Source organism: Streptomyces sp. NPDC046881 (assembly GCF_040645015.1).
Classification (GTDB): domain Bacteria; phylum Actinomycetota; class Actinomycetes; order Streptomycetales; family Streptomycetaceae; genus Streptomyces.
The window spans coordinates 1-56,438 of sequence record NZ_JBEYXJ010000009.1; the positions used below are offsets into that span (position 1 = coordinate 1).

General features: G+C 72.9%; 53 protein-coding genes (1 of these 53 running past the window's edge). 40 read left to right on the plus strand and 13 right to left on the minus strand.

From position 1 onward, the window contains the following. Positions 1-17: 17 nt before the first annotated feature. On the minus strand, positions 18-1,037 hold the full coding sequence (locus ABZ923_RS06895; RefSeq protein WP_361467729.1) for a LacI family DNA-binding transcriptional regulator: 1,020 nt from the start codon (positions 1,035-1,037) through the stop codon (positions 18-20). Positions 1,038-1,153: 116 nt separating this feature from the next. Here ABZ923_RS06895 and ABZ923_RS06900 point away from each other — a divergent pair, with 116 nt between their 5' ends. The 16 genes from ABZ923_RS06900 (at position 1,154) to ABZ923_RS06975 (ending at position 17,696) form a co-directional block, all read left to right on the plus strand. Further along, a complete protein-coding gene (locus tag ABZ923_RS06900) occupies positions 1,154-2,413 on the plus strand; it encodes an MFS transporter (RefSeq protein ID WP_361467731.1) in 1,260 nt (419 codons plus the stop codon). Between the two features lie 9 nt (positions 2,414-2,422). Then, positions 2,423-3,784 carry a Pup--protein ligase gene (gene pafA, locus ABZ923_RS06905; protein WP_358647960.1) on the plus strand — a complete coding sequence of 454 codons (1,362 nt, stop codon included), beginning with the start codon at positions 2,423-2,425 and terminating at the stop codon, positions 3,782-3,784. 143 nt (positions 3,785-3,927) lie between these two features. Continuing rightward, the gene (locus tag ABZ923_RS06910) at positions 3,928-4,944 is read left to right on the plus strand and encodes an FKBP-type peptidyl-prolyl cis-trans isomerase (RefSeq protein ID WP_361467733.1); all 1,017 of its coding nucleotides are present in this window, start codon (positions 3,928-3,930) and stop codon (positions 4,942-4,944) included. An 87-nt stretch (positions 4,945-5,031) separates the two neighbouring features. Beyond that, positions 5,032-5,403: an FKBP-type peptidyl-prolyl cis-trans isomerase gene (locus ABZ923_RS06915; protein ID WP_361467736.1), complete on the plus strand. Its 372-nt coding sequence runs from the start codon at positions 5,032-5,034 to the stop codon at positions 5,401-5,403. A gap of 159 nt (positions 5,404-5,562) precedes the next feature. Next, positions 5,563-6,516, plus strand: coding sequence for a WYL domain-containing protein (locus ABZ923_RS06920; RefSeq protein WP_361467739.1), 954 nt, complete (start codon positions 5,563-5,565; stop codon positions 6,514-6,516). 11 nt (positions 6,517-6,527) lie between these two features. Further along, on the plus strand, positions 6,528-7,532 hold the full coding sequence (locus tag ABZ923_RS06925) for a WYL domain-containing protein (protein WP_361467741.1): 1,005 nt from the start codon (positions 6,528-6,530) through the stop codon (positions 7,530-7,532). Between the two features lie 148 nt (positions 7,533-7,680). Then, positions 7,681-7,941 carry a hypothetical protein gene (locus ABZ923_RS06930; RefSeq protein ID WP_361468000.1) on the plus strand — a complete coding sequence of 87 codons (261 nt, stop codon included), beginning with the start codon at positions 7,681-7,683 and terminating at the stop codon, positions 7,939-7,941. Positions 7,942-7,983: 42 nt separating this feature from the next. Continuing rightward, on the plus strand, positions 7,984-8,178 hold the full coding sequence (locus ABZ923_RS06935; protein ID WP_361467743.1) for a hypothetical protein: 195 nt from the start codon (positions 7,984-7,986) through the stop codon (positions 8,176-8,178). A 259-nt stretch (positions 8,179-8,437) separates the two neighbouring features. Beyond that, entirely contained in the window at positions 8,438-8,716 is a 279-nt protein-coding gene (gene tatA, locus ABZ923_RS06940) for a Sec-independent protein translocase subunit TatA (protein WP_361467746.1), read from the plus strand. 44 nt (positions 8,717-8,760) lie between these two features. Beyond that, on the plus strand, positions 8,761-9,714 hold the full coding sequence (gene tatC, locus ABZ923_RS06945; RefSeq protein ID WP_361467748.1) for a twin-arginine translocase subunit TatC: 954 nt from the start codon (positions 8,761-8,763) through the stop codon (positions 9,712-9,714). A 100-nt stretch (positions 9,715-9,814) separates the two neighbouring features. Continuing rightward, the gene (locus ABZ923_RS06950; RefSeq protein WP_361467749.1) at positions 9,815-12,667 is read left to right on the plus strand and encodes a DEAD/DEAH box helicase; all 2,853 of its coding nucleotides are present in this window, start codon (positions 9,815-9,817) and stop codon (positions 12,665-12,667) included. 352 nt (positions 12,668-13,019) lie between these two features. After that, a complete protein-coding gene (locus tag ABZ923_RS06955) occupies positions 13,020-14,708 on the plus strand; it encodes an ATP-binding protein (RefSeq protein WP_361467751.1) in 1,689 nt (562 codons plus the stop codon). After that, positions 14,705-15,109, plus strand: a complete 405-nt coding sequence (locus ABZ923_RS06960) for a roadblock/LC7 domain-containing protein (protein WP_361467754.1) — start codon at positions 14,705-14,707, stop codon at positions 15,107-15,109. Before ABZ923_RS06955 ends, ABZ923_RS06960 begins: the two co-directional genes overlap by 4 nt. Continuing rightward, a complete protein-coding gene (locus tag ABZ923_RS06965; RefSeq protein WP_361467757.1) occupies positions 15,106-15,552 on the plus strand; it encodes a DUF742 domain-containing protein in 447 nt (148 codons plus the stop codon). Before ABZ923_RS06960 ends, ABZ923_RS06965 begins: the two co-directional genes overlap by 4 nt. Further along, positions 15,533-16,153: an ATP/GTP-binding protein gene (locus ABZ923_RS06970; protein WP_361467759.1), complete on the plus strand. Its 621-nt coding sequence runs from the start codon at positions 15,533-15,535 to the stop codon at positions 16,151-16,153. The genes ABZ923_RS06965 and ABZ923_RS06970 overlap by 20 nt, the downstream gene beginning before the upstream one ends. 46 nt (positions 16,154-16,199) lie before the next feature. Next, positions 16,200-17,696, plus strand: a complete 1,497-nt coding sequence (locus tag ABZ923_RS06975) for a cytochrome P450 (RefSeq protein WP_361467761.1) — start codon at positions 16,200-16,202, stop codon at positions 17,694-17,696. Between the two features lie 44 nt (positions 17,697-17,740). On the opposite strand, the gene ABZ923_RS06980 is transcribed toward ABZ923_RS06975, so the two are convergent. Continuing rightward, positions 17,741-18,685 (minus strand): pseudouridine synthase, encoded by a 945-nt coding sequence (locus ABZ923_RS06980; RefSeq protein WP_361467762.1) that lies wholly within the window; start codon positions 18,683-18,685, stop codon positions 17,741-17,743. An 88-nt stretch (positions 18,686-18,773) separates the two neighbouring features. On the opposite strand from ABZ923_RS06980, the gene ABZ923_RS06985 reads away from it, so the two are divergent. Beyond that, positions 18,774-19,355: a GNAT family N-acetyltransferase gene (locus tag ABZ923_RS06985; protein WP_361467764.1), complete on the plus strand. Its 582-nt coding sequence runs from the start codon at positions 18,774-18,776 to the stop codon at positions 19,353-19,355. Between the two features lie 64 nt (positions 19,356-19,419). Here the strand turns inward: ABZ923_RS06985 and ABZ923_RS06990 are convergent, their stop codons facing one another. Beyond that, positions 19,420-20,268: a siderophore-interacting protein gene (locus ABZ923_RS06990; protein WP_361467766.1), complete on the minus strand. Its 849-nt coding sequence runs from the start codon at positions 20,266-20,268 to the stop codon at positions 19,420-19,422. A 114-nt stretch (positions 20,269-20,382) separates the two neighbouring features. After that, positions 20,383-21,303 carry a 5'-3' exonuclease gene (locus ABZ923_RS06995; protein WP_361467769.1) on the minus strand — a complete coding sequence of 307 codons (921 nt, stop codon included), beginning with the start codon at positions 21,301-21,303 and terminating at the stop codon, positions 20,383-20,385. A gap of 154 nt (positions 21,304-21,457) precedes the next feature. Here ABZ923_RS06995 and ABZ923_RS07000 point away from each other — a divergent pair, with 154 nt between their 5' ends. The 4 genes from ABZ923_RS07000 to ABZ923_RS07015 all read left to right on the plus strand — a co-directional run bounded on the left by ABZ923_RS07000 (position 21,458) and on the right by ABZ923_RS07015 (position 26,109). Continuing rightward, entirely contained in the window at positions 21,458-22,534 is a 1,077-nt protein-coding gene (locus tag ABZ923_RS07000) for a glycine betaine/L-proline ABC transporter ATP-binding protein (protein ID WP_361467771.1), read from the plus strand. Next, positions 22,527-24,341 (plus strand): ABC transporter permease/substrate binding protein, encoded by a 1,815-nt coding sequence (locus ABZ923_RS07005; RefSeq protein ID WP_361467774.1) that lies wholly within the window; start codon positions 22,527-22,529, stop codon positions 24,339-24,341. Before ABZ923_RS07000 ends, ABZ923_RS07005 begins: the two co-directional genes overlap by 8 nt. A gap of 383 nt (positions 24,342-24,724) precedes the next feature. Continuing rightward, on the plus strand, positions 24,725-25,297 hold the full coding sequence (locus tag ABZ923_RS07010; protein WP_361467776.1) for a helix-turn-helix domain-containing protein: 573 nt from the start codon (positions 24,725-24,727) through the stop codon (positions 25,295-25,297). A 32-nt stretch (positions 25,298-25,329) separates the two neighbouring features. Continuing rightward, positions 25,330-26,109, plus strand: a complete 780-nt coding sequence (locus tag ABZ923_RS07015) for a helical backbone metal receptor (protein ID WP_361467779.1) — start codon at positions 25,330-25,332, stop codon at positions 26,107-26,109. Here ABZ923_RS07015 and ABZ923_RS07020 read toward each other — a convergent pair. Next, positions 26,021-27,178 (minus strand): TDT family transporter, encoded by a 1,158-nt coding sequence (locus ABZ923_RS07020; RefSeq protein ID WP_361467781.1) that lies wholly within the window; start codon positions 27,176-27,178, stop codon positions 26,021-26,023. The two genes, ABZ923_RS07015 and ABZ923_RS07020, sit on opposite strands and share 89 nt — an antisense overlap. A 70-nt stretch (positions 27,179-27,248) precedes the next feature. On the opposite strand from ABZ923_RS07020, the gene ABZ923_RS07025 reads away from it, so the two are divergent. Further along, positions 27,249-28,172, plus strand: coding sequence for a LysR family transcriptional regulator (locus ABZ923_RS07025; RefSeq protein ID WP_361467784.1), 924 nt, complete (start codon positions 27,249-27,251; stop codon positions 28,170-28,172). Between the two features lie 269 nt (positions 28,173-28,441). Continuing rightward, on the plus strand, positions 28,442-29,392 hold the full coding sequence (locus ABZ923_RS07030; protein WP_361467787.1) for a phosphotransferase: 951 nt from the start codon (positions 28,442-28,444) through the stop codon (positions 29,390-29,392). Here ABZ923_RS07030 and ABZ923_RS07035 read toward each other — a convergent pair. Continuing rightward, positions 29,376-30,062: a gamma-glutamyl-gamma-aminobutyrate hydrolase family protein gene (locus tag ABZ923_RS07035; RefSeq protein ID WP_361467789.1), complete on the minus strand. Its 687-nt coding sequence runs from the start codon at positions 30,060-30,062 to the stop codon at positions 29,376-29,378. The two genes, ABZ923_RS07030 and ABZ923_RS07035, sit on opposite strands and share 17 nt — an antisense overlap. Before the next feature lie 112 nt (positions 30,063-30,174). Continuing rightward, positions 30,175-30,912, minus strand: a complete 738-nt coding sequence (locus tag ABZ923_RS07040) for an FCD domain-containing protein (RefSeq protein WP_361467791.1) — start codon at positions 30,910-30,912, stop codon at positions 30,175-30,177. A gap of 95 nt (positions 30,913-31,007) precedes the next feature. Here ABZ923_RS07040 and ABZ923_RS07045 point away from each other — a divergent pair, with 95 nt between their 5' ends. From ABZ923_RS07045 to ABZ923_RS07055, 3 genes are read left to right on the plus strand one after another with little or no spacing between them, the layout of a single operon-like run. Continuing rightward, the gene (locus tag ABZ923_RS07045) at positions 31,008-32,366 is read left to right on the plus strand and encodes a glutamine synthetase family protein (RefSeq protein WP_361467794.1); all 1,359 of its coding nucleotides are present in this window, start codon (positions 31,008-31,010) and stop codon (positions 32,364-32,366) included. Positions 32,367-32,409: 43 nt separating this feature from the next. Next, positions 32,410-33,783, plus strand: a complete 1,374-nt coding sequence (locus tag ABZ923_RS07050; RefSeq protein ID WP_361467796.1) for an aldehyde dehydrogenase family protein — start codon at positions 32,410-32,412, stop codon at positions 33,781-33,783. Continuing rightward, positions 33,780-34,562: a 3-oxoacyl-ACP reductase gene (locus ABZ923_RS07055; protein ID WP_361467799.1), complete on the plus strand. Its 783-nt coding sequence runs from the start codon at positions 33,780-33,782 to the stop codon at positions 34,560-34,562. Before ABZ923_RS07050 ends, ABZ923_RS07055 begins: the two co-directional genes overlap by 4 nt. 15 nt (positions 34,563-34,577) lie before the next feature. Here the strand turns inward: ABZ923_RS07055 and ABZ923_RS07060 are convergent, their stop codons facing one another. Beyond that, the gene (locus ABZ923_RS07060; RefSeq protein ID WP_361467801.1) at positions 34,578-35,780 is read right to left on the minus strand and encodes an amino acid deaminase/aldolase; all 1,203 of its coding nucleotides are present in this window, start codon (positions 35,778-35,780) and stop codon (positions 34,578-34,580) included. Between the two features lie 1,814 nt (positions 35,781-37,594). Between ABZ923_RS07060 and ABZ923_RS07065 the strand changes: the two genes are divergently transcribed. Beyond that, entirely contained in the window at positions 37,595-38,446 is an 852-nt protein-coding gene (locus ABZ923_RS07065) for a hypothetical protein (RefSeq protein ID WP_361467804.1), read from the plus strand. Next, positions 38,443-39,603 (plus strand): type VII secretion-associated serine protease mycosin, encoded by a 1,161-nt coding sequence (gene mycP / locus ABZ923_RS07070; protein WP_361467806.1) that lies wholly within the window; start codon positions 38,443-38,445, stop codon positions 39,601-39,603. The genes ABZ923_RS07065 and mycP overlap by 4 nt, the downstream gene beginning before the upstream one ends. Positions 39,604-39,616: 13 nt before the next feature. Here the strand turns inward: mycP and ABZ923_RS07075 are convergent, their stop codons facing one another. Both ABZ923_RS07075 and ABZ923_RS07080 read right to left on the minus strand, forming a co-directional pair. Then, positions 39,617-40,804: a lipase gene (locus tag ABZ923_RS07075; RefSeq protein ID WP_361467809.1), complete on the minus strand. Its 1,188-nt coding sequence runs from the start codon at positions 40,802-40,804 to the stop codon at positions 39,617-39,619. 133 nt (positions 40,805-40,937) lie between these two features. Further along, positions 40,938-41,903: a serine hydrolase gene (locus ABZ923_RS07080; protein ID WP_361467812.1), complete on the minus strand. Its 966-nt coding sequence runs from the start codon at positions 41,901-41,903 to the stop codon at positions 40,938-40,940. A 150-nt stretch (positions 41,904-42,053) separates the two neighbouring features. Here ABZ923_RS07080 and ABZ923_RS07085 point away from each other — a divergent pair, with 150 nt between their 5' ends. Further along, positions 42,054-42,785 (plus strand): SseB family protein, encoded by a 732-nt coding sequence (locus tag ABZ923_RS07085; protein WP_361467814.1) that lies wholly within the window; start codon positions 42,054-42,056, stop codon positions 42,783-42,785. 1 nt (position 42,786) lies between these two features. On the opposite strand, the gene ABZ923_RS07090 is transcribed toward ABZ923_RS07085, so the two are convergent. After that, complete coding sequence (locus ABZ923_RS07090; RefSeq protein ID WP_361467816.1) at positions 42,787-43,152, minus strand: DUF1844 domain-containing protein; 366 nt, start codon at positions 43,150-43,152, stop codon at positions 42,787-42,789. A 340-nt stretch (positions 43,153-43,492) separates the two neighbouring features. Between ABZ923_RS07090 and infC the strand changes: the two genes are divergently transcribed. From infC to ABZ923_RS07140, 10 genes are all read left to right on the plus strand, one after another. Then, positions 43,493-44,182: a translation initiation factor IF-3 gene (gene infC, locus ABZ923_RS07095; protein WP_189300275.1), complete on the plus strand. Its 690-nt coding sequence runs from the start codon at positions 43,493-43,495 to the stop codon at positions 44,180-44,182. Positions 44,183-44,295: 113 nt separating this feature from the next. After that, positions 44,296-44,490: a 50S ribosomal protein L35 gene (gene rpmI / locus ABZ923_RS07100; protein WP_004933563.1), complete on the plus strand. Its 195-nt coding sequence runs from the start codon at positions 44,296-44,298 to the stop codon at positions 44,488-44,490. A gap of 97 nt (positions 44,491-44,587) precedes the next feature. Then, the gene (gene rplT / locus ABZ923_RS07105; RefSeq protein WP_006141703.1) at positions 44,588-44,971 is read left to right on the plus strand and encodes a 50S ribosomal protein L20; all 384 of its coding nucleotides are present in this window, start codon (positions 44,588-44,590) and stop codon (positions 44,969-44,971) included. A 169-nt stretch (positions 44,972-45,140) separates the two neighbouring features. After that, the gene (locus ABZ923_RS07110; protein ID WP_361467819.1) at positions 45,141-46,001 is read left to right on the plus strand and encodes an RNA methyltransferase; all 861 of its coding nucleotides are present in this window, start codon (positions 45,141-45,143) and stop codon (positions 45,999-46,001) included. A 50-nt stretch (positions 46,002-46,051) separates the two neighbouring features. Continuing rightward, the gene (locus ABZ923_RS07115) at positions 46,052-47,188 is read left to right on the plus strand and encodes an ATP-binding protein (protein ID WP_361467822.1); all 1,137 of its coding nucleotides are present in this window, start codon (positions 46,052-46,054) and stop codon (positions 47,186-47,188) included. A gap of 125 nt (positions 47,189-47,313) precedes the next feature. After that, entirely contained in the window at positions 47,314-48,435 is a 1,122-nt protein-coding gene (gene pheS, locus ABZ923_RS07120; RefSeq protein WP_358643447.1) for a phenylalanine--tRNA ligase subunit alpha, read from the plus strand. Next, positions 48,435-50,948 (plus strand): phenylalanine--tRNA ligase subunit beta, encoded by a 2,514-nt coding sequence (gene pheT / locus ABZ923_RS07125; RefSeq protein ID WP_361467824.1) that lies wholly within the window; start codon positions 48,435-48,437, stop codon positions 50,946-50,948. Before pheS ends, pheT begins: the two co-directional genes overlap by 1 nt. A gap of 177 nt (positions 50,949-51,125) precedes the next feature. Then, positions 51,126-52,193 carry a PP2C family protein-serine/threonine phosphatase gene (locus ABZ923_RS07130; protein WP_361467826.1) on the plus strand — a complete coding sequence of 356 codons (1,068 nt, stop codon included), beginning with the start codon at positions 51,126-51,128 and terminating at the stop codon, positions 52,191-52,193. A 205-nt stretch (positions 52,194-52,398) separates the two neighbouring features. Then, the gene (locus ABZ923_RS07135) at positions 52,399-53,739 is read left to right on the plus strand and encodes a transcriptional regulator (protein ID WP_361467827.1); all 1,341 of its coding nucleotides are present in this window, start codon (positions 52,399-52,401) and stop codon (positions 53,737-53,739) included. Positions 53,740-53,804: 65 nt separating this feature from the next. Then, positions 53,805-54,344 (plus strand): NUDIX hydrolase, encoded by a 540-nt coding sequence (locus ABZ923_RS07140; protein WP_361467828.1) that lies wholly within the window; start codon positions 53,805-53,807, stop codon positions 54,342-54,344. A gap of 23 nt (positions 54,345-54,367) precedes the next feature. Here the strand turns inward: ABZ923_RS07140 and ABZ923_RS07145 are convergent, their stop codons facing one another. Together ABZ923_RS07145 and ABZ923_RS07150 are read right to left on the minus strand one after the other, a co-directional pair. Then, a complete protein-coding gene (locus tag ABZ923_RS07145) occupies positions 54,368-54,628 on the minus strand; it encodes a hypothetical protein (RefSeq protein ID WP_361467831.1) in 261 nt (86 codons plus the stop codon). Between the two features lie 196 nt (positions 54,629-54,824). After that, the gene (locus ABZ923_RS07150; protein ID WP_361467834.1) at positions 54,825-55,685 is read right to left on the minus strand and encodes a 3-hydroxybutyryl-CoA dehydrogenase; all 861 of its coding nucleotides are present in this window, start codon (positions 55,683-55,685) and stop codon (positions 54,825-54,827) included. A gap of 171 nt (positions 55,686-55,856) precedes the next feature. Between ABZ923_RS07150 and ABZ923_RS07155 the strand changes: the two genes are divergently transcribed. After that, positions 55,857-56,438, plus strand: the 5' portion of a protein-coding gene (locus ABZ923_RS07155; protein ID WP_361467836.1) for a family 10 glycosylhydrolase. The gene runs 711 nt beyond the window's last position; 582 of the gene's 1,293 nt are visible here — the first part of the coding sequence; it begins with the start codon at positions 55,857-55,859; its stop codon lies beyond the right edge, outside the window.

Here is a 56,438-nt window from a genome sequence, read left to right on the forward strand (position 1 = left end):
GGCCGGGGCACCCGGCGTCATACGGACGTGCGGGGCGGCGCCGTGGAGCCCCGGACGACGAGTTCCACGGGGATGTCCCCGCCCTCCGGCTCCCGGCCCTCCAGGACGGCCAGCAGGGCCCGCATGCCCCGTTCCCCGAACAGCTCGGCGTCCAGTCGTACGGTCGTCAGCTCGGGGTCGATCGCGGTGGCCAGGGCCAGGTCGTCCAGGCCGGTGACCGAGACGTCGTCGGGGACCCGCAGGCCGAGGCGGCGCAGCGCCTTGTAGGCGCCGGCGGCGAGCTTGTCGTCGTCGCAGACCACCGCCGTGGGCCGGGGCCCGGGCGCGGTGAGCGCGGCCTCGGTGGCGGCCAGCGCGCCCTCGATGGTGATCGGGGCCCGGGCCGTGCGGATCCCGGTGCCCGGCACGGCGGCCAGGCGCGCGGCCAGTTCCCTCGCGCGCACCTCGAAGGTCCAGGACGGCACGTCCGCGGCCAGGTGCAGCACCCGGCGGTGGCCGAGGTCCAGCAGGTGCTCGGCGACCTGGCGGACGCCGTCGGCGATGTCCAGGTTCACGGTCGCGGCGCCCAGGCTGCCCGCGGGGTCGCTGTCGAGCATGACCAGGGGCAGCTGGTCGCCGCGGATGGCGGTGAGGGCGTCGGCGGCCATCGAGGAGGCGAGGACGCCGTCCAGGGCGGCCTGCGCGGAGGCGAAGGGGTCGCGGGCCGGGCCGATGCCCTCGGGGGAGGGGTAGAGGACCACGCCGAAGCCGTGCTCGGCGGCCACCCGCGCGGCACCGGTGTAGACGCCGGCGAAGAACTCCGTCGTCAGGGCGGGCACCACGAGCAGGACGGTGCGGGTGCGGCCCAGGCGGAGGTTGCGGGCGGCGAGGTTGGGCCGGTAGCCCAGCTCGCGGGCGGCCTCCCGGACCCGCTCGGCGGTGGTCTGCGACACCCGGCCGCGCCACTTGTCGCCCAGCACCAGCGAGACGGCCGCCTGGGAGACCCCGGCCGCCTGGGCGACGTCCCGGCTGGTCGGGCGCGTGCTGCTGCGGGCCACCACTCACTCCCGGTCGTCTGGACGTGCGAACAGCGCACATGGTACGTATGAAGAGGGACGTTATACGTAACACTTCGCGCCGTCGAGGCGTCCCGCGAGCCACGGAAGGGCAGGACATGGCCACGGGGTACCTGGAGATCCTGAAGGCGAGGCACGCCCTGCGGCTGCTCACCGGCACCCTGGTGGGCCGGCTGCCCAACGCCACCGCCGCCATCGCCCTGGTGCTCTTCGTGCGCGCCGAGGGCGGCACCTACAGCCTCGCCGGCGCCCTCGCGGCCGTGTACGGCGTCGCCAACGCGGTCGGCCAGCCGGTGCTGGGCCGCCTCGTGGACCTGTACGGCCAGCCCCGCGTCCAGTTGCCCGCGGCCGTCCTCGCCGCGCTCGCCATGGCGCTGTTCGCCTTCGCCGGCACCGACCCGCTGCCGCTCGCCCACGCGGCCGTCGCGGCGGCCGGCCTGTTCACCCCGCCCCTGGAGGGCGGGCTGCGCGCGCTGTGGCCCTCGGTGCTGGACCGCGAGGAGCAGGTGCACACCGCGTACGCGATGGACGCCATCGCCCAGGAGGTCATGTTCACCGTCGGCCCGCTGCTGGTGACCCTGTGCGCGTCCCTGTGGGACGAGCGCGCCGCCCTGCTGGTGCTCAGCCTGCTGGGCGTCCTCGGCGCTCTCTCCGTGGTCGTCTCGCCGCCCTCGCGCGCGTGGCGCTCGGCCCCGCGCGAGGCCCACTGGCTGGGCGCCCTGCGCTCGCCCGGCCTGCTCGCCCTGCTCGCCGCCTTCCTGTTCGTCGGCATCGCGCTGGGCTCCATCACGGTCGCCTCGGTGTCGTACGCCGACGGCCACGGCGGCGACGCGGTCTACGGCTGGCTGATGGCCGGACTGGGCCTCGGGGCGCTGGCCGGCGGCACCGTCTACGGCGCCCGTCAGTGGGCCGGCGTGCCCGAACGGCGACTGAGCGTGCTGGTGGCCCTTCTGGCGCTGTGTTACCTGCCGCTGATGCTGATGCCGGGCCCGGTCGCCATGGTGCTGCTGAGCGTGGTCTCCGGCGTGTTCCTGGCGCCCTGCATCGCCTGCGCGTTCATCATCGTGGACCGGCACGCGCCGAGCGGGACCGTCACCGAGGCGTTCTCCTGGCTGGTGACGACGTTCACCGTGGGTGCCTCGGTCGGAACGGGCCTGGCCGGGCCGGTGGTCCAGGCCGGTGGCACCCTGTGGGGCTTCGCGCTGCCGGGGGCCGCCGGAGCCGTGTCGTTGCTGGTCCTGCTGGCCACCGGACGGGTCCTCGCAGCTCCCGCGCGAGGCGCGGTCGTTGCGGCTTCATCGGAAAATGATCCAAATCGTGCTGTCGAACCCCGTTTCAGCTCGGGGGATCGGGCGTAATGTTCACTCATGGACCGCCGCATTTTCGGGCTGGAGAACGAGTACGGCGTCACGTGCACGTTCAGGGGACAGCGGCGCCTGTCTCCTGACGAGGTGGCGCGGTACCTCTTCCGCCGTGTCGTGTCATGGGGCCGCAGCAGCAATGTCTTTCTGCGAAACGGCGCCCGGCTCTATCTCGACGTGGGCTCACATCCGGAATACGCGACCCCCGAATGTGACAACGTGACCGAACTGGTCACCCACGACAAGGCCGGCGAGCGCATTCTCGAAGGACTCCTGGTGGACGCGGAACGACGCCTGCACGAGGAGGGCATCGCAGGCGACGTCTACCTCTTCAAGAACAACACCGACTCGGCGGGCAACTCCTACGGCTGCCACGAGAACTACCTGGTGGCGCGGCACGGGGAGTTCTCCCGGCTCGCGGACATCCTCATCCCGTTCCTGGTCACCCGGCAGCTGCTGTGCGGCGCCGGCAAGGTGCTGCAGACCCCGCGCGGCGCGGTCTACTGCGTCAGCCAGCGCGCGGAGCACATCTGGGAGGGCGTCTCCTCGGCGACGACCCGCTCCCGGCCCATCATCAACACCCGCGACGAACCCCACGCGGACGCCGAGCGCTACCGCCGGCTGCACGTCATCGTCGGCGACTCCAACATGTCCGAGACGACGATGCTGCTCAAGGTCGGCGCCACCGACCTGGTGCTGCGCATGATCGAGGCGGGCACCGTGATGCGCGACCTCACCCTGGAGAACCCGATCCGGGCGATCCGCGAGGTCAGCCACGACATCACCGGCCGCCGCAAGGTGCGCCTGGCCAGCGGCCGGGAGGCCTCCGCGCTGGAGGTGCAGCGCGAGTACTTCGACAAGGCCCTGGACTTCTGCGACCGCCGGGGCATCCGCACCGGCACCGTCGCGCAGGTCCTGGAGCTGTGGGGCCGTACCCTCGAGGCGATCGAGAACGAGGAACTGGACCGCATCGAGACCGAGATCGACTGGGTCATGAAGTACAAGCTCATCGAGCGGTACCGGGCCAAGCACAACATGACGATGTCGCACCCGCGGGTCGCCCAGATAGACCTCGCCTACCACGACATCCACCGCCGTCGTGGCCTGTACTACCTGCTGGAGAAGAAGGGCCAAGCCGCCCGCATCTGCAACGACTTGAAGATCTTCGAGGGCAAGTCGGTTCCCCCGCAGACCACTCGGGCCCGGCTGCGCGGCGACTTCATCCGGCGGGCACAGGAACAGCGCAGGGACTTCACGGTCGACTGGGTGCACCTCAAGCTCAACGACCAGGCACAGCGCACCGTGTTGTGCAAGGACCCGTTCCGTTCGGTGGACGACCGGGTGGAGAAGCTGATCGCCGGAATGTAGAGCCGGTTCCGGGAGCAGGGCGTTCCGGCACGGAAATGCCGGAACGCCACACGGGCGCCGTACGTTTCCCGTACGGCGCCCTTCTCGAGTCGTAGAGTTGCGCGCACGCCACCCGCAAGATCGACCGATTACGAGGCTCTTCCGTGCGCCGACGCTCACTCCTCCTGGCCGCCGTACCCGCAGGACTGGTCACACTCGCCGGATGCGGTGACGACAAGTCCGACACCAGCAAGACCGGCGCCTCGGCGTCGCCCTCGGTGTCCTCCCCGCCCCCGCCCAAGATCGTCGACGGTCCGCTGCCGGCGGTCACGGCGGGCACGAAGTTCGGCGAGAAGCCGACCGTCGCCAAGGGCACGGGCGAGCCGTCGAAGGACCTCGCGGTGAAGACGCTGATCGCGGGCAGTGGCCGTACGGTCGCGGAGAACGACTTCATCCAGGCCGACTACCTCGGCCAGATCTGGAGTACCGCCAAGGTCTTCGACAACTCCTACGACCGCCATCGCCCGCTGGTCATCCAGCTCGGCAAGGGCAGCATCATCGACGGCTGGCGGTACGCGCTCGCGGGCAAGAAGACCGGCAGCCGCGTCGAGATCGCCGTCCCGCCCACCTGGGGCTACGGCAAGGAGGGCAACCCGAAGGCGGGCATCAAGGGCACCGACACCCTGGTCTTCGTCATCGACCTGATCGACTCCTTCAACTCCAAGAGCTCCGCCAAGGGCAAGCCGGCCGCGCAGCCGGTGGCGCAGGGCGGCGCGGCCCTGCCGAAGGTGGGCACCAACACCGACGGCCAGGTGCCCAAGGTGACCATCCCCAAGTCCGACCCGCCGAAGAAGCTCGTGTCCGAGTACGTGCTGGAGGGCGACGGCCCCGAGCTGAAGGCCGACCAGGCGATCCTGTGCCAGTTCCAGGGCCTGGTCTGGGAGGGCGGCAAGACCTTCCAGCGGACGTACGGCTCGGGCCGGCTCAGCCAGTTCGGGCTGGAGCAGATGCAGCAGGCGGTCAAGGGCCTGGCCGAGGGCCTGACCGGCAAGAAGGTCGGCAGCCGGGTCCTGATCGTCATCCCGCCGCAGCTGGGCTACGGGAACAACCCGCCGAGCGGCGGCGTCATCAAGAAGGACTCCACCCTCGTGTTCACCGTGGACATCCTCGCGGCCATGTGAGGGGGGAGGCTCCCGGGGAGGGCGGGATGCCCGCGGAGATGAAAGACTGTCCGCGTTTCGTGTCGTACACAAGCAGGAGCTTTTGACGTGAGCATCGACAAGCCCGAGATCGACTTCCCGGGCGGCGAGCCTCCGGCTGACCTTGAGATCAAGGACATCTGGGAGGGTGACGGTCCCGTCGCGCAGGCGGGCCAGACCGTCACCGTCCACTACGTGGGCGTGGCCTTCAGCACCGGCGAGGAGTTCGACGCCAGCTGGAACCGCGGCACTCCGTTCCGCTTCCCGCTGGGCGGCGGCCGGGTCATCAAGGGCTGGGACCAGGGCGTGCAGGGCATGAAGGTCGGCGGCCGCCGCCAGCTGACCATCCCCGCCCACCTCGCCTACGGCAACCAGAGCCCGACCCCGGCGATCAAGCCCGGCGAGACGCTCATCTTCGTGGTGGATCTGCTCGCGGTCTGATCCATCCGTGATCCACTCCTGATCGGCCGGCCGGGTCCGACCGGATCCGATCACCTGGGGCCCATGCCTGTTCGGGCGTGGGCCCTCGGCTTTTGTCACCGCCCCGCGGAGCGGTACGGTCATCGGTCAGAAGCACCATAGGGAAGGCGAAGGGCGTCGATGGCCATTGCCAAGGCCGAGCGGCTGATGAACCTCGCGCTGTGTCTGCTCGGCACCCGCCGGCCACTCAGCAAGCGCGAGCTGCGGGAGTCGATCGAGGCCTACCTGGAAGCGGGCAACGACGACTCCTTCAACCGCATGTTCGAACGGGACAAGGACGACCTGCGCGAGCTGGGCCTCGTCATCGCGACCGTCGAGAACATGGACGGCGAGGTCGGCTACCTCGCCCGCCGCGACAGCAACCGCCTGCCCCCCATCACCCTGGACGCCGAGGAGGCCGCCGCCCTCGGCCTCGCCGCCAAGGTCTGGCAGCAGGCCCGGCTGGCCGGAGCCGCCAGCGGCGCCCTGCAGAAGCTGCGCGCCGCCGGCCTGCCCGAGGACGTCGACCCGTACGAGGCGCACAGCGCCCTGGAACCGCGCATCCCGGTGCACGAGGCCGCCTTCGAACCGCTGATGCTGGCCTGCCGCGACCGCCGCCCCGTCGTCTTCGAGTACCGCAAGGCCTCCGCCGCCCGCCCCGAGCCCCGGCACGTCGAGCCGTGGGCGCTGGAGTGCTGGCGCGGCCACTGGTACCTGGCCGGCTTCGACCGCGGCCGGGGCGCCGAGCGCGTCTTCCGGCTCTCCCGGATCACCGGCAAGGTCCGCTCCCGGGGTACGGGCTTCACCGCGCCCGTGCCCGACGTCGTCACCGTGCGCGAGACCGTCGCGGGCTGGGCCGGTGAGATCGCCGACCGCTCGGCGCTGATCCGGCTGCGCTCCGGCGCCGGTTACCCCCTTCGGGCGAAGGCCGTCAAGGTCCGGGAACTCGGCGACGGCTGGGACGAGTTGGAGATTCCGTACGGGCACGGCCTGGACGCCTGGCTGGTGGAGTTCGGACCGGACGTGGTGGTCCTGGAGCCGGCCGAGCTGCGGGCCGACGTGGTGGACCGGCTGCGTGCCGTGGCCAAGGGCTGAGGGGGAAAACTGTGGCAGCCAAACCGGCCAGGACCGTCAACGCCATCGACCAGACTCGGCGGATGCTCTCCCTGGTGACGTATCTGAGGGAGCGCCCCGGCGCCCGGATCGCCGACGTCGCGCGCGCCTTCGGCATCACCGAGGACGAGCTGGTCGCCGACCTCGACCTGCTGCCCATGTGCGGCACCAGCTTCCGCGGCGGCGACCTGCTGGACATCGACACCGACGGTGAGCGCATCTGGTGGCACAACCCGGCCGCGCTCGGCGAGGAGGCGGCCGAGCCGCTCCGGCTCGCCGCCGACGAGGCCACCGCCCTGCTGGTCGCCGCGCGTGCCGTGTCGACCCTGCCCGGCCTGCGGGAGAGCGACCGGCAGGCCCTGCTGCGGGCCACCGCCAAGGTCGAGGCCGCGGCCGGCGAGGCCGCCGGTGCCAGCTCCCGCCTGTCCGTGACCTTCGAGTCCGAGGGCGGTGTCTTCGCCGACGTCGACCGGGCGATCTCCGAGCGCCGCCGGCTGTGGATCCGCTACTACTCCCCGGCCCGCGACGAGGTCACCGAGCGCGAGATCGACCCCATCCGGCTGGTCAGCGTCGGCCACACCTATGTGGAGGCATGGTGCCGCCGCTCCGAGGCCCGGCGCACCTTCCGGCTCGACCGCGTCGCCGAGATCAGGATCCTCGACGAGCCCTCGGCGCCGCCCGAGATAGAACTGCGCGACCTGTCCGAGGCCCTGGTCCAGCCGGCCGCCGAGGACCCGGAGGTCGTCGTCGAGGTCGGCCCCGGCGGCCGCTGGGTCGCCGAGTACTACCCGCACGACAGCGCCGATGAGCTTCCCGACGGCGGGCTGCGTATCACTCTGCGCACCCCCGACCCGGCCTCCCTGCGCCGGCTCGCGCTGCGGCTCGGCGGCGACGGCCGGATCGTCTCCCCGCCGGACCTGGCCGAGAGCGCCCGGAGAGCGGCGGCGGACGCGCTGGCGGCGTACGACACGGAGCAGCCGGCGGCCTCCGGGCGGTGAGGCCCGCCCGTCGCGGCGCGGGGGAGGACCCGCGGCCGGCACCGGCGGCGCCGCAGACGCGAGCCGGCACGACCGCGGCACTCCCGGCGGCGCGCCTGGCGAACGACCAGAAGAAGGAGCGAGGCCTGTGAGCGAGCGTGCGGGTGAGATGACGGCGGCGACCGCGTTCGCCGGGATGCGCAGAGTGGCCCCGGTCGTCTTCAGAGCCGGCTGCCCGGACTGCCGCGGCCGCTTCGAACTCGCCGCGAGCGCGCTGCGCCTCGCCATCGGCGCCAGCAGCCGGACGACGTTCTACTCCTTCACCTGCCCCGACTGCGGGGCCGCCGTACGCAAGCCCGCCGGGGAGCGGATCGTCGAGCTGCTCACCGGCGGCGGGGTGCGGACCCTGCGGCTGCACTCCACGGTGTAGCCGGTCGCGTTCCGGGCCGGCGGACGGTCTAGTCTCGACGTCATGTTCTGGCCGATGTTCGCGGTAGCCGTGGGTTTCCTGGGTCTCGCCGTCCTCGGGGTGCTCGCCGTGCGGGTGTTCCTCGAGGCGCGGCGCCTCGGTGAGCAGGTGGCGGACTCCGCGCGCCGTATCAACCGGGCCGCCGAGGATCTGGAGCGGGCGGCCGTGAGCACGGCCCGCGCCGTGGACACGCTCTGAGCAGCGACGGGCGGTGCTCGTGAGGGCGGCGGGGCAAGCGCTTTGCGTCACTTCGCCCTGTCATGCTGCCCTGCGGGAAAGGTACGCTGCTGGTCGTGGTGCGGAGAACGAGGCCCGTACCGTGGACCGGGAGTACGCACGGGGATTGCCTCTCGTTTACCCCTGAGCGTTACGATCGCTGCCAGACGACCATCGGACACATGTCCGACTGGTCGGACAGCACCCCCACCCAGCCGCCTCGGTGAGAAGGTAAAGACTTATGTTCGGAAGGCTCGGAGCTCCCGAGATCATTCTCATCCTCGTCGTCATCATCCTGCTGTTCGGCGCGAAGAAGCTTCCGGACATGGCCCGCTCGCTCGGCAAGTCCGCGCGCATCCTCAAGAGCGAGGCCAAGGCGATGAAGGAGGAGGGCAACACCTCCGCCCAGGCGCCCACCTCCGGCGAGCAGCCCCCGGCCCAGCGCACCATCCAGGCGGCCCCCGGCGACGTGACCAGCTCGCGGCCGGTCAACGAGCCGACGGACACCACCCAGCGCTGACGCAGGGCCGGACCCCGGCCTGCCGCACGAGATGAGGACGTGGGTTGCTCAAGTCTGCCCGCAACAAGGAGAAGGATCCCGAGGGGCGGATGCCCCTTGCGGATCACCTTCGTGAGCTCCGCAACCGGCTCGCGAAGGCGATGCTGGCCGTCGTCGTCGTGACGGTGGTCGCCGCCTTCTTCTACAACGACATCATCAACTTCCTGACCGAGCCGATCCTCGACTCGGTCGGTTGCGGGAAGAGCTTCGAGGAGTTGGCCCACTCGACTGCCAAGACGCAGCCGTGTGCCCAGATCACGATCAACGGCCTGCTCGCGCCCTTCACGCTGGCGCTGCAGGTCTCGCTGATGGCCGGTGTCGTGTTCGCGTCGCCGATCTGGCTCTACCAGCTCTGGGCCTTCGTGGCGCCGGGACTGCACCGGCACGAGAAGAAGTACGCGTACGCCTTCGTCTTCACCGGCGCCCCCCTGTTCTTCGCCGGTGCCTTCTTCGCGTACAAGGTGCTGCCGACCACCGCCAAGGTGCTGCTCGGCTTCACCCCGGACGGCCGGATCGCCAACCTGCTGCCGCTCGACGACCTGCTCCAGCTGGTCACGCGCATGGTGATCGTCTTCGGTCTGTCCTTCGAGCTGCCGCTGCTGCTGATCATGCTCAACCTCACCGGGGTGCTGACCGGCAGCCGGATGATCGGCTGGTGGCGGGCCATGATCCTGGGCATCACGGTCTTCGCCGCCGTGGCCACGCCGAGCACCGACCCGCTGTCCATGCTGGCGCTCGCCGGGCCGATCTGGGTGCTGTACTTCGGCGCGTGCTGCTTCTCGCTGCTCAACGACCGTCGCCGGCGCCGCCGCGAGGCCGCGGGCCCCGCCGACGACGAGGCCTCCGAGCTGGACCTGACGCCCGAGGACATCGGCGAGGCCGATCCCGTCCCGGTCACCCACGCGCTGCCCGAGCAGGCGAGCACGGACCGGGTCAACGGCTACGACGACGTGACCTGACCGTCCGCCGCTCCGCCGCTCCGCCGCTCCACCGTGCGATGCCCCCGCCCCCCAGGGACGGGGGCATCGGCCGTCCGCCCCCGGGCCGGGGATCCGGATAATGATCGTCCTGTTGTCAGTGGCGCCCGGTACGCTCGAAAGTACGATGACAGAGGATCTCTCACCGGCCGAGCGGTACGCGGCAGCCCGCAGGCGGGCAGCCGAGCAGGCCACCGCCCTCGCGTCCTTCCGCGAGATGTACGACTTCGGCCTCGACCCCTTCCAGATCGAGGCCTGCCAGGCGCTCGAAGCGGGGAAGGGCGTACTGGTGGCCGCCCCCACCGGCTCGGGCAAGACGATCGTGGGCGAGTTCGCCGTCCACCTCGCCCTGCAGCAGGGCAAGAAGTGCTTCTACACGACACCCATCAAGGCGCTGTCGAACCAGAAGTACGCCGACCTGTGCCGGCGCTACGGCACGGCCAAGGTCGGCCTGCTCACCGGCGACAACAGCGTGAACTCCGACGCCCCGGTGGTCGTGATGACCACCGAGGTGCTGCGGAACATGCTCTACGCCGGCTCGCAGACCCTGCTCGGCCTCGGCTACGTGGTCATGGACGAGGTGCACTACCTCTCCGACCGCTTCCGCGGCGCCGTCTGGGAGGAGGTGATCATCCACCTGCCCGAGTCGGTCACCCTGGTCTCACTCTCCGCCACCGTGTCCAACGCGGAGGAGTTCGGTGACTGGCTGGACACCGTCCGCGGCGACACCGAGGTGATCGTCTCCGAGCACCGGCCCGTGCCGCTGTTCCAGCACGTGCTCGCCGGGCGCCGGATGTACGACCTGTTCGAGGAGGGCGAGGGCCACAAGAAGGCCGTCAACCCCGACCTGGCCCGCCTCGCCCGCATGGAGGCCACCCGGCCGTCGTACCAGGACCGCAGACGCGGCCGGGCGATGCGCGAGGCCGACCGGGAGCGGGAGCGCAGACAGCGCTCGCGGGTGTGGACCCCGGGCCGGCCGGAGGTCATCGAGCGGCTCGACTCCGAGGGCCTGCTCCCGGCCATCACCTTCATCTTCAGCCGCGCCGCCTGCGAGGCCGCCGTACAGCAGTGCCTGTACGCGGGCCTGCGGCTCAACGACGAGGAGGCGCGCGAGCAGGTCCGCGCCCTGGTCGAGGAGCGCACCGCCTCCATCCCGACCGAGGACCTGCACGTCCTGGGCTACTACGAGTGGCTGGAGGGACTGGAGCGCGGGATCGCCGCCCACCACGCGGGCATGCTGCCGACCTTCAAGGAGGTCGTGGAGGAGCTGTTCGTCCGCGGCCTGGTCAAGGCCGTGTTCGCCACCGAGACCCTCGCGCTCGGCATCAACATGCCCGCCCGCTCGGTGGTGCTGGAGAAGCTCGTCAAGTGGAACGGCGAGCAGCACGCCGACATCACGCCCGGCGAGTACACCCAGCTGACCGGCCGGGCCGGCCGGCGCGGCATCGACGTCGAGGGCCACGCCGTGGTGCTCTGGCAGCGCGGTATGAGCCCCGAGCACCTCGCCGGTCTCGCGGGCACCCGCACGTATCCGCTGCGCTCCAGCTTCAAGCCGTCGTACAACATGGCGGTCAACCTGGTCGAGCAGTTCGGCCGGCACCGCTCGCGCGAGCTGCTGGAGACCTCGTTCGCGCAGTTCCAGGCCGACAAGTCGGTCGTCGGGATCTCCCGCCAGGTGCAGCGCAACGAGGAGGGCCTGGAGGGCTACAAGGCCTCCATGACCTGCCACCTCGGTGACTTCGAAGAGTACGCGCGGCTGCGCCGGGAGCTGAAGGACCGGGAGACCGAGCTGGCCCGGCAGGGCGCCGCCGAGCGCCGGGCCGAGGCCGCCGTCGCCCTGGAGAAGCTGAAGCCGGGCGACGTCATCCACGTGCCCACGGGCAAGTACGCGGGCCTCGCCCTGGTGCTGGACCCGGGCCTGCCCGCGGGCCGCTCCAACGGCCACCGCGGCTTCGACCACCACGACGGGCCGCGCCCGCTGGTGCTGACCGCCGAACGGCAGGTCAAGCGGCTGGCGTCGATGGACTTCCCGGTGCCGGTGGAGCCGCTGGACCGGATGCGGATCCCGAAGTCCTTCAACCCGCGCTCGCCGCAGTCCCGCCGGGACCTCGCCTCCGCGCTGCGTTCCAAGGCCGGGCACATCCCGCCGGAGCGGGCGCGCAGGAAGCGGTCCCAGGCCGCCGACGACCGCGAGATCGCGCGGCTGCGGACGGCGATCCGCGCGCACCCGTGCCACGGGTGCAACGACCGTGAGGACCACGCCCGCTGGGCCGAGCGCTACCACCGGCTGCTGCGCGACACCTCGCAGCTGGAGCGGCGCATCGAGGGCCGTACCAACACGATCGCGCGGACCTTCGACCGGATCGTGGCCCTGCTGACCGAGCTGGACTATCTGCGCGGCGACGAGGTCACCGAGCACGGCAAGCGGCTCGCGCGGCTGTACGGCGAACTGGACCTGCTGGCCAGCGAGTGCCTGCGCGAGCGGGTCTGGGAGGGGCTGGCCCCCGCCGAACTCGCCGCCTGCGTCTCCGCGTTGGTCTACGAGGCACGCGTCGGCGACGACGCCATGGCGCCGAAGCTGCCCTCCGGGAAGGCCAAGGCCGCACTCGGCGAGATGGTCCGGATCTGGGGCCGGCTCGACGGGCTGGAGGAAGAGTTCCGGATCAGCCAGACCGAGGGTGTCGGGCAGCGGGAGCCGGACCTCGGCTTCGCCTGGGCCGCGTACATGTGGGCGTCCGGCAAGGGGCTCGACGAGGTGCTGCGGGAGGCGGAGATGCCGGCCGGCGACTTCGTGCGGTGGTGCAAGCAGGTCATCGACGTGCTCGGGCAGATCTCCGCGGCGGCTCCGGTGGAGGGGTCGACCGTGGGGAAGGCCGCGCGCAAGGCTGTCGACCAGTTGCTGCGGGGCGTGGTGGCCTACTCGTCCGTCGGCTGACCCGCCCGTCTTCGTCCGGAACGGCGATCGCGGCCGCTGAGGTGCGGCCCCGGTCGCCGTTTCACTCTTCATGGTGAGTGAATTTCGTACGCTTGTCGTAAGTTACGCACGGTGTTCGAACAAAAGCCCTGAGTTTAAAAGGAGTTGAGGTTACTCCTCCTGCGGGGGCGATTTCAGGTGCTTGCCGAATATGACACGGCGATGATCCGGTCGGACTAAGCTCGCCCGCGGCGCACCGAGTTGAGCCAATTCGTGCGTCTGTTCCCAAACATGCCGTACGTCCCGATCCTTCACGTACCTTTCCCCCCGCAAGCTCCCCCGACACCCAGCCGATTCGTCTCAGAAGGCATCCATGGTGAGTGTTCAGAAGCCTCCCGGTCGCCGCGAACGCCCCTATGCGCGTGTACTCCTGCCACCGGCCATAGTGATGGCCGCGGCGGCCGGCGCCGCCGTCGCCCTGGTACCGCCCGCGGCCCGGTTCGCCGTCGGCGTGTGCGGAGCGCTGGCCGTGCTGCTGGTCCTCGGCACGGCCGGGGAGGCCGCCCGCCGCGGCCGACGGCTCCGCGAGGCACAGGACGAACACGCCCGTCACGCGGCGTACCTGGAGCAGCGGATCGCCGCCCACAACGAGCTGATGGAGCGCTTCGCCACCGAGGTCCTGCCCAACGGCTTCTACCGGCTGCGCCGCGGCCAGGTCCTCCGCAACGTCGTGCGCGACGTCTTCGACGCGGACCCCTACCTGCGCTCCCTGCCCGACGGCTACCGCGAACTGATCCGCATGGCGCTGCGCGGTGCCGACCAGGAGATCTCGATGCGCGACGCCACGGAGCGCTCCTTCGTGAGCGTCGCCCGGCGCGTCCAGGCCATCGTCCACCAGCAGGCCCAGGAACTGCGCGAGATGGAGGAGGACCACGGCCGCAACCCCGAGGTCTTCGACGACCTGCTGCGCATCGACCACGGCACCTCGCTGATCGGCCGGCTCGCCGACACCATCTCCGTCCTCGGCGGCGGGCGGCCCGGCCGCCAGTGGCCCAAGCCGGTCTCCCTCTACAGCGTGCTGCGCGGTGCGATGTCGCGCATCCTGGAGTACCGCCGCATCAACCTCGCCTCCATCGTCAACATCAACATCAAGGGCACCTCGGTCGAGCCGGTCATCCACGCCGCCGCCGAACTCCTCGACAACGCCACCCGCTACTCGCCGCCCACGACCAAGGTGCACGTCACCGCCGTCGAGGTGCAGTCGGGCGTCGTCATCGAGATCGAGGACTGCGGGGTCAGCCTGAGCGAGGAGTCCCGCGCCCGCATCGAGCAGATGATCGTGGACGCCAAGAACGGCGAGGACGCGCACAACCTCGGCGAGAACCCGCGCCTCGGCCTCGCCGTCGTCGGCCGCCTCTGCAAGCGGTTCGACATGGAGGTCTCGCTGCGCTCCTCCGCCTACGGCGGGGTCCGCGCCATCCTCGTGGTGCCGCGGGTCATGACGACCACCGAGCCCGGGGTCGGCGCCGTGCAGGCCCACGGCATCGGTGCCGCCGCCGCCCAGATCCCGACGGCGGACGCCGTCGAGGGCCCCAAGCGCCCGGCCAAGAAGCGCCGCCCCACCAGCCCCAAGATCCCCGCCGGCATCTCCCTGGAGGACGACGTCCCCGAGGTCACCGAGTGGACGGCGGGCGGCCTGCCGCAGCGCCGCAGCCGGGTGCGGACCTCGCTCACCCAGCGGTACGCCGAGCAGGCCGCCATCGAGCGGGCCGAACGCGAGGGCCGGCCGACCATCTGGTCGCAGCGGAAGCCGGAGCCCGAGCCCGAGCCCGAGATCGACCCCGAGCGCAAGAAGCTCATGGAACGGCCGCCGGGCCTGTGGATGGAGGACTTCTGGAACGGCCTGCGCAAGGGCATGCCGCCGGACACCCCCACCCACGAACTGACCGACTTCACGCTCCACCCGACCAAGTACCTGCATCTGCTCAACGATCCGGCCGACTACGCCGAGGGCGTCACCGAGGGCGCCACCGAGGCCGACGACGAGGGGGACCTCAAGTGATCCAGCAGCGAGGCAACCTGGACTGGATGCTCAAGCAGCTGAACGACGGCGTGCCGGGCATCGAGATGATCGTGGTCCTCTCCGCCGACGGACTGCGCATCGCCCGCTACGGCGGCGACCCCGACGCCGCCGACCGGGTGGCCGCCGCCTGCGCGGGCGTACAGAGCCTGGCCACCGCCATCATCCAGGAGCTGCCCGAGGCCGGCGACATGAAGACCGTCGTCTTCGAGATCGACGGCGGCTACTTCTACCTCATGAACGCCGGCCCCGGCGCCTTCCTCGCCGTGCTCTCCGACGTGACCTGCGAACCGGGGCGGATGAGCGGCATGATGCGCGACCTCGTCGTCCGGATCGGCGCCCACCTCACCAGTCCGCCCCGGCGGAACGGGCAGACCGTATGACCCCTCCACGACGCATGCGGCGCCGGCCGCAGCCCCCGACCCCGACGCCGCAGCCGGCCCCCGAGCCGGCGCAGCCGCCGCAACCCGCGCTGCCGGAGGCGGCGGACGGCCAGGGACCGCGCGCGAACCCGGAACGGCTGTACTCCGTGGCCGAGTCCGACGACGCCCGCGCCGAACTCGACCTGGTGACGTTAATCGTGGCGCGTACCGCGCCACCGGTGTCCGCCACGCCGGAGCAGGCGGCAGTGCTCCGCCTCTGCCACGCCCCGCTGTCGGTGGCGGAGCTCTCGGCCTACCTCAGGCTTCCGTTCAGCACGATGACCGTCCTGCTCACCGAGCTGATCACGGCCGAACTGGTGCACGCGCGCGCGCCCATCGTCCGCCAGGCCGTCCCCGACCGATCACTCCTCGAAGCGGTGATGCATGGACTTCAAAGGCTCTGACACCCTCCCCGGCCCGCGCACCGAGGACCACCTGCCGCACACGGCGCAGGCCGCGGTGAAGATCGTGATCGTGGGCGGTTTCGGCGTCGGCAAGACCACCATGGTCGGTTCGGTCAGCGAGATCAGACCGCTGACCACCGAGGAGACCATGACGCAGGCCGGCATCGGGGTCGACGACGACTACGGCTCCGACTCCAAGACGGCCACCACCGTGGCCATGGACTTCGGCCGCATCAGCATCACCGAGAAGCTGGTGCTCTACCTCTTCGGCACCCCCGGCCAGGAGCGCTTCTGGTTCCTGTGGAACGGCCTGTTCGAAGGCGCGCTCGGCGCGGTCGTACTGGTCGACACCCGGCGCCTGGAGGTCAGCTTCGACGTCATGGGGCGGCTGGAGGAGGGCGGCGTGCCCTTCGTCGTCGCCGTCAACTCCTTCCCGGACGCGCCCCGTTACCCCGTCGAGGAACTGCGCACCGCGCTCGACCTGAGCCCGGACATCCCGATCATCGAGTGCGACGTGCGCCGCCGGGCCTCCAGCAAGGACGTGCTGCTGACCCTGATGCGCTTCCTGCACTCGCTCGCCATGTCCGGCGCCCTCACCTGACGGCAGCCCCCCGACCCCTGACCTTTCCGTTCCGAAAGCGACCACTGTGACGCCTGAACCCCCCTTCCCGACCGGCACGCACGACACCCTCTCCGGTCCGCCGCCGGGCTGCCCCGCGCACGGCCTCGTCCCCGGGGGACCGCGCCGGCTCTACGGCCCCGAAGCGGAGGACCTCGGCGAGCTGTACGAGCGCCTGCGCGAGGAGCACGGCCCCGTGGCGCCCGTGCTCCTCCACGACGACGTCCCGATGTGGGTGGTCCTCGGCCACGCCGAGAACCTGCAGATGGTGCGCCAGGCCTCCCAGTTCACCCGCGACAGCCGGATCTGGACCCCGCTGCGCGAGGGCAGGGTCAAGCCCGACCACCCGCTCATGCCGCACATCGCCTGGCAGCCCATCTGCTCCCACGCCGAGGGCGAGGAGCACAAGCGGCTGCGCGGCGCCGTCACCGCGGCCATGGAGACCATCGACCACCGCAGCGTGCGCCGCCACATCGGCCGCTACACCCAGATCCTCGTCAACAGCTTCTGCGAGCGGGGGCGGGCCGAGCTGGTCTCCCAGTTCGCCGAACACCTGCCGATGGCCGTGATGTGCGAGATCCTCGGCATGGCGGAGGAGTACAACGACCGGATGGTGCAGGCCGCCCGGGACGCCCTCAAGGGCACCGAGACCGCCATCCAGAGCCACGCCTACGTCATGGAGGCGCTCAGCCGGCTCACCACCCGGCGGCGCGCCGAGCCCGAGGACGACTTCACCAGTCACCTCATCACCCACCCGGCCGGGCTCACCGACGACGAGGTCCGCGAGCACCTGCGGGTCGTCCTCTTCGCGGCCTACGAGGCCACGGCCAACCTCCTGGCCAACGCGCTGCGCATGGTGCTGACCGAGCCGGGCTTCCGCGCCCGGCTCAACGGCGGCCAGATGACGGTGCCGGAGGCGATCGAGCAGTCCCTGTGGGACGAGCCGCCGTTCAGCACCGTCCTCGGCTACTACGCCAAGCAGGACACCGAGCTGGGCGGGCGGCAGATCCACAAGGGCGACGGGCTGCTCTTCGCGCCCGCCCCGGGCAACGTCGACCCGCGGGTACGGCCCGACCTGTCCGCGAGCATGCAGGGCAACCGCGCGCACCTCGCCTTCGGCGGCGGCCCGCACGAGTGCCCCGGCCAGGACATCGGCCGCGCCATCGCGGACGTCGGCGTCGACGCGCTGCTGACCCGGCTGTCCGACATCCAGCTCGACTGCCCCGAGGAGGACCTGCGCTGGCGGTCGTCCATCGCCTCCCGGCACCTGGTCGCCCTGCCGGTGCGCTTCGAACCGAAGCCGCAGCAGGACGTCGACCTGCCGCCGCAGGCCATGCCCGTCCCGCAGCAGCGCTCCCACTGGCAGGTCGGCACCCTGAGCACCGACCCGGCACCGCCCGCCGAACCCCGGCCGGTCAGCGTGCGTCCCGCCCTCATCCCGCCCCCGGCCCCGCCGGCGACCCCGCAACTTGTTCGTCCCCGGGGCTTCTGGCGGCGACTGCTGGCCTGGTGGCGCGGCGAGTGAGACCCGCCCCTCCCGGGAGCCCGGCGTGATCCGGACGACGGGTCCTAGGCGGCCCAGGTCTCGTACGACGTCCAGGCGCGGAGTGCGCGTGCGCTGGTGAACGCGTGCTCCGCGCCCGTGACGGGGTCGGTGAACTCCAGATGCCGGGCCAGCAGTTGGAGGGGGCGGCGGAAGGTGCCGGGGGGTTCGGGAGCGGCCACCTCGGGATAGAGCGGGTCGCCGAGGATGGGGACGCCCAGGGCGTTCAGGTGCACCCTCAACTGGTGGGTCTGGCCGGTCGTGGGGACGAGCCGGTAGCGGCCGAGGCCGGCGCGGTGCCCGGCCAGTTCCACACGGGTCTCCGCGTTCGGCTCGCCCGGGACCTCCCGGGCGGCCTGCACCCCCCGCTCCTTGACGATCCTGCTGCGCACGGTCCGGGGCAGGGCGAGCGCGGGGTCGTACGGCGCCACGGCCTCGTACTCCTTGCGCACGCGCCGGTCCCGGAACAGCGTCTGGTAGGCGCCGCGTTCCTCGGGCCGTACCGTGAACAGCACCAGCCCGGCGGTGAGCCGGTCCAGGCGGTGGGCCGCCGTCAGCGTCGGCATGCCCAGCTCGCGCCGGAGCCGGGCCAGCGCGGTCTCGGCGACGTGCATGCCCCGTGGCGTCGTGGCCAGGAAGTGCGGCTTGTCGGCCACCACGATGTGCTCGTCCCGGTACACCACCTCCACCGGGAACGGCACCGGCACCTCGGCGGGCAGCTCGCGGTGGAACCAGACGTACGTCCCCGGCCGGAACGGCGCGTCCGGCGCCACGGCCCGCCCGTCGGCCCCGACCACCAGCCCCGCGGCGAACATCGACTCGATCGTCCCGGGCCCGGCCCCCGTCAGCCGCTCCACCAGGTGCTCGCGCACGGTGGCCCACGCCCCGTCCGCGGGGAGTCGTACCCGCACGGGGTCGACCCCCTCGCGCTGGGGGAGCGGGGCGGGCGGGGGCGGGGTACGGCGTCTCATCGGGGTCAAGGGTACGGGCACGGCGTCACCGGGACGGGGGGCCGAAATCGGGTGCGCCCACGGCCGCGCACTCGGCAGGATGTCGGGCATGCCCTATCTCACCAGCCCGGTCGTGGCACCCGGCGCACTGGCCCGCGCCCCCCAGCCCACCCTCCCCGCCGGCGACGGCCTGGTCCTGCGCCCCTGGCGGGCCGAGGACGCGCCCGCGGTGCACGCCGCCTTCCAGGACCCGGTCCTGCGGCAGTGGCACATAAGGTCCTGTGACTCCGCCGAGGAGGCCGCCGGCTGGATCGCGCAGTGGCACCAGGGGTGGGCGGACGAGCGCGAGGGGCAGTGGGCCGTCGTGGAGGAGGCGACGGACGAGCTGCTGGGCCGGGTCGCGCTGCGCCAGATCCTGCTCGGGGACGGCGTCGCCGAGGTGGCGTACTGGACGGTGGCGCGGGCGCGGGGCCGGGGCGTCGCGGTGCGGGCCACGGCGGCCCTGGCCCACTGGTCCTTCGAGGAGCTGGGCCTGCACCGCCTGGAACTCACCCACGCCACCGCCAACCAGGCGTCCTGCCGGGTCGCCGGCAAGGCCGGGTTCGCCCTGGAGGGCACCAAGCGCAGCGCCCTGAACCACCCGGACGGCTGGCACGACATGCACCTGCACGCGCGCGTGCGCGGGGACTGAGAGCCACGGCGGACGTGAGGAAGCGGCGGCCCCGAGCCGGGTGCCGCCGCTTGGGTACGTCCGCTCAGGCCGCCGCTGCCGCCGCGCCCTCCTGCTCGGCCTCGATCCGGGCGTTCCACTCCCGCTTGGAGGCCTGCCAGCCGTCCTCGTTGTGGCCGAGGCGCCAGTAGCCGGAGATCGACAGGTCCTCGCGCGGGATCTCCCGCTCGACCCGCAGCAGCCGGCGCAGCTCCTTCACGAAGCCCGCCTCGCCGTGCACGAAGGCGTGCATCCGGCCTGCGGGGAACTCCAGCCCGCGCACGGCCTCCACCAGGGCCTCGCCGACCGGCCGGTCCCCGCGGTGCAGCCAGACCACCGGCACCTCGGTGTCGATCTTCTGCTCCTCCTCGGGGCCGGACACCTCGACGAAGGCGTGCGCACGGGCGCCGGCGGGCAGCGTCTCCAGGGCGCGGGCGATCGCGGGCAGCGCGCTCTCGTCACCGGCGAGCAGGTGCCAGTCGGCCTCCGGGTCGGGCGCGTAGGCGCCGCCGGGGCCCATGAAGCGCACGGTGTCGCCGGGCTGCGCCCGGACGGCCCAGGGGCCGGCCAGGCCCTCGTCGCCGTGGACGACGAAGTCCAGGGTCAGCTCGCGCCGGCCCGGGTCCCAGGCGCGCACGGTGTACGTCCGGGTCACCGGCCACTGCTCGCGGGGGAACTCGGCGCGGATCCGCTCCAGGTCGAACGGCTCCGGGTAGGTGACGCCGTCGGCGCCGAACAGCAGCTTCACGTAGTGGTCGGTGCAGGTGTCCGCGGCGAATCCGGCCAGGCCCTCGCCGCCGAGCACCACACGCTGCATGTGCGGGGTCAGCCGCTCGGTGCGCATCACCTGGGCGGTATGGGGCTTGCGCGGCTTTCGTCCCGGACGCTCTGCCATCACGGCCTCCTGCGGGGGTTGGTTAGGTTTACCTAAGTTAGCATCCCGCTCTGATTCCACACCTGTTCCGCCGGCGCCCGCGGAGATCCCTTTACCGGAATATTCCGGTAGCCGTCACCGCGCGAGCGTCGTCAACAGCCGCTGCAGCGAGCCGCCGAGGCCCCACCGGTGCGCCAGCTCCTCCAGCGCCGCCGGATCGCGCGGGGCCCGCGGCAGCGTTGTGTCGACGTCCGGAAGCGGCACGTCGTCGGCCACCCGCACCACCTTCGGCGCGACCGCGAGGTACGGCCGGGCCTCGGTGAGCCGCTTGCGCTGCGACGGCGTGAGCTTCGCCCGCGGGTCGTCGACCGCCGCCATGATCCCGGCCAGGTCGCCGAACTCGCCGAGCAGCTTGGCGGCCGTCTTCTCGCCGATCCCGGCCACGCCCGGCAGGCCGTCGCTCGGGTCGCCGCGCAGCAGCGCCAGATCCGCGTACCCGCGCCCGTCGACGCCATACTTCTCGCGCAGCACCGCCGCGTCGGTCAGCTGGAGCGTGCCGACGCCCTTCAGCGGATACAGCACCCGGATTCCGCGCTCGTCGTCCACCAGCTGGTACAGGTCGCGGTCGCCGGTGACGATGTCGACCGGGCCCCGGGCCCGCGCGGTGAACGTGCCGATCACGTCGTCCGCCTCGTACCCCGCGACGCCGACGCGCGCGATCCCGAGCGCGTCCAGCACCTCCTCGATCACCGGCACCTGCGGGGCGAGGGTGTCCGGCACCTCCTCCGCGTCCGGCGCGCCCTCGTGCTCCTCGGCGACCCGGTGCGCCTTGTAGGTGGGGATGAGGTCCACCCGCCACCGCGGGCGCCAGTCCGCGTCCATGCAGGCCACCAGGTGCTCCGGCCGGTGGTCCTTGACCAGCCGGTCGATGAAGTCCAGCAGCCCGCGGACCGCGTTGACGGGCGTGCCGTCCGGCGCCTTCACGGAGTCCGGGACGCCGAAGTAGGCGCGGAAGTACAGCGAGGCGGTGTCGAGAAGCATCAGTCGTCCGGTCACGCACGCATCATGCCGCACGCCACCGACAGCGCCCGGCGGCCCCGGAACGCGTTGCGTGACGCGCACTGCCGTGAACCCGGCCACTTCCGAGTTTGCCTCGCCTTGACCTGGGGAGGCGCGGCCTCTGTCATGTCCCCGGAGACGAGAGGTACGTGTGTCAGCCAGGCTTGAGGCGGAGCACCTGTTCAAGGTGTTCGGCAGACGACCGCACGAAGCAGTGGAACGCCTGCGTGGAGGCGCCGACCGGACGGAGCTGCGGGCCGACGGCACGACCGCCGCCGTGATCGACGCGTCCTTCCGCGTCGAGGCCGGTGAGATCTTCGTCGTCATGGGGCTGTCGGGGTCCGGCAAGTCCACCCTGCTGCGCATGCTCAACGGGCTGCTGGAGCCGACCGCGGGCAGCGTGCGTTTCGACGGCCAGGACCTGACCGCCCTCACCGACCGGGAGCTGCGCGCCCTGCGCTCGAAGAAGATCAGCATGGTCTTCCAGCACTTCGCGCTGTTCCCGCACCGCAGTGTCCGCGACAATGCCGCCTACGGCCTGGAAGTGCAGGGCGTGCCCCGCGCCGAGCGCGAACGCCGCGCCGACGAGGCGCTCGCCCTGTGCGGCCTGGCCGGCTGGGAGACGTCCTGGCCCGACGAGCTGTCCGGCGGCATGCAGCAGCGCGTCGGCCTCGCCCGCGCCCTCGCCACCGACGCCGACGTGCTGCTGATGGACGAGTCCTTCAGCGCCCTGGACCCGCTGATCCGCCGGGACATGCAGGACCAGCTGCTGGAACTCCAGAAGACCCTGAAGAAGACCATCGTCTTCATCACCCACGACCTCAACGAGGCCATGCGGCTCGGCGACCGCGTCGCCGTCATGCGGGACGGCCGCATCGTCCAGACCGGCACCGCCGAGGACATCCTGCTGCGCCCGGAGAACGACTACGTCGCCTCCTTCATCCAGGACGTCGACCGCTCCCGGGTGCTGACGGCCGGAGCGCTCATGGACACCTCGGTCACGGCCGACGCACCCCTGTGCGGCTGCGAGACCGCGACCCGCCGGACACCCTTCGTGGAGCTGTGCGCCATCAGCGCCCGGCTGTCGCACCGGGTCTCCGTCGTGGACGAGGCGAACCGGGTCGTCGGCGTCGTCCCGCGGCAGCGCCTGGTCGGCTTCCTCGGCGACGAGACGGCCGGTCCCGTGCCCTGCGACAACCCGGACGGGAAGGTGATCAGCCGTGCCTAGGATCCACCTCGGCGACTGGGTCGACTCCGGCGTCGCCTGGCTGGTCGACCACCTCTCCTGGCTGTTCGACGCCGTCAGGGCGGTGACGGAGGGCATGTACGACGGCATCGACGCCGTGCTCACCGCGCCCGCACCGCTGCTGACGGCGGGCATCCTCGCCGTCGTCGCCTGGTGGCTGCGCGGGCTGCTCGCCGGAGTCCTCGCCTTCGCCGGGTTCGCCCTCGTGGACTCGCTCGACCTGTGGGACCGGGCCATGTCCACCCTGGCGCTGGTCCTCGTGGCGACCGTGATCGCCCTGGTGATCTCGATCCCGCTGGGCGTCCTGGCCGCCCGTTCCAAGGCGGTCAGCGCCGCCGTACGGCCGGTGCTGGACCTGCTCCAGACCATGCCGTCGATGGTGCTGCTGATCCCGGCCATGCTCTTCTTCGGGCTGGGCACCGCCGCCGGTGTCGTCGCCACCCTGATCTTCGCGCTCGCCCCCGGCGTCCGCATGACCGAACTCGGCATCCGGCAGGTCGACGCCGAACTGGTCGAGGCCGCCGAGGCGTTCGGCACCACCCCGCGCAACATCCTGTGGCGGGTCCAGCTGCCGCTCGCCCTGCCGACCATCATGGCCGGCGTCAACCAGGTGATCATGCTCGGTCTGTCCATGGTCGTCATCGCCGGCATGGTCGGCACCGGCGGCCTCGGCGGCGCCGTCAACGAGGCCATCGGCCGGCTCGACATCGGCTACGGCTTCGAGGCGGGCGTCGGCATCGTCGTCCTGGCGATCTACCTCGACCGGGTCACCGGCGCGCTCGGCACCCAGCTCTCCCCGCTGGGCCGCAGGGCCGCGGCGAAGGCCCCCACGCGCGCGTGGTCGTACCGCCCGCGCCCGGCCGTCGCCGTGGCCGGAGTGGCCGTCCTCGCCCTCGTCGCGGGCGGACTCGGGATCTTCGGCCCCTCGGCCGGCACCTCCGAGGCCTCCGGCACGGACGTCGGCAAGGGCAAGGAGATCCGGATCGGCTACATCCCCTGGGACGAGGGCATCGCCTCCACCTTCCTCTGGAAGGAGCTGCTGGAGGAGCGCGGCTTCAAGGTGACCACCACCCAGTACGCGGCCGGCCCCCTCTACACCGGCCTCGCCACCGGCCAGCTCGACTTCCAGACCGACTCCTGGCTGCCCACCACCCACGCCGAGTACTGGACGAAGTACGGCAAGCGGCTCGACGATCTCGGCAGGTGGTACGGACCCACCTCCCTGGAGCTGAGCGTCCCCTCCTATGTCAAGGACGTGAATTCCCTGACGGACCTCAAGGAGCACGCCTCCGAGTTCCACGGGAAGATCGTCGGCATCGAGCCCAGCGCGGGCATGATGGGCCTGCTGAAGAGCAAGGTGCTGAAGGCGTACGGCCTGGACGGCTCGTTCGACGTGGTCGACGGCTCCACGCCGGCCATGCTCGCCGAGCTGAAGCGCGCCTACGCCAGGAAGCAGCCGGTCGTCGTCACCCTGTGGTCGCCGCACTGGGCGTACAGCGACTACGACCTGAAGAAGCTCAAGGACCCCGAGGGCGCCTGGGGCAGGGGCGACGGCGTGCACACCCTCGCCCGCAAGGGCTTCGCCGCCGACAACCCTCAGGTCGGCAAGTGGCTGAGGGACTTCTCCATGACCGAGGAGCAGCTGACGGGCCTGGAGGCGCAGATCCAGAAGTCCGGCAAGGGCAGGGAGCAGGACGCCGTGCGCACCTGGCTGCGGCAGCACCCCGGCATGGCCGACCGGTGGGCGCCCGTCGCCGGCGACCGCACCACAAGCCAGGCGGCCGGGTGACCTGACCGGCCCGGACCGCCTCCCGAGGGGCGGGCGCCGCCGGACGCCCCACGCGTCCGGTGCCGCCCGCCCCTCGCGGCGTTCCGCCCACGGCAAGGATCCGGCCAATCACCCTGCGTCAGGAGCGTTGGCCCGGGCCCGGGTGCCCCGCCCAGCTGGTCGGCCTGTTCATCCTCCAGGGTGACCGGGCCCCGCACCGGTCACCGGGCCCCGATCACTGGCGCGAACCGACAGGGTGGGGATCACGGGAATGTCAGGGATGTGACAGGCACGTGAAACGGTTTGCCGAACATGCGTAGGGTGCAGAGAAGTCATCGGAAGAGGTGTGCCCCGCAGCGGGCACTCGGACAGCGGCACGACGAGTGAGGGAGGGAGCCGGAGCGATGGGCGACCACAAAGAGCAGCAGCCCGTGCGGGTGGGCGCGGCCGTCCGGCGGCGTCGCCGTGCGCTGGAACTGACCCTCGCCGTCGTGGCCGAGCGCAGCGGCCTCTCGGTGCCCTTCCTGAGCCAGGTCGAGAACGACCGGGCCCGCCCGAGCCGTACCTCCCTGGAGAAGCTGGCCGACGCCCTGCGGACCACGGCCGTCGAACTCCTCGCCGCCGCCGACCCGGCCGCCAGCGTGGACGTCGTCCGCGCCGATCACCTCCCCGAGGGCGACTTCGACCCGCGCACCCGCCCCCTGGTGCGCGGCCACCACCAGCTGCACGCCTCCGAGTTCACCGGCGACCACGACGCCGGCCGCGAGTTCCAGCACCGCAACGACGAGCTGATGTACGTCGCCGACGGCGCGGTGGAGATCGAGGCCGAGGGGCGCGCGTACCGGCTCGGCCGCGGCGACACCCTGTACCTGACGGGCGGCGTACGGCACCGCTGGCGGGCCACCGTGCCGGACACCCGGATCATCGTGGTCGCGGTGGCGGAGCACATCGAGGCCGTCCAGGACAGGTCCCGCTGACGGATCCGGCGAGTTCGGCGAAGGTGCGTGGCATGGCTGTCGGTCGTCCGCAGGCCCGTCGTGGGTCGCGCGGTTCCCCGCGCCCCTTCCGGGCGCGAGTCGTCTCCCTGGTTCCGTCCCTCACCGAGGCCGTGGCCGTCACCCTGCCCGGTGCCCTCGTCGGCGCCACCGACTGGTGCACCCACCCGGCGGACCTCGATGTCACCCGGATCGGCGGGACGAAGAACCCGAAGCTCGACCGGATCCTCGCCCTCGCCCCCGACCTGGTGATCGCCAACGAGGAGGAGAACCGCGCCCCCGACCTCGACGCCCTGCGCACGGCGGGCGTCGAGGTGCTGGTCACCGAGGTGCGCGGCGTGCCGCAGGCCTTCACCGAGCTGGACCGGGTGCTCACCGCGTGCGGTGCGCCGGGCCGGCCCGGCTGGCTGGACGCGGCCGAGGCCGCCTGGGCGGCGCCGCCCGCGCCGGCCGAGCGCCGGACGGCGGTCGTACCCGTCTGGCGCCGGCCCTGGATGGTCCTCGGCCGGGACACCTTCGCGGGCGACGTCCTGGCCCGCCTGGGCGTGGACCACGCGTACGCCACGCACGCCGAGCGCTACCCCCGCGTCCCCCTGGACGAGCTGCGGGCGGCGCGCCCGGACGTGGTGGTGCTGCCCGACGAGCCGTACCGGTTCACCGCCGACGACGGCCCGGAGGCCTTCCCCGGCCTGCCCTGCGCCCTGGTCAGCGGGCGGCACCTGACGTGGTACGGCCCGTCCCTGACCGAAGCGCCACGGGTGCTGGCCGGGGCGCTGCGAGCAGCTCGCCGCTGAGCAGGCCGCGCACGGTGCCCCGGGCCGCCGCGAGCCAGGCGGCCACCAGGACGCCGTACAGGCCGGCGGACAGGGCGTCGTACACCGCCAGACCGGTGTGCCGGGCGAGGGCCGCGGCGCCGGTGACACAGGTGCCCACCGGGAAGGTGAACGCCCACCAGGTCAGCGCGAAGCCCATGCCCCGGCGCCGGGCCCGCACCAGGTGCGCGGTGGCCAGCCCCAGCCAGAGCAGCGCGAAGCCCATCACCGGCACCCCGTAGAGCACGGCGAACACGCCGAGACCCCGGTCGTACGGGGCCGGTACGACCCCGGGGGCGGCGTCCGCGATCAGTGCGACGGCGGTGGTGGACTGGCCCAGCGGGCCGAGAACCAGGAACAGGGTCGGGGTGAGCGCGAGCGGCAGCGGCCCCGCGGTGAGCAGCCGGGCGAAGACCAGCGGCAGCATCAGCAGCACGGCCAGCAGGCTCAGCCCGAACAGCGCGAAGCAGGCCAGCAGCAGGGTCTCCCGGGGCTGCCCCGGCGGCAGGTGCGGCACCAGCAGCGGGCCGAGCGCGGCCGACACCATGGGCGCGACCAGCGGCAGCAGCCACACCGGGGTGGCCTGGGCGGCCTCGACGCGGTGCCGTACGGCCATCAGGTACGGCACGGCCACGGCGGTCCCCAGCCCGACCGCCGTACCGGTGGTGAACAGCACGGTGTCCAGGGCGACGGCCGCACGGACGCCGATCAGCTCCCGGCCGGCCGTCAGGGCGCCGCCGCCGACCGCCAGCAGGGCCATCGCCAAGCAGCCATAGAAGGGGGCCACGGCGGGGTCGAGGAGGTGGGCGCGGGCCTGGTCGCGGTGGCGGCTCCAGTGCACGGCCCGGGCGGCCAGCAGGACCACCAGCAGGAGCAGGGACAGCGCCCAGACGGCCGCGAGGACACCGCGCGCTCCGTGCGCCGGTCCGGGCAGCGCGATGCCGGCCGAGCCGACGACGGCGGTGCCCATCACGGAGGCGTACCAGTTCGGGCCGAGGTGCCGGAGCCGGTCGGCACGGGGGAGGGGCAGGGGCTGGGCTGCGGTGACCATGTCACCACGGTCCCGCGGCCGGTCGCCCGTGACCAGGGAGTTCCCCTCTATGAGGACATAAGCTGGTCTTATGAGCGAGGCGGAAGAACAGCGGCAGCCGACGGCATCCCTGGCGCACCGGGTACCGGACCTCGCCGCGCTGGAGCTGCTGATCGCGGTGGCGCGGCTGGGCAGTCTCGGCGCGGCGGCACGCGAGGTCGGGATCACCCAGCCCGCGGCCAGCAGCCGGATCCGCTCCATGGAACGGCAGCTGGGCGTCGCCCTGGTCGACCGCTCGCCGCGCGGCTCCCGGCTCACCGACGCCGGCGCCCTGGTCACCGACTGGGCCCGGCGGGTGGTGGAGGCCGCTGCGGCCTTCGACGCGGGGGCGCGGGCGCTCAGGGACCGGCGGGACTCGCGGCTCAGGGTCGCGGCGAGCATGACCATCGCCGAGTACCTGCTGCCCGGCTGGCTCCTCGCGCTGCACGCCGAGCGGCCCGACACGGCCGTCTCGCTGCTCGCGGGCAACTCCGCGAAGGTCGCGGAGCTGCTGCTGGCCGGCGAGGCGGACGTCGGCTTCGTGGAGGGGCTGTCCGTGCCCACGGGGCTGGATTCCACGGTCATCGCCCACGACCGGCTGATCGTCGTCACCGCGCCGGGCCACCCGTGGGCCCGCCGCCGGCGGCCCGTGACGGCGACGGAGCTGGCCGCGACCCCGCTCATCCTGCGCGAACGCGGCTCCGGCACCCGCCAGGTCCTCGACGCGGCCCTCGGCGGCCCGGCCCGCCCGCTGATCGAGCTGTCCTCCACGACGGCGGTGAAGGCCTCGGCGGTCAGCGGCGCCGGCCCCTCGGTCCTGAGCGAACTGGCGGTGGGCGAGGAACTGTCGATGCGGCGCCTGGTCAGCATCCCGGTCGAGGGCATGACCCTCCACCGCGACCTGCGCGCGGTCTGGCCCACGGGCCACCGCCCGACCGGCCCGGCCCGCGAACTGCTGTCGCTGACACGGGGCTGAGAGCGCGCACGGCTCCGCCGCGGACCGCGAGTAGCCGTCACGGATCCCGACCCGGACCCGGACCCGGATCCGGTCCTAGGCCCGGTCCTGGGCCCGGGCCCGAGCCCGAGGGAGAAGCAACACTCCGTCGCGGATCGCTCCCGAGCGGCCCGGTGCCTCCCCGCCCAGCCGCACCCGGAAGCGCCCCGCGACCCCTGCGGCGCCCTCCAACCCCGCCCCGGCGTAAATTCCTTGGCCGTGTCACGGGGCGAACCGGCACCATGCTCCGCATGACCGTCGTCGCGCCGCCCGCCACGGGCGTCCGTGTTCCCTGGGAAGTCCTGCCGGCCGTCGTCCGTGACGCCGTCGGGCAGGTGCTCGGGGCCCCGGTGGTGCGGGCCGTCACGCAGAGCGGCGGCTTCTCGCCCGGTGTGGCCGCCCGGGTGCGCACGGCGTCCGGCCGTACCGGATTCGTCAAGGCGGTCAGCGCCGAGGTCAACCCGCACAGCCCCGGCCTGCACCGCAAGGAGGCACGGAACGCCGCCGCCCTGCCGGCCGGCGTGCCGGCGCCCCGGCTGCTCGGGTCGTACGACGACGGCACCTGGGTGGCGCTGGTCTTCGAGGAGGTGGCGGGGCGCCAGCCACACGTGCCCTGGCGGCCGGCGGAACTGCGCCGGGTGCTGGACGCGGTGACCGTGCTCGCCCGCACCGGCACGCCGTCCCCGGTCGACGCCCCGCCCGTCGCCGACGAGCTGGCCGACGACTTCGCCGGCTGGCGCGCGCTCCGCGACGGCGAGGCCGGCGACGTACGGGACCTGCTCGGCGAGTGGCCCGCGGAGCACCTGGCCGAACTCGCCGCGCTGGAGGCCGGATGGGCCGAGGGCGCGTCCGGGGACACCCTCGCCCACGGCGACCTGCGCGCGGACAACGTCCTGCTCACGGCCGACGGTGTCGTCTTCGTGGACTGGCCGCACGCCCTGCGCGCCGCGCCCTGGTTCGACCTGCTGGTCATGCTGCCGTGCGTGCGGGCGCAGGGCGGCCCGGACCCGGAGGAGGTCTTCGCCGCGCACCCCCTCGGCCGGGCGGCGGACCCGGGCGCCGTGACCGCCGCGCTGGCCGCCCTCACCGGCTACTTCCTGCGCGGCTCGCTGCGGCCGGCGCCGCCGGGTCTGCCCACCCTGCGCCCCTTCCAGCGCGCGCAGGGCGAGGCCGCCCTGGCCTGGCTCAGGAGGCGGCTGTGACCAGGGCCCGCATCACCCGCAGGTCCTCGGCCATCTCCGGATGCCACTGCACGCCCAGCACCCAGCCCCGGTCCGCCGGCAGTTCGACGGCCTCCACGGTGCCGTCCGCCGCGTAGGCCGATGGGACGAGCCCCTCGCCGAGCCGCTCCACCGCCTGGTGGTGGTACGTCGGCACCGTCAGCTCTTCCGGGACGATGCCGGCGTACCGCGTGCCCGGCACCGGCTTCACCGGGTGCTCGCCGAACACGCCGACCAGCTCCGCGTGCCCGTCCAGGTGCTGGACCAGCGTGCCGCCGAGGGCGACGTTCACCAGCTGCATGCCCCGGCAGACGCCGAGCAGAGGCACCCCCGCGGCCAGCGCCGCCCGGATCAGCGCGAGCTCCCAGGCGTCCCGCTCCGGCGCGGGCGGCCCCGTGCGCGGTGAGCGCTCGGCGCCGTACCGGGCCGGGTCGACGTCGGGGCCGCCCGCGATGACCAGCCCGTCGAGCCGGGCCACCGCGGCCTCGGCGTGCTCCGGCGCGTCCGGCGGCAGCAGCGCCGCCAGCCCGCCGGCCCGCTGCACCAGCCGCGGGTAGCCGGCCGCCAGCAGCACCGCGTCCAGCTCCCACACCCCCCAGCGCACGCCGGACTCCAGATACGTGCTCACACCGATCAGCGGCCGTGCGGTCATGCTGCCCTCCCTGGCATGCGACGGCGCCGACTGAAGCGCCCACGTGACGAGTGCCCGCTGGAAAAACTGCCCACCTTCAAAGGTGCTCACCCATACCTTTGCAGACCGCGGCTCAGGTCAGGAAGCCCCGCAGCAGCGCCGCCGTCCCCGCGCAGTGCTCGCGCATCATCTCCCGCGCACCGTCCGCGTCCCCGTCCAGCACCGCCTCCACCAGCGCGGTGTGCTGCCGCTGCGAGTGCTCCAGGTTGCGCACCAGCAGCGGGATGCAGTCGAGCAGATCGTTCACCGTGGCCCGGACCGCCGCGTACTGCGCGGTCAGTGACGGCGAACCGCACAGCTCGGCCAGCGTCAGGTGCAGCAGCGTGTCCGCCCGCCGGTAGTCGGCCAGCGGGGCCCCGTGCGTGCGGTCCAGCGCCTCCCGCAGCCGCTGTGCCTGCTCCCCGGTCAGCCCGTGCGCCGCGCACAGCCCCGCCGCCCCCACCTCCAGCACCTCGCGGAAGCGCAGCACGTCCTCTACGTCCACCTCGGCGATCCGGCGCCGCAGTTCGTCCTCGCCGCCCGCGTCCGTGCGGGGCAGCACGAACGTTCCGCCGTACCGTCCGCGCCGCGCCTCCACCAGGCCCTGGTCCTGGAGCACCTTCAGCACCTCGCGCAGCGTCACCCGGCTGATCCCGAGCCGCTCCGCCAGCTCCCGCTCGGCCGGCAGCCGCTCGCCGCCCGGCACCAGGCCCAGCCGGACGACCTGCAGGATCTGCTCCAGCGCCTCCTCGAAGCCGTTGCCCGCCCGCACCGGCCGCAGCACCGCGGCGAGCCGGTCCTCCAGCCCGCCGGCACCCATGTCCTGCGACATCGGCCGCACCCCCTTCCCAAGCAATGGTTCTCCGCAATACCTTATGGCTCCCGGCCCGGCCGAAAAAGCGCGATGGCGCCGAAGGAGGCTCTCCCGTGGCAGACCGCACACCCCCGCTGAGCGTCGAGGAACTGCACGCCCTCGTCGCGGGCGGTGAGATCGACACTGTCGTCCTGGCCTTCCCCGACATGCAAGGGCGGCTGCAGGGCAAGCGGTTCGCCGCCCGCTTCTTCCTCGACGAGGTCCTGCAGCACGGCACCGAGGGCTGCAACTACCTGCTCGCCGTCGACACCGAGATGAACACCGTCGACGGCTACGCGATGTCCTCCTGGGACCGCGGCTACGGCGACTTCGCCATGCACCCCGACCTGTCCACCCTGCGCCGCATCCCCTGGCACCCCGGCACCGCCCTGCTCGTCGCCGACCTCGCCTGGAACGACGGCTCCCCGGTGGTCGCCGCCCCGCGCCAGATCCTGCGCCGCCAGCTGGAGCGGCTCGCCGCACTCGGCTACACCGCCCAGGTCGGCACCGAGCTGGAGTTCATCGTCTTCAAGGACAGCTACGAGCAGGCCTGGAACGCGAACTACCGCGACCTCACCCCGGCCAACCAGTACAACATCGACTACTCCATCCTCGGCACCGGCCGCATCGAGCCCCTGCTGCGCCGCCTGCGCAACGACATGGCCGGCGCCGGCCTCACCGTCGAGTCCGCCAAGGGCGAGTGCAACCCCGGCCAGCACGAGATCGCCTTCCGCTACGACGAGGCCCTCGTCACCTGCGACCAGCACGCCCTGTACAAGACCGGCGCCAAGGAGATCGCCGCCCAGGAGGGCGTCTCGATCACGTTCATGGCCAAGTACAACGAGCGCGAGGGCAACTCCTGCCACATCCACCTCTCCCTCGCCGACGCCGACGGCACCAACGCCATGGCCGGCCCCGACGGGATGTCCGAGGTGATGCGGCACTTCCTCGCCGGACAGCTCGCCGCCCTGCGCGACTTCTCCCTCCTGTACGCCCCCAACATCAACTCCTACAAGCGGTTCCAGCCCGGCTCCTTCGCGCCCACCGCCGTCGCCTGGGGCCACGACAACCGCACCTGCGCCCTCCGCGTGGTCGGGCACGGGCGCTCGCTGCGCTTCGAGAACCGGCTGCCGGGCGGTGACGTCAACCCGTACCTCGCCGTGGCGGGGCTGGTGGCCGCCGGCCTGTACGGCGTCGAGCAGAAGCTGGAACTGCCCGACCCCTGCGCCACGAACGCCTACACCGCCGGGTTCGAGCACGTCCCCACCACCCTGCGCGAGGCCGCCGAGCTGTGGGAGAACAGCCCCGTGGCCAAGGCCGCCTTCGGTGACGAGGTGGTCGCCCACTACCGCAACATGGCGCGCGTCGAGCTGGAGGCCTACGACGCCGCGGTCACCGACTGGGAGCTGCGCCGCTCCTTCGAACGCCTGTGAGCCCGCGCACCCCTGTGATTCGACGCCTGGGAAAGGTCATCACGTGTCCGACCCGCACGAGCTGAAGGTCCTCAACCCCGCCACCGAGGAGATCATCGCCACCGTCCCCGCCGCCACCGCCGAGGACGTCGACGCCGCCGTCGTACGCGCCGGCCGCGCCCAGACCCGCTGGGCCGCCCTCGCCCCCGCCGACCGGGCCCGGCTGCTGCGCCGCTTCGCCGACGTCGTCGACGCCCACACCGAGGAACTCGCCCGGCTGGAGGTCCGCGAGGCGGGCCACACCGTCGGCAACGCCCGCTGGGAGGCGGGCAACGCGCGGGATGTGCTCCTCTACGCGGCCGGCGGCGCCGAACGCCTGCTGGGCCGGCAGATCCCGGCACCCGGCGGCTGGAACGTGACCTTCCAGGAACCCCTGGGCGTGATCGGCGTGATCGCCCCCTGGAACTTCCCCCTGCCGATCGCCGCCTGGGGCTCCTTCCCGGCGCTCGCGGCCGGCAACACGGTGGTCCTCAAGCCCGCCGAGACCACCCCGCTCACCGCGCTCCGGCTGGCCGAACTGGCCCTGGAAGCCGGCCTGCCCGAGCACGTCCTCCAGGTACTGCCCGGCTACGGCGGCACCGCCGGCCGCGCCCTGGTGGACCACCCGGACGTCGCCAAGATCGTGTTCACCGGCTCGACGCGCACCGGCCGCGAGGTCATGGAGCGCTGCGCCCGCCTGGTCAAACCGGTCACCCTGGAACTCGGCGGCAAGAGCCCCAACGTGGTCTTCGCCGACGCCGACCTCAAGGCCGCCCTCGACCCCTTCTCCTTCCTGGACAACTCCGGCCAGGACTGCTGCGCCCGCACCCGCATCCTGGTCCAGGAGGCCGTGCTGGACGAGGCCCGCGCCTTCCTCGCCGACGCGCTGGCCGCCGTCGTCGTGGGCGACCCGGCCGACGAGAAGACCCAGATGGGCCCGCTGATCTCCGCCCGGCAGCGGGAACGCGTCCGCTCGTACGTCCCCGAGGACGCCCCCGCCCTGCGCGGCGGCGCCCCCGACGGCCCCGGCTTCTGGTTCCCGCCGACCGTGCTCACCGGGGAGCGGCACGACAGCCCCGCGGCCCGCGAGGAGATCTTCGGCCCCGTCGCCGTCCTGCTGCCCTTCACCGACGAGGAGGACGCGATCCGCCTCGCCAACGACACCCCCTACGGCCTCTCCGGCTCCGTCTGGACCCGGGACGTGGGCCGCGCCCTGCGCGTGTCCCAGGCCGTCCGCGCGGGCAACCTGTCCGTCAACTCCCACTCCAGCGTCCGCTACTGGACCCCGTTCGGCGGCTACAAGCAGTCCGGCCTCGGCCGCGAACTAGGCCCCGACGCCCTGACCGCCTTCACCGAGACCAAGAACGTCTTCATCAGCACGGAGGGCTCCGCACAGTGACCGCAGAATCTGTTTGCCGCCGGCTGGCCGGCCGTACCGCCGTCGTCACCGGAGCCGGCAGCGGCATCGGACTCGCCACCGTCCGCCGGCTCGCCTCCGAGGGCGCCCACGTCGTCTGCGCGGACGTCGACGAGGTCCGCGGCAAGGCCGCGGCCGACGAGGTCGGCGGGCTCTTCGTGAAGACCGACGTCACCGACCCCGAGCAGGTCGAGGCGCTGTTCGAGACGGCGTACGACACCTACGGCAGCGTCGACATCGCCTTCAACAACGCCGGCATCTCCCCGCCCGACGACGACTCCATCCTGGAGACCGGCCTGGAGGCCTGGAAACGCGTCCAGGAGGTCAACCTCACCTCCGTCTACCTGTGCTGCAAGGCCGCCATCCCCTACATGCGCCGCCAGGGCAAGGGCTCGATCATCAACACCGCGTCCTTCGTGGCCCGGATGGGCGCGGCCACCTCCCAGATCTCGTACACGGCGTCCAAGGGCGGAGTCCTCGCCATGTCCCGTGAACTGGGCGTGCAGTTCGCCCGGGAGGGCATCCGGGTCAACGCCCTGTGCCCCGGCCCGGTCAACACGCCCCTGCTGCAGGAGCTGTTCGCGATGGACCCCGAGCGGGCCGCCCGCCGCCTCGTCCACATCCCGGTCGGCCGGTTCGCCGAGACGGAGGAGATCGCCGCCGCCGTCGCCTTCCTGGCCAGCGACGACTCCTCCTTCGTCAACGCCACCGACTTCCTGGTGGACGGCGGCATCGCGGGCGCGTACGTCACGCCCCTGTAGGCCCCCGCGGGCCCGTCAGAGGAACGTGTGCCCCTCGCCGCGGTAGGTGGGCACGGTCGCCGTGACCGTGTCCCCCTGCACGAGGTGCAGTGCCTCGAACCGCTCGCACAGCTCGCCCGCCTTGGCGTGCCGGAACCACACCTTGTCGCCGACGAGCAGGTCGTCGGCAGGCGAGCCGAGCAGCGGGGTCTGCACCTCGCCGGGCCCCTCCTGCGGGTCGTACCGCAGCCCCTCCGGCAGGTACGGCACCGGCAGCCGGTCCGGGCCGGCGGCGCCGGAGGCCGGGTAACCGCCGCCGAGTACGGTGACGACCCCGACACCCGGCCGGCGGACGACGGGCTGGGCGAAGAGGGCGGCCGGACGGCCCCTGAAGGACGTGTAGTTGTCGAAGAGCCGGGGCACGTACAGCCCCGAACCGGCCGCGATCTCGGTCACCGCGTCCTCGGCGGCCGTGTGCTGCACGCTGCCGGTGCCGCCGCCGTTGACGAACTCCAGGTCCGGGGCGACGGCCCGCACCGCCCGCACCACGGCGGCCCGCCGCTCGGCCAGCTCCCGCCGGGCGGCGGCCTGCATCAGCCGGACCGCCCGCGAGCGCAGCGGCCGGCCGGCGACCGCGTCGCCGACCCCGGCGACGTGTCCCTCGTACGCCATGATCCCCACCAGCCGGAAACCCGGCCGCCGGACCACCGCCCGCGCCAGTTCGGCGAGTTGGGCGGGGGAGTGCAGCGGGGAGCGCCGGGCGCCGACCCGGACCCGGCCGCCGAGCAGCCTCAGCGAGGTGTCCAACTCCAGGCAGACGCGCACCGGTTCGCGCCCGCCGTCGCGGGAGGCGTCGATGAGGTCGAGGTGCGCCGGGTCGTCGATCATCACGGTGACGGCACCGGCCGGCTTCGGATCGGCGGCCAGCTCCGCGAAGCCCGCCCGGTCGGCGGACGGATAGGCCAGCAGGACGTCCTCGAACCCCGACCGCGCGAGCCACAGCGACTCGGCCAGGGTGAACGACATGATCCCCTGGAAGCCGTCCCTGGCCAGGACCCGTTCCAGCAGGGCCCGGCAGCGGACCGACTTGCTCGCGACCCGCACGGGCTTGCCCGCGGCGCGGCGGACCAGGTCGTCCGCGTTGGCGTCGAAGGCGTCCAGGTCCACGATCGCGAGGGGGGCGTCGAGATGGGCGGTGGCCCGGTCGTAACGGGCCCGGTCGGCGGCGCGCGCAGTCATGACGGAAGCCTGCCAGAGAGGATTACCGCAGGGTAGAGGGACGTTCCGGGCAGATGCCCCGGCTCCGTGGACCGGTTCCGTCCCGGCCCCCGACAACCCGTAGAGTGACGCGCACGTACGGCGCAGCGCACGTGAACCGGGATGCCGGTCCGGCCGTACGGGTATGCGTGCCCGGGAGGAACAGTGCACCGGGCGCGGCCGGCCGGCAGCGACGGCCCGCGTACGAGCAGACGGCCCGGGCACGAGGAAACGGGGGGTGCATGAGCCCAGAAGCACGACCCACCCCCACCACCGGCGACACCACCGACCCCACCGGTCCCTTGGGCGGCACCCGATTCGCCTGGGGGAGCGAGCCGGCCGGCTCCGGGCGCGGTGACGCGGGCGGCGAGGGCCGTGGTGCCGGTTCCGTCGGCCGCGGGGACGCCACCGGGTCCGCCGAGGCCGGTGGCGCCCGTTCCGCCGGTTCCGCCGGGGGCGGCACCGTCGGCCGTGCCGGGGCGGCGTCGCCCGGTGAGGTTTCCGGCGCGCCGGTCCGGCGTCCGACGACGCCCTCGGACGACGATCTCGACGAGGAGCCGTCGGTGTTCACCCCGCGCGGTGGGCGACCGCCGGCCGTCCCGGCCGCGCGGGCACACCGGCCGCGCCCCTCGGCCGTACCCGAGGTCGCCGACCCGGTGAGCCCGCCCCCGCCGCCCGCCTCGGCCCGGTTCCCCGACGCACCCCCGAGCACCGGACGCGCGGCCCGCCGTGACGGCACCGGTCCGGCTCGGCCCGGCCGACAGGCCCCGGCCGGCTCGACGGTGCCGGCAGGCGGCGCGAGCCCGTCCGCGCAGGCCGACGCGGCGGGCACCGGCGCCCCGACGGCTCAGGCAGGCCCGGGTGGTACGGCGGCTCCGTCGGAGACCGGCACCGAGACGACGGCCCGGCTGCGCTCCGGCAGGACGCCCGGGCGGCCGGCCGCCCCGGCCGAAACCCCGTCGGAGACGACCGCGCGCCTCCGCCCGATCCGCCCGGCATCCGCACCCCCGTCGGCCTCCCACGGCACCTCGGCCCCGACCCCCCGCCACCCGGCGTCCAAGCCCTCTGCCCCGGCGCACCCGGCCTCTGGGCAGCAGGCGTCCAGGCCCTCTGCTCCGGCGCAGTCTGCTGCTGCACACCCGGCGTCCAAGCCCTCTGCTCCGGCGTACCCGGCTTCTGGGCAGCAGGCGTCCAGGCCCTCTGCTCCGGCGCAGTCTGCTCCTGCACACCCGGTGTCCAGGCCCTCTGCTCCGGCGCAGTCTGCTCCTGCACACCCGGCGTCCAAGCCCTCTGCTCCGGCGTACCCGGCCTCTGGGCAGCAGGCGTCCAGGCCCTCTGCTCCGGCGCAGTCTGCTCCTGCACACCCGGCGTCCAAGCCCTCTGCTCCGGCGCACCCGGCCCCTGGGCAGCAGGCCTCCACGCCTCCCGCCCCGGCGCACCCGGCCCCTGGGCAGCAGGCCTCCACGCCCCCTGCTCCGGCGCACCAGGCCCCCGGGCACCAGGCCTCCAGGCCCCCGGCCCCGGCGCACCCTGCTCCCGCACACCCGGCGTCCAAGCCCCCCGCCCCGGCGCGCCCGGCCTCTGGGCAGCCGGCGTCCCAGCCCCCGTCGCCCAGCCACCCTGCCGCCGCTCACCCCGCGCCCACCCACCCTGCCTCCACCCGGCCCGCCCCCACGCACCCCACCACCACCGCATCCCCCCGATCCACCACGGCGGCGGTGTCCGGCAGGGGCGGTGACGGGCGGTGGGCGGAGTCGGGGCGTTCCCGGGAGTCCGGTGGTGGGGGATGGAGTCCGATGGGGGGTTCGGGGCCGGATCCGGTGTACTCGTGGGAGGCCGGGCGGCCCGTGGTGTCGTTCGCGGAGCCGGACGTGTTCGGCGCGCCGACGCGGCCCCGGGTGGGGTCGCGCAGCCTCGCCGCCGCCGCGTGTCTCGTGCTCGGTCTCGGACTCATCGGCGGTGCCGTGACCGGGAGTTGGCTCACCGGTGAGGACGGTCCGGAGGCGGCCGGGAACTCGTTCGCCGCCGCCCGCACGCTGTGGCACATCGTGCCCGTGGACGATCTGTTCCCGCCCACCGTCGAGGGCACGGGCGCCGGCCCCGGCGGCGCCGACCGCACCTGGACCCGGATCGCCGTGGCCCCCGACGGCGGCTGCGCCCACGCCTTCGATCCGCTGCTGTACAAGGCCCTCGCCCCGGTCGGCTGCCAGCGGCTGCTGCGTGCCACCTACACCGACGCCACCCAGAGCTACGTCACCACCGTCGGCCTGCTGTTCACCAAGGCCGACCCCGCCGCCATGTCCGCGCTCGCCGCCCGCTTCCGCGACGAACACCTGGACCGGCGCACCGACCTGATGCCCCGGCCGTACGCCGCCGCCGGCACGGCCGCCGCCACCTTCGGCGACCCGCAGCGGGCCTCCTGGACCATCTCCGTCCTCACCGACGCCCCCGTCGTCGCCTACGCCGTCTCCGGCTGGTCCGACGGCCGTACCGTCGACGCCCCCCAGCCCGCCGCGGACGCCGTCCGTTCCGGCGCCACCACCGATCCGGCGCAGGCCGGCCTCGGCAACGAGGCCCAGGGCCTGGCCGACCGCGTCGAACGACGCCTGCGCAAGACCGTCGGCACGGCCACGGAGAAGCCTGCATGAGACCTCTTTCCGGAGCGGCGGTGAGTCTGCTGCTCGCCTGCTCCCTCGCCCTGCTGCCGTCCGCCGCCGCGCACGCCGACGGCATCCGCGCCCAGCAGTGGGGCCTGTCCGCCCTCCACCTGGACCAGGCCTGGCGGACCACCAAGGGCCGCGGTGTCACCGTTGCCGTCCTGGACACCGGTGTCGAGGCCGACCACCCGGACCTCGCCGGCAACGTCCTGGCCGCCAAGGACATGATCGGCTTCGGTGCCGGGCCCGGCGACCGCACCTGGGCCCGGCACGGCACCGCGATGGCCGGGATCATCGCCGGGCACGGCCACGGCACCGGCGGCACCGAGGGCGTCATGGGCGTCGCCCCGCAGGCGAGGATCCTGCCCGTCCGGGTGATCCTGGAGGACGGCGACCCCGCCCGCGCCAAGGCCCGTACCACCCGCGGCAACGCCCTCGCCGACGGCATCCGCTGGGCCGCCGACCACGGCGCCGACGTCATCAACCTCTCCCTCGGCGACGACTCCGACTCCGCGCACCCCGAGCCCAGCGAGGACGAGGCGGTGCAGTACGCCCTGAAGAAGGGCGTGGTCGTGGTCGCCTCCGCGGGCAACGGCGGCGACAAGGGCGACCACGTGTCCTACCCGGCCGCCTATCCGGGCGTCGTGGCCGCCACCGCCGTCGACAAGTACGGCACCCGCGCCGGCTTCTCCACCCGCCGCTGGTACGCCGCGGTCAGCGCGCCCGGCGTCGACGTCGTCATCGCCGACCCCGACCACAAGTACTACGCCGGCTGGGGCACGAGCGCGGCCTCCGCCTTCGTCTCCGGCGCGGCCGCCCTGATCAAGTCGGCCCACCCGGAGCTGGCCCCGGCCCAGATCAAGAAGCTCCTGGAGGACACCGCGCGGGACGCCCCGGTGGGCGGCCGGGACGACTCCCGCGGCTTCGGCATGATCGACCCGGCGGCGGCCCTGCGCGCCGCCGCCCGCCTGAAGCCCCGCGGCCTGCGCGCCGCGTCGTACGGCGAGAAGTACTTCGGCGCCGGCCCGGACGCCCCCGGGACGGGCGGCGGACCCTCCGACTGGGCGGCCCCGCTCGCCGGCGGCGCGGGCGGGGTCCTCCTGGTGGCCGGGGTGGTCCTGTGGCGCGGCCGACGGCGGGCGGGCTGACCCCGCCGCCCCGCTATCCGGCGATGTACCCGATCTCCGGGTAGCGCGGCGAAGCGCCGTGCAGCAGGTGCCCGGTGTCGGGCCGGCCGCGCAGCTGGAGGTCGAAGAAGGCCCGCACCGTGGCCCGTACGGCCGCCACCGCCCGCTCGGCCGGGATCGTGCCGGCCTGCAACTGCCGGCGCACCGCCTCCGGGACCTGCGGTGCGATGGCCACGAGGTCCGTGTAGGAGTTGTGGTCGGCGTCCGCGAGCCGCAGACAGCGGCGCCAGCCGCGCAGTTGCTCCCAGAACGGGTGCCAGGTCGGGTCCTGGTCCATGCCGTCGTGGACGGCTGTGTCCATCAGCAGGAACGGCCGGTCGAGGCCGCGTTCGACCACCGGCCCGTACAGCGCGCCGTCCAGGTCGATGCCGGCCCGCACCCGCTCGTCCAGGTACATGACGGCCGCCGACGCGGCACCGCCCCGGGAGTGCCCGAAGACACCGATCCGCGCGAGGTCCAGGCTCCCGCGCAGCCCGCGGGGCAACGGGCGCCGCTGTGCGTCGGGATGGCCGCCCCGGTTCAGCACGGCCAGCCGGTCGAGCACGAACCGCAGGTCGTCGGCGCGCACCGCGACCGCCTCCGCCCGGCCGGCCGGATCCGGCTCGGGCACGGTCACGACACGGCCGTCGGGGAACTCCACCTCGCCCGAGTCGTACGGGTGGTCCACCGTGACCACCACGTACCCCCAGGACACCAGGTCCTCCACGACGAGGGTGTTGAACGAGCGGTCCGAGGTGTAGCCCGGCGAATACAGCAGCACCGGCCGGCGGCCCGGCCTGGCCGGCGCCACGTCCGCGCTGTGGGTCCACGGCAGCGCGTAACCGTCCACCGCGCCCCCGAAGCGGGCCTTCACCGCCCGCTCGGCACCGCTCGGCAGCCACGGCAGCGGCGCGTGACCGCGTACGTCGGTGGCCGGGTAGTGCACGGTCACCATCAGTTCGCGCGGCTTTCCCGTCCCTGACCGGGGCTCGGTCCGTGACCGGTCGACCAGGTGCAGCTCGACGGCGCCCACCGGCGCGGGCCCGGTCGGTCCGGCCAGCCGGATGGGGACGAGACCGGCCGCCGAGGCGTGTCCGGGTGCCGACAGGGGAACGGCGGCGGCTGCGACGGCTCCGAGGCCACCGGCTATGAGGGATCGGCGAGTGGGGCGTACGGGAGGCACGTGGCTCCTTCCGTGGCCGGACCTCCGCTAGGCAAAGAAAACGCCAACGTCCGGCCTGCTCATCGTCAAGTCCCTTGCACGCTAGATCATTTGGCCGGCGATCGCTGGATCGTTTACGGCCGAACGCCAGGGATCATTTGTCGCCACATACCGCCACCGCCGCCTGCGCCGCCGCCTCCACCAGCGAGATGCCCCTCGCCTGGCTCGCCGTGCCGTTCGACAGCACCGCCACCAGGTACCCGGTCCCGTCCACCGTGACCCGGCCGATGCTGTTGACGACCCACAGCCCCGTCGTACTGCGCGCCAGCCACCCGTTCTTCAGCGCCCAGGAGTTGCCCTGAGCGGCGGCCGACACCCCCCACTGCTGATCGGCCTGAACCGCTTTCATCAGCCCCTGCACATACGTCCGGGAAGCCGCGCTCAGCTCGGAATCGTCCCCGAACACCTGCCGGAGCAGCACCAGTTGGTCCGTCGCGGTGGTCTGCGTCAGCCCCCACAGCCCGCCGTCCCCGCCGGTGGTCCGGGTCAGCCCGAAGCGCCGGTTCGCCGCGTCCAGCCCGGCCGCCTGGCCGATGGTGTGCCACAGCGCCGTCGCCGACGCGTTGTCGCTGTTCTCGATCATCTTCGTGGCGTACGCCCGCTCGGCGGCCGTCAGCCGCCGGCCCGCGTCCTGCGCCTGGAGCAGCAGCGCGGCCAGGATGTCGACCTTGACGATGCTCGCCGTGTCGAAGGCCGCGTCGCCGTACACCGCGCTCTGCCCGGAGTCGAGCGCCAGCACCGCCGCCGACACCTTCGCGCCCGCCGGCACGCCCACCGCCGCCATCGCCCTGCCCAGCAGCGCGTCCCGGTCGACCGCCTGCTCCGTCACGGGTTCCATCGACGCCTCCTCGCGCGCCCCCGCCGAACCGGCCGAGGGTCCGGCCGAGGGGGTCGCCGCCGACGATACGGCCGCGCCCCCCGAGTGCGCCCGCGCCTTCACACAGACCGTGCCGCCGGCGGTGATCCCGCCCACGGCGACCGCGGCGAGGGCGGCGTACAGCAGCGGACGGCGCCGGGACCGGCGCGCACGACGGCCACGGCGGGCTCCCGAGGACTCCATGCCCGCGATGCTCGGGGCGCCGGCTGTGCGCCCCGTGGGACGGACGTGAGAGGCGGATCAGGGAAGGCTGAGATTCCCGTGAAAGCGGTGGCGCCGGCGTTTCCGGCCCCGCACGAGCCCGGCGGCTTCCCCCCTATAGGGTCGGTGACCGTGGCGAACAAGAACATTCCCGACCCCGGCTTCTCCGACGACGACGGCTCCGCCGACCCCCGGCTGAGCGCCGCGCTCGCCGCCTGGGCCGAGGACCGCAGCGCTCTCGGTCCGGTCCTGGAGGCGCTGAAGGGTGCCCGCCTGCTGGTCCCCGTCGTCGCCGTGCTCGGCGAGGTGGAGGAGGACGAGAACGGGCTGCGCCGCGAGAAGACCAGCGACATGGCCGTACCCACCCTGAAGGCCGGCGGCCGCACCGCGCTGCCCGCCTTCACCTCCACGGACTCCCTGGCCCGCTGGGACCCGGCCGCCCGGCCCGTCGCCGTACCCCTGCACCAGGCGCTCCAGGCCGCCGCGCACGAGAAGGCCGACACGGTCGTGCTCGACCTCGCCGGACCGGTGCCGTTCGAGCTGACCGGCCCGGCGCTGCTCGCCCTCGCCGAGGGCCGCACCAGCACCGACCCGCTCGCCGACCCCGCCGTGGTGGCGGCCGTGCGTACGGCGGTGGCGGCGGAACCCGCCGTGCTGCGCGCCCACCTCGGGCCCGGGCGGGCCGACGGCACCCTCGCCCTCGTCCTCGACCCGGCCGTGCCGCCCGCCGAGGCCGCCCGCGCGGTCGCCGGGCGGCTCGCCGCCGACGAGACACTGCGGGCCCGCCTGGTGCGCGGCCTCGACCTGGCACTGCTGCCGGCCGGGACCACGCCTCCGGGCGAGCCCCTGTACGTGAAGGAGTAGGTCAGCCGTAGACGGGCCCGGTGTACTTCTCGCCCGGGCCCTGGCCCGGCTCGTCCGGGACGACGGACGCCTCGCGGAAGGCCAGCTGCAGCGACTTCAGGCCGTCGCGCAGCGGGGCCGCGTGGAAGGAGCTGATCTCGGTCGCGCTCGCGTCCAGCAGACCGGCGAGCCCGGTGATCAGCTTGCGGGCCTCGTCCAGGTCCTTGTACTTCTCGCCCTCCTCGCTCAGCCCGAGCTTCACGGCGGCGGCGCTCATCAGGTTGACGGCGACCGTCACGATCACCTCGACGGCGGGGACCTCGGCGATGTCCCGGGTCATCGCGTCGAAGTCGGGAGTCTCGGAAGACTCGGCAGGGGTGTCACTCATGTCCCACACCATAGGTGGTCGCGCCCGGCGCCCCTCAATTAGCCCTTGTCAAGCGATCCTGCTAGTCTGAAGGACGACCGGCCGGACCTGTGTGCCCGGCCCACAAGTGGAGGCTCCGATCTCCCACCTGACCGTCCCCCGGGACGGCGGGTCACCCGGTCAGGCGGCCACCATCGTTCCGTACGGACGATGGAGTCGCCCGAAAGCGCGCCCCGCGGCATCGCGGCGGTGCTCCGGTTGTGCTTGGAGCCCCGCATGTGATCGTCCGGGGCATTTTTTGTGCTTCGGCGCGGTTAGGTCTCACGAAAAGAGACGTTACGCGGCTGTCCGCCAGACCGCCGTGTGGTGCTACCGAGGAGGATCCATCAGCGCCGAGCCCCGCATCAACGACCGGATTCGCGTTCCCGAGGTGCGACTTGTCGGTCCCAGTGGCGAGCAGGTGGGCATCGTCCCGCTCGCTAAGGCACTGGAGCTTGCGCAGGAGTACGACCTGGACCTGGTCGAGGTCGCGGCGAACGCCCGTCCGCCCGTGTGCAAGCTCATGGACTACGGGAAGTTCAAGTACGAGTCGGCCATGAAGGCCCGTGAGGCGCGCAAGAACCAGGCGCACACGGTCATCAAGGAGATGAAGCTCCGGCCGAAGATCGACCCGCACGACTATGACACCAAGAAGGGTCACGTCGTCCGGTTCCTCAAGCAGGGCGACAAGGTCAAGATCACGATCATGTTCCGTGGCCGTGAGCAGTCCCGCCCCGAGCTGGGCTACCGACTGCTGCAGCGGCTTGCGGAGGACGTCCAGGACCTCGGTTTCGTGGAGTCGAACCCGAAGCAGGACGGCCGGAACATGATCATGGTCCTCGGTCCGCACAAGAAGAAGACCGAGGCGATGGCCGAGGCCCGCCAGGCGCAGGAGGCCCGCAAGGCCGAAGCGAAGGCGAACCCCGGTAAGTCGCAGAACGCCGCGGACCCGGACGCTGTGAACGCCGAGGGCCGCGACGAGACCCCTGCCGAGGCTTCCGCCGAGGCGTGATCCCGGGGGACGTACGTCCCCGAGGATGTAACCGAAAGTAGAGCGACGCTCCACCGTGCCCGGTTTTTCACGACCGGGCACCGGAGCGCCACCGACGAGGAGAGAACGGCGCTATGCCGAAGAACAAGTCGCACAGCGGTGCCAGCAAGCGCTTCAAGGTCACCGGCTCCGGCAAGGTGCTCCGTGAGCGCGCCGGCAAGCGCCACCTGCTCGAGCACAAGTCGTCCCGCGTCACGCGTCGCCTCACCGGCAACGCCGAGATGGCCCCGGGCGACGCCGCGAAGATCAAGAAGCTTCTCGGCAAGTGACGCGCGGCGCCGTCTGAGCGCCGTACGTCTGGACCGGGACCGAATCGTTTCCGGGTCGTGTGAAGACCACCACGACCCCGCTACAAGGAGTTAACAAGTGGCACGCGTCAAGCGGGCAGTCAACGCCCACAAGAAGCGCCGGGCGATCCTCGAGCAGGCCTCCGGCTACCGCGGTCAGCGTTCGCGCCTGTACCGCAAGGCCAAGGAGCAGGTCACCCACTCGCTGGTCTACAACTACAACGACCGCAAGAAGCGCAAGGGCGACTTCCGTCAGCTGTGGATCCAGCGCATCAACGCCGCTGCCCGCGCCAACGGCATCACCTACAACCGCTTCATCCAGGGTCTGAAGGCCGCGAACGTCGAGGTCGACCGCAAGATCCTGGCCGAGCTGGCCGTGAACGACGCGAACGCCTTCGCGGCGCTCGTCGAGGTCGCGCAGAAGGCGCTGCCGTCGGACGTCAACGCTCCGAAGGCCGCGTGACGCTGCGCTGGCTCTGAGCCGACGTTCACTGCAGGACCCGCAGGCCGTTACGGCTTGCGGGTCCTGTTGTTGAGGGTTGCGGCGGATCGTTTCGCTGCGGCTGCGCCGTGGCTGGTCGCGCAGTTCCCCGCGCCCCTCGGGGGCGCCACAAGTCGCCGAAGGTACAAGGATGCCCCCCGTCTCTCCTGAGCTCATCTCCCCCCGGTCCGCCCGTGTCTCCGCCGCGCGGCGGCTCGCCAAGCGGAACTTCCGGGGGAAGGACCGGCTGTTTCTCGCGGAGGGGCCGCAGGCCGTCAGGGAAGCGGCGGGGCATCGTGTGGGCGGCACCGCCACGCTGGTCGAGGTGTTCGCCACGGTCGAGGCCGCGGAGCGGTACGCCGACATCATCGGGGCCGCCCGGGACTCCGGCGCCCGGGTGCACCTGGCCTCCGAAGAGGTCATCGCCGACATCTCCACCACCGTGACCCCGCAGGGGCTGGTCGGGGTCTGCCGGTTCCTGGACACGCCCTTCGAGGACGTCCTCGCCGCCCGGCCCAGGCTGGTCGCCGTGCTGGCGCACGTGCGGGACCCCGGCAACGCCGGCACCGTGCTGCGCTGCGCCGACGCCGCCGGTGCCGAGGCCGTGGTCCTCACCGACGCCTCCGTCGACCTGTACAACCCCAAGGCCGTCCGGGCCTCCGTCGGCTCCCACTTCCACCTGCCCGTCGCCGTCGGCGTACCCGTCGAGCGGGCCGTGGCCGGGCTGCAGGAGGCCGGGGTGCGCATCCTCGCCGCCGACGGGGCCGGCGACCGCGACCTGGACGAGGAACTGGACAAGGGCACCATGGGCGGCCCCACCGCCTGGGTGTTCGGCAACGAGGCCTGGGGGCTGCCCGAGGAGACCCGCGCCCTCGCCGACGCCGTCGTACGCGTCCCCATCCACGGGAAGGCCGAGAGCCTGAACCTCGCCACCGCCGCCGCCGTATGTCTCTACGCGTCGGCCCGTGCACAGCGCGCCTCCGGAGGGTGCCGCTCCGTCACCGAGAGCTAGTAGGGTGACCTGCGCGGGGCCCTGCGCCGTCTGAGAGGTGGGGTACGGGGATGAGTGTGGCCGGCACGAGCACCGCGCCGGAGGGACGGGACGCGCGGCGCGCGCCCGCGGCCCGGCACGCCGGTGACGGCCCCGGGATCGATCCCGACCAGCTGCCCGACGGCCTCGTGATCGCCGACGAGCACGGCCGGGTGACCTGCTTCAACGCCGCCGCCGCGCGCATCACCGCGGTACGGCCCGCCGACGCCCTCGGGCGGTCCCTGGAGAAGGCGCTGCCGTTAGAGGACCTGGAAGGGCGCCGCTGGTGGCAGCTCACCGACCCCTACGGCGGGCTCGCCATCCGGGTCCGGCAGCCGGAGCGCAACCTGCTGCTGCCGGGCGGCCGCGAGGTGCTCGTCACCGCCCGCTACGTGCGCGACGAGCCGCTGGGGCCGGTGCGCAGCGTGGTCGTCTCCCTCCGGGACACCGAGGCCCGCCGCCGTACCGAGCGCAGCCACGCCGAGCTGATCGCCACCGTCGCCCACGAGCTGCGTTCCCCGCTCACCTCCGTGAAGGGCTTCACCGCCACCCTGCTCGCCAAGTGGGAACGCTTCACCGACGACCAGAAGCGGCTCATGCTGGAGACCGTCGACGCCGACGCCGACCGCGTCACCCGCCTCATCGCCGAGCTGCTGGACATCTCCCGGATCGACTCCGGGCGGCTGGAGGTGCGCCGTCAGCCCGTGGACATCGGGGCCGCCGTCTCCCGGCACATCCAGGCCTACGTGGCGGCGGGCCAGCGCGCCGACCGCTTCCTGCTCCGCATCGAACAGCCGCTGCCCGGCCTGTGGGCCGACCCCGACAAGATCGACCAGGTGCTCAGCAACCTCATCGAAAATGCGGTGCGGCACGGCGAGGGAACCGTCACCATTGACGTCACGCCCACGCCGTCCCCGCGCGAGGGCGAGGAAACCGGCACGTCGGTCACGGTGAGCGACGAGGGACCCGGCATCCCGGAGGAGTCCATGAACCGCGTCTTCACCCGCTTCTGGCGGGGCAGCAAACGCGGCGGCACGGGCCTCGGGCTGTACATCGTCAAGGGCATCGTGGAGGCCCACGGCGGCACCATCACGGTCGGCCGCGCCGCCGGCGGCGGCGCCGAGTTCCGATTTACGTTGCCCGTGGCGGCCCCGGCGTATCTCGCCTAGCGGCCCACGGGCGCATTCGCGTAGCTCCACCCCGTTAGACTCGGCCTTTGGCACCTTTGTGTCCTTCACACGGCCCAGAACGGTCACGGGGACCATCCGCCAGCCAATCGGAAGCACGGGAAGAGATGTCGGCACCCAATAAGTCGTACGACCCTGTCGAGGTCGAGGCGTTGAAACCGGAAGAGATCGAGCGCATGCGGGACGAGGCGCTCGCCGCCTTCGCCGCCGCGGACTCCCTCGACGCGCTCCACGAGGCCAAGGTCGCCCACACCGGCCCCGCCTCCCCGCTGGCCCTCGCCAACCGCGAGATCGGCGCCCTGCCCCCGCACGCCAAGGCCGAGGCCGGCAAGCGCGTCGGCATGGCCCGCGGCGCCGTCAACAAGGCCCTCGCCGCCCGGCAGGCCGAACTGGAGGCCGAGCGTGACGCCCGGGTGCTGGTCGAGGAGGCGGTGGACGTCACACTGCCCTACGACCGCGTCCCGGCCGGCGCCCGGCACCCGCTGACCACGCTCTCCGAGCGCATCGAGGACATCTTCGTGGCCATGGGCTACGAGGTGGCCGAGGGACCGCAGGTCGAGGCCGAGTGGTTCAACTTCGACGCGCTCAACATCGGACCGGACCACCCGGCCCGCGGCGAGGCCGACACCTTCTTCGTGCAGGGCCCCGACGGCGGCACCGAGTCCGGTGTGGTGCTGCGCACGCACACCTCGCCCGTGCAGATCCGCTCGATGCTCGACCGCGAGCTGCCGGTCTACGTGATCTGCCCCGGCGTCGTCTACCGCACCGACGAGCTGGACGCCACCCACACCCCGGTCTTCCGCCAGGTCGAGCTGCTCGCCGTGGACGAGGGCCTGACCATGGCCGACCTCAAGGGCACCCTGGACCACATGGTCCAGTCCCTGTTCGGCGAGGGCATGAAGACCCGGCTGCGGCCGAACTTCTTCCCCTTCACCGAGCCGAGCGCCGAGATGGACATGCTCTGCTACGTGTGCAAGGGCGAGTCCGTCGGCAACCCCGACCGGCCCTGCCGCACCTGCTCCAGCGAGGGCTGGATCGAGCTGGGCGGCTGCGGCATGGTCAACCCGCGGGTCCTGACGGCCTGCGGCATCGACCCGGAGAAGTACAGCGGCTTCGCCTTCGGGTTCGGCATCGAGCGGATGCTGATGTTCCGCCACAACGTCGAAGACATGCGAGACATGGTCGAGGGTGACGTCCGGTTCACCCGGCCGTTCGGGATGGAGATCTGATGCGGGTCCCGCTTTCTTGGCTGCGGGAGTACGTCGACCTGCCGGCGACGGAGACCGGCCGCGACGTCCAGGCCAAGCTCATTTCGGCCGGCCTGGAGGTCGAGACCGTCGAACAGCTCGGCGCCGACCTCAAGGGCCCGCTGGTCGTCGGCCAGGTGCTGACCATCGAGGAGCTGGAGGGCTTCAAGAAGCCGATCCGGTTCTGCACGGTCGACGTCGGCCAGGCCAACGGCACCGGTGAGCCCCAGGAGATCGTCTGCGGCGCCCGTAACTTCTCCGTCGGCGACAAGGTCGTCGTGGTCCTCCCGGGGGCCACGCTCCCCGGCGGCTTCTCCATCTCCGCCCGCAAGACCTACGGCAAGACGTCCCACGGCATGATCTGCTCCGGCGACGAGCTGGGCATGGGCGACGACGGTTCGCACGGCATCATCGTGCTGCCGCCGGAGACCGAGGTCGGCAAGGACGCCATCGAGCTGCTGGAACTGGTCGACGAGGTCCTGGACATCGCCGTCACCGCCAACCGCGGCGACTGCCTGTCCATCCGCGGTGTCGCCCGCGAGACCGCCATCGCCTACGGCCTGCCGCTGCGCGACCCCGCGCTGCTGGACGTACCGGCCCCGAACGCCTTCGGGTACCCGGTCCAGGTCGCCGACCCGTTCGGCTGCGACCGCTTCACCGCCCGCACGGTCACCGGTCTGAGCCCCGAGGCGCGCTCCCCGATCTGGCTCCAGCGCCGGCTGCAGAAGGTCGGCATGCGCCCGATCTCGCTCGCCGTCGACGTCACGAACTACGTGATGATGGAGCTGGGCCAGCCCCTGCACGCCTACGACCGCTCGCTGGTCCAGGGCACCATCGGCGTGCGCCGGGCCGAGGAGGGCGAGAAGCTCGTCACCCTCGACGGCGTCGAGCGCACCCTGCACGCCGAGGACCTGGTCATCACCGACGAGCGCGGCCCGATCGGCCTCGCCGGTGTCATGGGCGGCGCGAACACGGAGATCGCCGACCACGAGGACGCCCAGAGCGCGACGACCGACGTGGTCATCGAGGCCGCCCACTTCGACGCCGTCTCGATCGCCCGTACGGCCCGCCGCCACAAGCTGCTGTCCGAGGCGTCCCGCCGCTTCGAGCGCGGTGTCGACCCGCAGGCGGCCGCGGCCGCCGCGCAGCGCACCGTGGACCTGCTGGTCCTGCTCGCCGGGGGTACGGCGGAGGCCGGCGTCACCGAGATCATCGCGCCCTCGGCCCCGCACACCATCGCCATCCCGGCCGACCACCCGGACAAGGTGGCGGGCGTCGAGTTCGGCCGGGAGACGGTTGTCCGCCGCCTCCAGCAGGTCGGCTGCGACGTGTACGGGCAGGACGAGCTGATCGTCACCGTCCCGTCCTGGCGGCCCGACCTGACCGAGCCGAACGACCTCGCCGAGGAGGTCATCCGCCTCGAGGGCTACGAGAACCTGCCCTCCACGCTGCCCAAGCTGCCCTCGGGCCGCGGCCTCACGCACCGGCAGCGGCTGCACCGCCGGGTCGGCCGCGCGCTGGCCGGCGCGGGCTACGTCGAGGCGCCGAACTACCCGTTCGTCAGCGAGCAGGTCTTCGACCAGCTCGGCCTGGACTCCGACGACCCGGTCCGCCGTGTCGTCAAGCTGGTCAACCCGCTCAGCGACGAGGAGCCCGCGCTCCGCACGACGCTGCTGCCGGGCCTGCTCGGTGCGCTGCGGCGCAACGCCGGCCGGGGCACGCACGACCTGGCGCTGTTCGAGACCGGGCTGGTGTTCCACCCGCGCGAGGAGCAGCGCGTCGCCACGCACCTGCCCGTCGACCGGCGGCCCACCGACGAGGAGATCGCCGCGCTGGACGCCGCGCTGCCCGAGCAGCCGCGGCACGTGGCCGTCGTCCTCGCCGGCGCCCGCGAGCAGGCCGGCTGGTGGGGCAAGGGCCGTCCCACGGAGTGGGCCGACGCCGTCGAGGCGGCGCGTACCGTCGCCCGCGAGGCCGGCGCCGAGCTGGTCGTGCGCAGGGGTCAGTACGGTCCCTGGCACCCCGGCCGCTGCGCCGAGCTGATCGTCGTCGCCGACGGCACGGAGCAGGTCGTGGGCCACGCGGGAGAACTGCACCCGCGTGTCCTCAAGGCCCTGGGCCTGCCGGAGCGGACCAGTGCGGCGGAGCTGAACCTGGACGCCCTGGAGGCGGTGGGCGACGGCGCCCCGCAGGCGCCGTCGATCTCCACGTTCCCCGTCGCCACGCAGGACGTCGCCCTCGTGGTCGACCAGTTCGTGCCGCACGCCGACGTGGAGGCCGCGCTGCGGGAGGGCGCGGGTGAGCTTCTCGAGTCCATCCGGTTGTTCGACGTGTACGAGAACGCCGAGCAGTTGGGGGACGGGAAGAAGTCGCTGGCGTACGCGCTCCGCTTCCGGGCGGCTGACCGGACGCTGACCGTGGACGAGGCCTCCGCCGCGCGGGACGCCGCGGTTGCCCTCGCGGGCGAGCGGACGGGTGCGGTTCTCCGGGGCTAGTCAGCCGCACAGGGGCTGGTCAGCTGCATAAATGCGGGTCGGCTCCCGGGAGCTCACTCATTCGGGTGGCAACCGGGGGCGATCTGACCCGCCCGGGTCATACCGTCGACAGAATCGGACCGGCCTTTCGGGGTCGGTCCGTCTGCTCTGTCAGGGCCCACATGGGGGACCAGAGGCATGATCCGCATCAAGGCACGGGCGCCCACCGCGCGGGCAGTCCTCCTGCCCACCGCGTGGGGAGCCGTCGCGGTCGGCTACAAACTCGGCTGCCCGCTCGCCCAGCAGGACGGGATCGGGGCGCGCATCGTCACCAGCGCGGTGTTCTTCGCCGTCGGCACCGGCCTGATATTCCATGTGCGCCGTGCCCTGCTGCGGGAGCTGCGGCTCGCCCGGCGGGCGGCGCGCGCCGCGCAGAACGTCGTCCTGCGTCCGCTGCCGCCGCGGCTCGACGGGATCGACGTCGCCGCCGCCCAGCTGTCCGCCGACCGGGGCGCGAGCGTCGGCGGCGACCTGTACGAGGCCATCGCCACCGAACACGGGGTGCGGGTGGTCATGGGGGACGTACGCGGGCACGGTCTGGCCGCCCTCGGCACCGTCGCCGCCCTCCTCGGCAGTTTCCGCGAGGCCGTCCACGACGAGCCCGAACTGGGCCGGGTGCTGCGCAGACTGGACCGCGCCCTCGCCCGCCACCTGCGCGAACGCGCCCGCGCGGAGCACCCCGCGAACGGCGCCGCCGATCTCGACAACCCGGTCGCCGAGGAGTTCGTCACCGTACTGCTGCTGGAGATCGGCAAAGACGGCGAACTGCGCGTCCTCAACTGCGGCCACCCGTGGCCGTACGTGCTGACGGGTTCGCGGGTCGAGCAGCTGTCCTGCGCGGACCCCCTGCCGCCGCTGGGACCGTTTCCGCTGCCGGCGGAGCTGGAGGCGGACTCCTGCGGCCGGCTGCTCTCGGGGGAGTCCCTCGTGCTGTTCACCGACGGTGCGGAGGACGCGCGGGACGCGCACGGCCGGTTCTTCCCGCTGCACGCGGCGTTGCGCGACGCCGTGCGGGACCAGCCGGTGTCCCCGCAGGCGGTGCTGCGCACCCTCTTCAGGGCCCTCCTGCACCACACGGCCGGCAGACCGACGGACGACGTGGCCCTGCTGGTCCTGCGCAACGGCCGGACGAGAGGCGAACCGTCCTACCCGGGGGCACGGGCGTGCCAGGCCCCCGCGCACCCGCAGCCGACGACGCACCGCTAGCCCGCCCCGTGGTCGCCCCGGCCAAGCCACCGTCGTTCGAGGGGGAGCCGGCGGCTTGGCCGGCCTCTTGCGAGGCACCTCAGTCAACCGAACCGGCACACTGCGCAACAGCGCGCACACGGCCCGGATCCACGCACTCCGTTCACACCCCGTGTGAACGGGTTCGCACTACGCTGACCGCACCAGGCCACTCGGGGGGCATCCCATGCAGCCCAACACTCTGCTCGACGCCATCCTGGACGAGGCGGGCGTCTCGCACGCCGGTCTCGCCGCCCACGTCAACCAGGCGGGCCGCAGACGCGGACTCGCGCTGCGGTACGAACACACCGCCGTGGCACGCTGGTTGAAGGGCCAACGGCCCCGCGGTCAGGTGCCCGACCTGATCTGCGAGGTGCTGGCGGCCCGGCTCCAGCGGCCCGTCACCCTCGACGACATCGGGCTCGGCGTCCCCGGCGAGCCGAGCACCCCGCACGCCGGTTCGCTGGGCGGGTTCGTGGAGCGGGCCACCGCCCTGTGGCGGTCGGACGAGCAGCAGCGGCCCCATGTGCTGGGCGCGCCGGCCGTCACCGGGACCCCTGCCGTGATGCCGGTGTGGGAGTGGGAGAACCCGCCCGAGGACGTGGACGTCTCCCGAGGCGGCCGGCACCCGGTCACCGCGGCCGACATCGAGATGCTGCGGGCCGCCCGGACGCACTACGAGCAGATGTACCGCAAGGCCGGCGGCATCGCGACCCGGACGCGGATCGTCGGGTTCCTCAACACGGAGGCCGCGCCGCTGCTGCGCGGCAGCTACACCGACGCCACCGGTCGCCAACTGCACCGGGCGACCGGCGGGTTGGTGGCGATCGCGGGCATCTGCGCCTACGACTCCGACGCGCACGGACTCGCCCAGCGCTACTTCCACCAGGCGCTGCGGCTGGCGAAGGCGAGCGGGGACCGGGGCCTCGGCGCCTACGTCATCGCGCTGCTGGTCAACCAGTCGCTGTTCATGCGGGAGTACCGGCAGGCCGTCGCCTTCGCCGAGGCCGCGCTGCGCGCCGCCGGCCGGCACATCACCCCGGCGCTCGCCTCCGACCTGTACGCGATGCAGGCCAAGGCGTACGCGCACCTCGGGGACGGCGGCAGCGCGCTGTCCTGCATCCGGCGGGCGGAGACGGCCGCCGAGCGGATCCGGCGCGGCTACGAGCCCGATGAGACCGGGTACGTCCAGCCGGGTCTGGTCAATGTGCAGGTGGCCGAGGCGCTGCTCAGCCTCGGTGAGCTGGCCGCGGCCCGGGAGCACGCGGCGGCGGCCGTCGGCAACCCCGCGCACGACCGGGGCCGGGTGCACCGGCTGGCCATGCTCAGCACCATCGAACTGCGCCAGGGCAACGCCGAGAAGGCCGTGGCCACCGCCGTGCAGATGGCGGAGCAGGCCCGCGGAATGGAGTCCCAGCGGCTGCGCGACAGACTCCGCGCGGTACGCGAGTACCTGGTGCGCTGCGGCTCGGCCGGCACCGCCGAGGCCGCCGAACTCATCGACGGCGCACTGCGCGTACCGCTGTAGGCCCACTGTAGGCGCACCGTCCCTGCTGCGATATTGCCACTTACTCGGCGGAAGGTGGCAGAACCGTGCAGTGGACGAAACAGAACGAACAAACTGTGTATGAAAACCGCTGGTTCAGCGTCAATCTCGCAGATGTCGAGTTGCCGGACGGCCGGCACCTCGACCACTTCCTGATCCGGCTGCGCCCGGTGGCCGTGGCCACGGTGGTCAACGAGGCCAACGAGGTGCTGCTGCTGTGGCGGCACCGCTTCATCACCGACAGCTGGGGCTGGGAGCTGGCCGCGGGTGTGGTCGAGGACGGCGAGGACATCGCGAGCGCGGCGGCCCGGGAACTGGAGGAGGAGACCGGCTGGCGGCCGGGGCCCCTGCACCACCTGATGAGCGTGGAGCCGTCCAACGGCCTCACCGACGCCCGGCACCACATCTACTGGTCCGACCGGGGCGAGTACGTGGGGCATCCCGTGGACGACTTCGAGTCGGACCGGCGGGAATGGGTCCCCCTCAAGCTCGTCCCCGACATGATCGCCCGTGGGGAGGTCCCGGCCGCCAACATGGCGGCCGCGTTACTCCTGCTGCACCACCTCAGGCTCGCCGAAGGCCAGTGAACCGGCGGCTCGGGAGCCGGCGGCTAGTGGCCCGCCAGCGCCTGCCAGACCGTCACCACCAGCGCCCCGAGCGCGGTCAGCGCGGCGAGCGAGGGCAGCGGCCAGCGTGCGTGTTCCAGCGAGGCCATCCGGGAGTTCAGCTCGTCCAGTTCCTTGGCGGACTCCTCGGTGCGGTGACGCAGCAGCGCCAGCCCTCCCTCGACGCGGGCGTAGGCCACGTCGAGGCGGCGCCGTAACTCTGCGAGTTCTCCCTGGACCACGGGATGCTGCGGATCGGCGGTCACGGGTCCGCTCCTTTCGGTAGTCGACACGGGTGGTTCCGCATCCCTTTGCATGCGCATGAAGAGTCAACTCGCCTGGTGGGCGCGTGGGGAGCGTGTGTGGCGGGCATATGCGTGCCCGGCGCGCACACGGTGTGTGAAACAGATGAGCCCGGCACCGAACTCCGGTGCCGGGCCCACAGGGCGTCGCTCTTCGTAATCAGCCGTACGTGTAGAAGCCCGAGCCGGTCTTCCGGCCCAGCCGGCCCGCCTCGACCATGCGCTGGAGCAGCGGGGGAGCGGCGTACAGCGGCTCCTTGTACTCGGCGTACATGCTGTTGGCGATGGAGACGATGGTGTCCAGGCCGATCAGGTCGGACAGCTTCAGCGGGCCCATCGGGTGGGCGCAGCCCATCTCCATGCCGTTGTCGATGTCCTCGCGGCTCGCGATGCCCGACTCGAACATCCGGATCGCGGACAGCAGGTAGGGCACGAGCAGCGCGTTCACCACGAAGCCCGAGCGGTCCTGGGCGCGGATGGCGTGCTTGCCGAGCACCTTCTCGGCGAAGACCTGGGCGCGGCTGAGGGTGCCCTCGGAGGTGGTGAGCGCCGGGATCAGCTCGACCAGGCTCTGCACCGGGGCGGGGTTGAAGAAGTGGATGCCGACGACGTGGTCCGGGCGGGAGGTGGCGACCGCCAGCTTCACCAGCGGGATCGAGGAGGTGTTGGAGGCCAGGATCGCGTCCGGCCGGGTCACCACCTGGTCGAGCACCTGGAAGATCTCGGTCTTGACCTGCTCGTTCTCGACGACGGCCTCGATCACCAGGTCCCGGTCGGCGAACTCGCCGAGGTCGGTGGTGAAGCTCAGCCGCGCCTGGGCGTCGTCCCGCTCCGCCTCGCTGATCTTTCCGCGCTCGGCGGCCTTGGACAGGGAGTTGAACAGCCGGGTACGGCCGATCTCCAGGGCCTCGCCGGTGGTCTCGGCGACCTTCACGTCCAGTCCCGCGCGGGCGCACACCTCGGCGATGCCCGCGCCCATCTGGCCGCAGCCCACGACCCCGATGCGCTCGATGTCGGTCACATCGTCCCCTTCGCTGAAGTTTCCGGCTCGCTGGCAGACCTCCGGGTTCGGCGCCTGCTCCGATCGTGCACGTTACCGCCAAGTATCGATGATCGATCGTCCGGGTGGGGGCATCCTGAACCGCGAAACGATCCGTGACGGAGCGGATCCGGAGCGTATGGGGGTGTGCCGATGGGGCGCATGTCTCGGCGGGCCTTCGCACTGGCCGCGCTGTCCACGCTGGTCACAGCCCCGGTCGCGACCCCGGCCGAGGACCCGGCCGTCCCCGCCCCGGGCGCGGCGGCCGGCCGCCGCCGGGGCGCGACCACCGAGCTGCGCGGCGTGTGGATCGCCACCGTGGCCAACCGGGACTGGCCCTCGCGGCCCGGCCTCTCCGCGAGCGCCCAGCACAAGGAGCTGGTCGCCCACCTCGACCGGGCGGTCCGCGACCGGCTCAACACGGTGATCCTCCAGGTGCGGCCCACCGCCGACGCGCTGTGGCCGTCGCCGTACGAGCCCTGGTCCGAGTACCTCACCGGCACCCAGGGCCGCCACCCCGGCTGGGACCCGCTCGGCACCGCCGTCGCCGAGGCCCACGCCCGGGGCCTGGAACTGCACGCCTGGTGCAACCCGTACCGGATCGCCAACCACACCGAACCGGGCTGGCTGGCCGCCTCGCACCCGGCGCGCAAGCACCCCGACTGGGTGGTGCCCTACGGCGGCCGGCTGTACTACAACCCCGGTCTGCCCGCGGTCCGCGCCTTCGTGCAGCAG

What these genes read in the sequence shown, in the direction of transcription:
- ABZ923_RS06900 (WP_361467731.1), top strand. Translation starts at nt 1,154, where the DNA reads ATGGCCACGGGGTACCTGGAGATCCTGAAGGCGAGGCACGCCCTGCGG.
- pafA (WP_358647960.1), top strand. Translation starts at nt 2,423, where the DNA reads ATGGACCGCCGCATTTTCGGGCTGGAGAACGAGTACGGCGTCACGTGC.
- ABZ923_RS06920 (WP_361467739.1), top strand. Translation starts at nt 5,563, where the DNA reads ATGGCCATTGCCAAGGCCGAGCGGCTGATGAACCTCGCGCTGTGTCTG.
- ABZ923_RS06930 (WP_361468000.1), top strand. Translation starts at nt 7,681, where the DNA reads ATGACGGCGGCGACCGCGTTCGCCGGGATGCGCAGAGTGGCCCCGGTC.
- ABZ923_RS06935 (WP_361467743.1), top strand. Translation starts at nt 7,984, where the DNA reads ATGTTCTGGCCGATGTTCGCGGTAGCCGTGGGTTTCCTGGGTCTCGCC.
- tatA (WP_361467746.1), top strand. Translation starts at nt 8,438, where the DNA reads ATGTTCGGAAGGCTCGGAGCTCCCGAGATCATTCTCATCCTCGTCGTC.
- ABZ923_RS06950 (WP_361467749.1), top strand. Translation starts at nt 9,815, where the DNA reads ATGATCGTCCTGTTGTCAGTGGCGCCCGGTACGCTCGAAAGTACGATG.
- ABZ923_RS06955 (WP_361467751.1), top strand. Translation starts at nt 13,020, where the DNA reads ATGGTGAGTGTTCAGAAGCCTCCCGGTCGCCGCGAACGCCCCTATGCG.
- ABZ923_RS06965 (WP_361467757.1), top strand. Translation starts at nt 15,106, where the DNA reads ATGACCCCTCCACGACGCATGCGGCGCCGGCCGCAGCCCCCGACCCCG.
- ABZ923_RS06970 (WP_361467759.1), top strand. Translation starts at nt 15,533, where the DNA reads ATGGACTTCAAAGGCTCTGACACCCTCCCCGGCCCGCGCACCGAGGAC.
- ABZ923_RS06980 (WP_361467762.1), bottom strand. Translation starts at nt 18,685, where the DNA reads ATGAGACGCCGTACCCCGCCCCCGCCCGCCCCGCTCCCCCAGCGCGAG.
- ABZ923_RS06985 (WP_361467764.1), top strand. Translation starts at nt 18,774, where the DNA reads ATGCCCTATCTCACCAGCCCGGTCGTGGCACCCGGCGCACTGGCCCGC.
- ABZ923_RS06990 (WP_361467766.1), bottom strand. Translation starts at nt 20,268, where the DNA reads ATGGCAGAGCGTCCGGGACGAAAGCCGCGCAAGCCCCATACCGCCCAG.
- ABZ923_RS07010 (WP_361467776.1), top strand. Translation starts at nt 24,725, where the DNA reads ATGGGCGACCACAAAGAGCAGCAGCCCGTGCGGGTGGGCGCGGCCGTC.
- ABZ923_RS07015 (WP_361467779.1), top strand. Translation starts at nt 25,330, where the DNA reads ATGGCTGTCGGTCGTCCGCAGGCCCGTCGTGGGTCGCGCGGTTCCCCG.
- ABZ923_RS07020 (WP_361467781.1), bottom strand. Translation starts at nt 27,178, where the DNA reads ATGGTCACCGCAGCCCAGCCCCTGCCCCTCCCCCGTGCCGACCGGCTC.
- ABZ923_RS07025 (WP_361467784.1), top strand. Translation starts at nt 27,249, where the DNA reads ATGAGCGAGGCGGAAGAACAGCGGCAGCCGACGGCATCCCTGGCGCAC.
- ABZ923_RS07030 (WP_361467787.1), top strand. Translation starts at nt 28,442, where the DNA reads ATGACCGTCGTCGCGCCGCCCGCCACGGGCGTCCGTGTTCCCTGGGAA.
- ABZ923_RS07035 (WP_361467789.1), bottom strand. Translation starts at nt 30,062, where the DNA reads ATGACCGCACGGCCGCTGATCGGTGTGAGCACGTATCTGGAGTCCGGC.
- ABZ923_RS07040 (WP_361467791.1), bottom strand. Translation starts at nt 30,912, where the DNA reads ATGTCGCAGGACATGGGTGCCGGCGGGCTGGAGGACCGGCTCGCCGCG.
- ABZ923_RS07060 (WP_361467801.1), bottom strand. Translation starts at nt 35,780, where the DNA reads ATGACTGCGCGCGCCGCCGACCGGGCCCGTTACGACCGGGCCACCGCC.
- ABZ923_RS07065 (WP_361467804.1), top strand. Translation starts at nt 37,595, where the DNA reads ATGGGGGGTTCGGGGCCGGATCCGGTGTACTCGTGGGAGGCCGGGCGG.
- mycP (WP_361467806.1), top strand. Translation starts at nt 38,443, where the DNA reads ATGAGACCTCTTTCCGGAGCGGCGGTGAGTCTGCTGCTCGCCTGCTCC.
- ABZ923_RS07080 (WP_361467812.1), bottom strand. Translation starts at nt 41,903, where the DNA reads ATGGAGTCCTCGGGAGCCCGCCGTGGCCGTCGTGCGCGCCGGTCCCGG.
- ABZ923_RS07090 (WP_361467816.1), bottom strand. Translation starts at nt 43,152, where the DNA reads ATGAGTGACACCCCTGCCGAGTCTTCCGAGACTCCCGACTTCGACGCG.
- rpmI (WP_004933563.1), top strand. Translation starts at nt 44,296, where the DNA reads ATGCCGAAGAACAAGTCGCACAGCGGTGCCAGCAAGCGCTTCAAGGTC.
- ABZ923_RS07110 (WP_361467819.1), top strand. Translation starts at nt 45,141, where the DNA reads ATGCCCCCCGTCTCTCCTGAGCTCATCTCCCCCCGGTCCGCCCGTGTC.
- ABZ923_RS07115 (WP_361467822.1), top strand. Translation starts at nt 46,052, where the DNA reads ATGAGTGTGGCCGGCACGAGCACCGCGCCGGAGGGACGGGACGCGCGG.
- pheS (WP_358643447.1), top strand. Translation starts at nt 47,314, where the DNA reads ATGTCGGCACCCAATAAGTCGTACGACCCTGTCGAGGTCGAGGCGTTG.
- pheT (WP_361467824.1), top strand. Translation starts at nt 48,435, where the DNA reads ATGCGGGTCCCGCTTTCTTGGCTGCGGGAGTACGTCGACCTGCCGGCG.
- ABZ923_RS07130 (WP_361467826.1), top strand. Translation starts at nt 51,126, where the DNA reads ATGATCCGCATCAAGGCACGGGCGCCCACCGCGCGGGCAGTCCTCCTG.
- ABZ923_RS07135 (WP_361467827.1), top strand. Translation starts at nt 52,399, where the DNA reads ATGCAGCCCAACACTCTGCTCGACGCCATCCTGGACGAGGCGGGCGTC.